This is a genomic window from Bradyrhizobium sp. RT6a, assembly GCF_040547675.1.
Lineage (GTDB): Bacteria > Pseudomonadota > Alphaproteobacteria > Rhizobiales > Xanthobacteraceae > Bradyrhizobium.
The window spans coordinates 1,981,301-2,037,301 of sequence record NZ_JBEPQC010000001.1; the positions used below are offsets into that span (position 1 = coordinate 1,981,301).

The window sequence follows — 56,001 nt, forward strand, 5'->3', positions numbered from 1 at the left end:
GGGCCAGACCAGCGGCGCGTGGCTAAGCGCCTCGGTGCCGCCGGCGAGAATCATGTCGGCATGGCCCTCGCGGATGTAGCGATAGGCGGTGTCGATCGACTGCATGCCCGAGCCGCAATTGATCTGCACGGTGAAGGCGACCATGTCCTCGCCCATGCAGAGCCGGAGCGCGGCGACGCGGGCCGGGTTCATCTCGTCCGCGATCACGTTGACGCAGCCGAGGATGACCTGGTCGAAGCTATCAGGCGAAAACGGCTGGCGCGCCAACAGCGGCCGGCCGCATTGCACGGCGAGGTCGACCGGCGTGAACGGCCCCGGCCCCGAACGCGCCTTCAAAAACGGCGTCCGGCTGCCGTCGACGATGAAAACCGGTCGTGCCATCAGCTCGCCGCCCTCTGTTCACCGAGCTCTTGGAAGAACTGATGCACGTCGCCGGTTTTCTTGTAAATCGGCGACAGCGCCTCCGGCGCAAAATCGTCGACATCGATCACTTCAGTGACGGCTTCGCGGGCCGCGGCCAGCTGCTCGCCTTCGGCCTGCGTGATCACACCCTTGGCCACCGCATCCTTCCAGTCGCTCATATGCGCCGCGCGCATTCGCCTGGCGATGGCGTCCGTACCTGCGACCAGGTTGAACGCACGCTCCAGCCGGGCGAAGCCGCCATCGTCGTCGACATAAGCGAGGTCGGGCGTGAGGCGGTCGCGCGCGGCCGACGGCTCCAGCACCAAGCTCGCGCATTGATGCACAACCCGGTCCGAGGGACCCAGCACGCGGGCGCCGAATGGCTGGACCACGAATTTGAGGATGCCTGCGACGAAGCGGTTCGGCAGATTGGCGAGAATCTCCGCAAGCCGGTTCTCGATGGTCCGAAAGCCCGTCGCCATGCACCATTCGAGCGCGGCAAAGTCCTCCTTCTGCCGGCCCTCGTCCTCCCAGCGTTTGAGCGCGGCCGAGAGCAGGTACAGCTCGGACAGGATGTCGCCGAGGCGCGCCGACAGCATCTCCTTGCGCTTGAGCGCGCCGCCGAGCGTCAACAGCGCCATATCGGCGCAGAGGGCAAACGCCGCGGAGTAGCGCGAGAGCTGACGATAGAATGGCCTGGCGTCACCGGCGTCGGGTGCAAGCGCGAAGACGCCAAAGCTCCAGCTCCGGCCGAACGCGCGCAAGAGTGTCTCGAAGCTGTGGCCGACATGCTTCCAGAACACCTTGTCGAAGGCAGTGAGCCCGCGCTCGCGATCGGCATCCGCGAGCGCATCCATCTCGTCGAGCAGATAAGGATGGGCGCGGATGGCGCCCTGTCCGAACACGATGAGATTTCGGGTGAGGATATTGGCGCCCTCGACGGTGATGCCGACAGGGACGGCACGGTGGAGATTGCCGAGATAGTTTTGCGGACCGTCGATCACGGCCTTGCCGCCATGGATGTCCATGGCGTCGTCGACCGCGGTGCGCATCCGCTCGGTCGCGTGCAGCTTCATGATGCCCGAGATGACGGCCGGATGGATGCCGGCATTCAGCGCGGCGCAGGTCAGCCGTCGCGCCGCGTCGAGCTGATAGGCGGTCGCGACGATGCGTGCGAGCGGCTCCTCGACGCCTTCGAATTTGGAGATCGAGATGCCGAACTGCTCGCGGATGCGGGCATAGGCGCCGGTGGTGCGGGCGGCATAGGCGGCGCCGGCGGCGGAGAGCGACGGCAACGAGATGCCGCGGCCGGCGGCGAGCGCCGTCATCAGCATTTTCCAGCCCTGCCCTAGCCGCGCCTGGCCGCCGATGACGTAGTCAAGCGGAATGAAGACGTCGCGGCCCCAATTCGGACCGTTCTGGAACACCTGCATCGACGGCAGATGGCGTTTGCCGATTTCGACGCCCGGAAGGTTGGTCGGGATCAGCGCCACACTGATGCCGAGCTCTTCCTGGCTTCCCACCAGATGATCGGGGTCATAGGCCTTGAAGGCGAGACCAAGCAGCGTCGCGACGGGACCGAGCGTGATGTAACGCTTGTGCCAGTTGAGCTTCAGACCCAGCACCTCCTGACCCTCGAAGGTGCCCTTGCAGATGACGCCGGTGTCGACCATCGAGGCGGCATCAGAGCCGGCCTCGGGGCTGGTGAGGCCGAAGCAGGGAATGTCGCGGCCGTCGGCAAGACGCGGCAGCCAGCGCTGCTGCTGCTCCTTGGTGCCGAAGTGCATCAGGAGTTCGCCAGGGCCTAACGAGTTCGGCACCATCACCGTCACCGCGGCGGCAATCGAGCGGGTCGAGATCTTGCGCACCACTTCCGAGTGCGCATAAGGCGAGAAGCCGAGGCCGCCGAACTCCTTCGGAATGATCATGCCGAAGAATTTTTCGCGCTTGATGAAGTGCCAGACATCGGGCGGCAGGTCGCGCCATTCCCAAAAGATCTTCCACTCGTCGAGCATGGCGCAGAGCTCATCGACGGGGCCGTTGAGGAAGGCCTGTTCCTCTTCAGTCAGCGTTGCCTGTTTGACCTTCAGCAGCTTCGACCAATCAGGGTTGCCGGTAAAGAGATCGGCGTCCCACCAGACGTCGCCGGCCTCCAACGCCTCACGCTCGGTGTCCGACATCGCCGGCAGCACGCCGCGCGCCCAGGAGAAGATCGGCTTTGTCAGGCTGTCGCGGCGGAAGCTCATGGCGGACCTCATGCATCGGCGCGGTGATCGGGCATTTTAGCGGAAAGTGGCCGGCGGCGGTGAACACTTCACCTGCGAAAAGACGCGAATTGACGCGGCCGGGCAGCCGCCAAGGCCATAACGGCCGAGGCGTGGTGGCAGTTCCGGGAGTACGGAGGTCGGCCGATCTAATCCGGCCGCACCATCTCGAACATATTTTCCGGCTTGATCTCGAAATAATCACCGCTGCGGCCGGCGCGGACGATCGGGCGGGCGGCGGCGGTCTGGTAGACGCCGTCCTTGATCATGGCCTTGTCGATGTGAACGGCAACGACCTCGCCGAGCGTCAGCCAGGCGTTGGCCTCCTTGCCGTCGGCGCCCTTGAGCCGGACGATGTCGGACACCTTGCACTCGAAGGCGACGGGACTCTCGCCGACGCGCGGCACGTTGACGAGCCTGCCGGGCACAGCCGTGAGGCCGGCGACCTCGAACTCGTCGACCTCAGGGCCGACGTGCGCCGCCGTCGCGTTCATGTGCCTCGCCAGGTCCATGGTGGCGAGATTCCAGACGAACTCGCCGGTCTGCTGGATGTTCTCGACCGTGTCCTTCCAGTTGGTGGAGGAGAAGCCGATGATCGGGGGGACATAGCAGAACGCGTTGAAGAAGCTGTAGGGGGCGAGATTGACGTGGCCTTTGGTGTCGCGCGACGAAATCCAGCCGATCGGCCGCGGCGCGACGATGGCGTTGAAGGGATCGTGCTTGAGGCCGTGGCCCTTGGCGGGCTCGTAAAAGTGCAGGTCTTTGTCGGTCACGCGCTGTTTCCTTCTCGTCATTGCGAGCGCAGCGAAGCAATCCAGAATCCCTCCGCAGAGACAGTCTGGATTGCTTCGCTACGCTCGCAATGACGGAGTTTGTTGATCCGTCCTTGCCCGCACCAGCTGTCATTCCGGGGCGGTGGGCCTGCTTATAGGAGGAAATTCGCCGCCGCGTCAGTGCCGCGGGGACAATCCCGCGATGACGAAATCGATCATCTGGTCGATGGTCGGGCCCGGCTTGGTAGCGCACTGGGCGATCATCTGGGGGTGGAAAAAGCGCATCATCGCCGTGCAGGCGCACAGCGCGGCCAGTTGCAGGTCCGGTGCCTCGAACTCGCCGGAGGCCACGCCTTGCGCGATCATCTGGCCGATGACTCCGGCAATGCACTCCATGTGGTTGACGCAGACGTCCCAGTCCTCCTGCATCGCGATCTCGACCATCTCGTGCAGCTTATTGTCGCCGACATAGCGCTCGGTGTTCATGCGATGGATGGTGGTGAGCAGCTCACGGAAGCGCGGCAGCACCGGACCGGGCCTCGCCACGATCCGCTGCGCTTCCAGCTCGACCTCGCCCATCAGCGAGCGGGCCACCGCCTGATGAATCGCCTTCTTCGATTCGAAGAAACGATAGACGTTGGCGGGGCTCATCTTGAGCTCCTTGGCGATGTCGCCGACCGTGGTCTTGAGATAGCCGATCTGGCGGAACAGCCGCTCAGCCACCTCGAGAATACGATCCCGGGTGTCGCCTTCGATATGTTCCGAAACCAGTGTCATCTGTCAGGACTCGTCAATCAGCAGTTTATCTTCACTTATTCAGCCGCCTCAGCAAGCGGAATTGCGTGCTGGTCATCGCTCCCATGCTGCGGCGCGGCAGGCTGCTCAGGCGTGCCCGCCTCGTCCAGGCTCTTGCGGAACCAGAGGGCGTAGAGGCCCGGCAGGTACAGCAGCGTGAGGAAGGTCGCAACGAACAATCCGCCCATGATGGTGATGGCCATCGGCCCCCAGAACGCCGAGCGCGACAGCGGGATCATGGCGAGGATGGCGGCGAGCGCCGTCAGCACCACCGGGCGGGCCCGGCGGACGGTGGCCTCGACGATCGCCTCGCGGCGGGTCAGGCCGTGCGAGACGTCAGTCTCGATCTGATCGACCAGAATCACCGCGTTGCGCATGATCATGCCGGCGAGCGCGATCAGGCCGAGCAGCGCCACGAAGCCGAACGGGGCGTTGGCGATGTTGAGCCCGAAGGAGGCGCCGACAATGCCGAGCGGCGCGGTCAGGAACACCAGGATCAGGCGCGAGAAGCTCTGCAGCTGGAACATCAGCAGCGTCAGCATCACCATGACCATCAGCGGGAAGAGAATGAAAATCGAGGCGTTGCCCTTGGCGGATTCCTCGAACGCGCCGCCCGCCTCGATGCGGTAGGCAGGCTCGAGGTTGTCCTTGATCGCCTTCAGCTTCGGCGCGATCTGGCCGGTGACGTCGGGCGCCTGCACGCCGTCGACGACGTCGGAGCGCACGGTGATCGCCATGTCGCGGTTACGCCGCCACATGATCGGCTCCTCGTGGGCATACTCGATCTTGGCGATCTGCTGCAGCGGCACGGCTACGCCGTTGCGCGAGGTGATGGTGAGATCGCCGACTGCGCCGAGGTCGAGCCGTTCGGAGGAGACGGCGCGCGCGACCACGCCGACCTTCTCGATGCCGTCGCGCACGGTCGTCACCTGTGAGCCCGATATCAGCATCGACAGCGCCTGCGACACGTCCTGCGGGGTCAGGCCCATGGCGCGGGCGCGGTCCTGGTCGACGACGAGCTTGAGGTAAGGCGACTGCTCGTTCCAGTCGAGCTGGACGTCCTTGACGCTCTTGTTCTGCCGCATGACGTCGCGGACCTGATAGGCGATCTCGCGCACCTTGTGGGCGTCGGGGCCGATGACGCGAAACTGCACGGGAAAACCAACGGGAGGACCGAAATTGAAGCGGTCGACGCGCACGCGGGCTTCGTTGAGCGCACCGTCGGCGACGGCGTTTTCAAGCTTGGCCTTGATGCGCTCGCGCGCCTCGACGCCCTTTGCGACGATGACGATTTCGGCAAAAGCCTCGTTCGGAAGCTGCGGATTGAGGCCGAGCCAGAAGCGCGGCGAGCCCTGCCCGACATAGGCCGTGTAGGTCTCGATGTCCTTGTCGTCCTTGAGCATGGTCTCGGCCTTCTTCACCGCCTTTTCCGTGACGTTGAAGGCGGTGCCCTCGGGCAGGCGAAGCTGGAGGAACAGCTCCGGGCGCTCGGACAGCGGGAAGAACTGCTGCTGGACGTGGCCGAATCCGACGATCGAGGCGATGAAGACGCCGACGGTCGCAGCCACCACCGTGATGCGGTGGTTGACGCACCACTGCACGATGGCGCGCAGGCCCCGATACATGCGGGTCTCGTAGACCGCGTGCGGATCGTGATTGTGGTGCACCTTGATGTTGGGCAGCAGCATGACGCCGATATAGGGCGTGAAGATCACCGCCACGAACCAGGATGCGACCAGCGCGATCGCCACGATCCAGAAGATGCTGCCGGCATATTCGCCGACCGCGGAATTGGCAAAGCCGATGGGGAGGAAGCCAGCGGCCGTGACCAGCGTTCCCGTGAGCATCGGAAACGCAGTGGATTCCCAGGCAAAGGACGCCGCACGCATGCGGTCCCAGCCCTGCTCCATCTTCACCACCATCATCTCGACCGCGATGATGGCGTCATCCACCAGCAGGCCGAGCGCGATGATCAGCGCACCGAGCGTGATGCGGTGCAGGTCGAGCGACATGGTGTTCATGACGACGAAGACGATGCCGAGCACCAAGGGCACCGACAGCGCGACCACGATGCCGGTGCGCCAGCCGAGTGCCAGGAACGACACGAACAGCACGATGACGAGGGCTTCCATGAAGGAGTGCACGAACTCGCTGACGGCGTGCTCGACCACCTTGGGCTGGTCGGCGATCAGCTTGATATCGACGCCCTGCGGCACCGCCTTCATGAATTCAGCCGTCGCCTTCTCGACCTCCTTGCCGAGATCGAGGATGTTGGCACCCTTGGCGGTGACGACGCCGATGCCGATCGCGGCCTTGCCTTCCTGGCGCACGATGAAGCTCGGCGGGTCGACATAGCCATGGGTGACGGTGGCGATGTCGCCGAGACGGAACACGCGGCCGTTGCTCTCGACCGGAGTTTCGGCGACGGCCTTGGCGCCGTCGAGCGCACCGGTGACGCGCAGCGGCACGCGCTGCGACGAGGTCTCGACCGTGCCGGCCGGAGTCACATTGTTCTGCTTGGCGAGCGAATCGAACAGCGCCTGCGGCGTGATGCCGAGCGTGGCGAGCTTGGCATGGCTGAACTCGACGAAGATACGCTCATCCTGGTTGCCGTAGACGTCGACCTTGGTCACGCCCGGCACCTTCAGGAGGCGCTGACGGAAACCCTCAGAGACCTTCTTGAGCTGGGCGTAGTCGGCGCCGTCGCCGGTCATCATGTAGAGGATGGAATCGACGTCGGAGAACTCGTCGTTGACGACGGGTCCCAAAATCCCCGAGGGCAGCTGGCCCTGCACGTCGGCCAACTTCTTGCGCAACAGATAAAAGAGATACGGCACGTCCTTCGGCGGCGTGGAATCGCGGAAGGTCACCTGGAGCGCGGTGAAGCCCGGCTTGGAATAAGTCTGGACCTTCTCGAAGTAAGGCAGCTCCTGGATCTTCTTCTCGATGGGATCGGCGACCTGCGCCTGCATTTCCTGCGCGGTCGCGCCCGGCCACAGCACGGAGACGTTGACCACCTTCACCGTGAAGAAGGGATCCTCGGCGCGGCCGAGCTTCTGATAGGAGAAGAACCCGGCGACGCCGAGAATGAGCATCAGGAACAGGATCAGCGTCGGATGGCTGACGGCCCAGGCCGAAAGATTGAAGCGCTTCATCGCACTCTCCAAAGAGATCCGGTTGCAAAAAAACGACAGCCACTCTGTTCAACGCGTCGTCGCGAGGCAGCGAAGCAATCCAGGGGGCTGGGCAGGTTCTGGATCGCTTCGCCGCTTCAGCCAAAGCATTTGCGCTTGGGCCGAAACTCACCTCACACGACGTAACTCGTAAGCGAGACTTAAAAGGACAGTGACGAGACGATCCGCACCCTCTGGCTTGGATCGAGCTTCTGCACACCGAGAGCGACGATCTTGGCGCCCTCTTCGACACCGCCGGTGATGACGACGTCGTTGCTCTCATAGGACTTCACCGCGACCGGCTTCAGCGTGACCGCGCCGTTGTCGTCGACGACGTAGAAGGACGGCTTGCCGCCTTCGTTGAACAGTGCCGACAGCGGCAGCCGCGCAACGCGCTCGGTTGCGGCGTCCGACAAGGTCAGCGTCGCGGTCATGCCGAGCGAGACCTTGTCGTCGGCCTCGGGTAGCGAGAACTTTGCGAGATAGGTGCGCGTGGCAGGATCCGCGGTGGGCGCGATCTCGCGCAGCCTGGCTGTATATTTCTTGCCCGGCTCCGACCAAAGAGTGACGCTGGCGGCGCCCGATTTGGCACGTCCGACCAGCGTCTCAGGGATCGCGACGACCGCTTCCTTTTCGGCAAAGCGGGCGACACGGATCGAGGTCTGGCCCGCGGAGACCACCTGGCCAGGCTCGATCAGCGTTGCGGTGACGACGCCACGGGCGTCGGCGTTGAGCGTCGCGTAGGAAAGGGAATTCTTGGTCAGTTCAACCGAGCGCTCGGCCCGGTTCAGGCGGGCGCGGGCCTCATCGGCGGCGGCGCGGCTCGAATCCAGCTGCGCGTCGGTGGTCCAGCCCTTGGCCTTCAAATCCTTGGCGCGCTGCTCGGCGGCGGCGGCCTGGGCCAGCACGCCGGTCGCAGCGCTCTGCTCGGCGACGGCCTGCTCGGCCTGGAGCTTCAGGTCGACCTCATCGAGGGTCGCGAGCGGCTGACCGATCTCGACGGTCTGGCCGACTTCGACCAGACGCTTGGCAACCTTGCCGGCGACCCGAAAGCCCAGATCGCTCTCGATCCGCGGCCTGATGGTGCCGACGAAGCTGCGCTCGGGCTTTTCGGCATCATAATGGGCGGTGGCGACGAGAACCGGCCGCGGCGGCTCGGCCTTTTCAGCGACGGTGTCATTGCACCCAGCGAGAGCGGCAGCCATCAACGCCAGCGAAACACCGGCGAAGAGCTTGGAGTAGCTGGACAAAACGGTTCGGACGAACATCGGAGGACACTCCCTCGGCTGCAATGAGAGGAATGTCGACTAATCACTGATAAAAGTCAATAATCGTCAGTCATCAGGAAAGCGTGATCGTTAAGGGGTGGTAAGAATGAGAGTCAGCTCTAACGGAGCGGGACGCCACAATGTTATTAGTCCCGCCGGAGGTCCTTATGGCGAAGCCATCACGCGATAGTACTCGGGAAGATCGACGGCAACTCCGAGCGCGGGGGCTCCGGCCGATCGAGGACTTGGGTCCCGGATGTTACCTCAGCATCATTTCGGGCGGAGGCACATCGGCAGTCGCTTGCCGTCGCCACGAGCACTGGCGCCGATGAGGATCAGGCGTTCATCGATGCCGTTTCTGATTGGCGCGGGGACATCGAGCCTAAATAGCCAGTGGATAGATTCTGCCGTCGCTATCCATCTGGCCACTGACGTAGAAACTCCCAGATAGATGGTGGGCACGGCGCGCGAAGAACGCGCCTTTGCCCACCCTACGCAACTAGCCCCTCACCGCCCCTGCTCGACAAACTCGTGCTTGCTGTCGTGGCCGCCGATGAAGACCAGGATGCCGGCGATCAGCGGCAGCACCGCGAGCACGAGCAGTCCGGTCGAGGTCTGGCCGGTGGCTTCCTTGACCCAGCCGATCAGATACGGTCCGCCGAAGCCGGCGAGATTGCCGATCGAGTTGATCAAGGCGATGGCGCCGGCCGCCGCCGTGCCGGACAGCCAGGCGGTCGGCAGGGTCCAGAACACGCCGAAGCAGCAGAACACGCCGATCGCGGCGACCGTCAGCACGATCATCGTCAGGGTGGGGTCGGTGAGATAGCTGGAGATGCCGAGCGCGACGGCGGTGAGCAGCAACGGCGCGCCGACATGCATCACGCGCTCGCGCGTGGCATCGGAATGTCGCGCCCACAGGATCATCGCGATGGTGCCGAACAGATACGGGATCGCGGTGACGAATCCGGTTTGGGCGTTGGTGAGGCCGAACGCCTTGACGATCTGCGGCAGCCAGAACTGCATGCCATACAGCGCCCCGACGAAGCCGAAATAGACCAGGCTCAGCATGATCACCTTTGGTGAGGTCAGCGCTTCACTAAGCGACAAATGCTTCACCGCCTGCTTGGCCGCGATCTCGGCATCGAGCTTGGTCTTGAGCCAGGCCTTCTGCTCAGCCGAGAGCCAATCCGCCTTCTCCGGCCTGTCGGTGAGATAGAACCAGGTGACGATGCCGAGCAGCACGGAGGGAATGCCCTCGATGATGAACAGCCACTGCCAGCCCTTCAGCCCCATGGCGCCGTCGAGCCCGAGCAGCAGGCCAGAGACCGGTGCGCCAATCACGGTGGAGACCGGCACGGCGATGGCGAAGGCCGCGAGGAAGCGGGCGCGATATTCGGCCGGATACCAATAGGTGAGATAGAGAATGATGCCGGGGAAGAAGCCGGCCTCGGCGACGCCGAGCAGGAAGCGCAGCACGTAGAAGCTCGTGACGCCGCTCGTGAGCGACATCAGCGCCGAGATGATGCCCCAGGTCACCATGATGCGGGCGATCCAGCGGCTGGCGCCGAACTTCTCCAGCGCCAGATTGCTCGGAACTTCGAAAATGAAATAGCCGATGAAGAAGATGCCGGCGCCCCAGGAGAAGATCAGCGGCGTGAATTTCAGCTCGGCATTCATGGTCAGCGCGGCGAAGCCGAGATTGACGCGGTCGAGATAGGAGAAGAAGTAGGCCAGCACCAGGAACGGGATCAGGCGCCACGAGATGGCGCGGATCGTCGAGGTCTCGATTTCCGACTTGGCCGCGTCGGTCGAACCGGCATAGGTCGTAGTCTGGCTCATGGCTTCCCCCCGGGGTTGTTGCTTTTATGGGCTGATCCGGGTTTTGAGGATCGCCGCGAAAGAGTCAATGGAGCAAGCAATGCATCAGGCGCAACCGGTCAAACCCATTGCGCCGCTTCGGACATCGCTGATCCGCGCCGGGCTGGCGCTGGTCGTGATCGCATGTGGATTGTCGTTGCGCTGGTACGGCTTTCCGCTCGGGCTCCCCGCCTTCGTGGTGAAGTATGGCGGCTCACTGCTATGGGCGACCATGGTGTTTCTGCTGGTCGGGGTTTTACTGCCACGGCTGTCACGGACACAGAGCCATCGCGGCGGCGATCGCGGTCGCTGTTGAGTTTTCCCGGCTCGTCCATACGCCATGGCTCGATGCGTTCCGGCTAACGACGGCCGGTGCGCTGCTGCTCGGGCGCATCTTCTCGCCGTGGAACTTGCTGGCTTATGCGGTCGGGATTGCGTTCGGCGCTTGGATCGATTGGCTCGTGGCGATGCGTCGCGTGGGATAGCGCAGCGTAACCCACCACTGTTTGTCTCCGCGGAAGTGAAAGAGGTGGATTACGCTTCGCTAATCCACCCTACAGACCGACGAGGGCGCATCTCACTCCGCCAATTGAAACTTCTCAAAACGACCGAGCTCCTCCTCGATCTTCCGTTTCAGCTCCTTGCGCGCCGCGGTCTTCTTCCCCTCGCCGACCCAGGTCCATTTCTGCATCAGCAGCTTCTTTGCCTGGCGATCGGTCTTCAGATCGAGCGCGGCGACGATCTCGTCGCCGACCAGTACGGGGAGCGCGAAATAGCCGAGCTTGCGTTTGGCCTTCGGCACATAGGCCTCGAACAAATGGTTGTAGCCGAAAATGAGATTGGTGCGCTTGCGTTGGATGATCAGCGGATCGAACGGCGAGAGGATGTGGACGAGATCCGGCGGCGTGCGCTCGCCCGGCGCGAGCGCAGCCGGCAGTGCCCAGTGCGCCTGCTTGCCGGCACCGTCGATGGCGACAGGCACCAGTTCGCCACGGCGGACGCGCGAGGCGATCAGGGCAGCCACCGCCGTCTTGCGCGGCGCGTCGAGATGGCAGACCGAATCGAGGCTCACGACACCTTGCGATCGCAGCGCGCGATCGAGCAGATAGACCGTAATGTCTTTTGCCGATGCCGGCTTCGGCAGCTTGTCCCAGCCGAAATGGCGCGTCATCAGCTCATAGGTCTTGAGCATGCCCTGGCGCTCGCTGACGGTCACGGCACCCGTATAAAAAGCGAGCTGCAACGCCCGCTTCGACGGTTTTCGGCTTTGCCAGAGATGCTCCTTCTCGGTGAGCACGTCGTCCTCGATGTCGCGGATCGTCAGCGGGCCGGCGCGCACCAGCCGCATCACCTTGCGCATGTCGGCAGGCTTCACCGAGGCGAACCATTTGTGCCCCTCACGCCGGTGCTCGCGCATCGCGGGCAGGAAGAAGCGGAAGTCACCGGCCGGCACATAAGAGAGCGCATGCGTCCAATATTCAAAGACGCTCTTGTCGATGCTCTGGGCGTGGCGCAGGTCGGCGCGGCGGTAGGACGGGATCCGGCTGAACAGGATGTGGTGATGGCAGCGCTCGATCACGTTGATGGTGTCGATCTGCACATAGCCGAGATGGGCGACCGCGTCGGCGACGGCTTGCGCGCCGTCACCGAACGGCGCGCGCTCCTCCAGCCGCTGGGCATGAAGCCAGATTTGCCGGGCCTGTGTCGTGGTGAGTGGAATCGGTTTGGGCGCGCGGGACATTGCGGAACGCAGTGTAGCGGGATTCGCATCCAGGCAAGAAGCCGATCCAGGAGCGGACAAGGAAAAACCGCGCTGCCATCTGCTGACAGCGCGGTCGGAAGGTGCGCTACCCGCGCCTACTTCATCGACATCGCCTTCTGCGCCTTCATGTAATGCATGCAGGCGCTTTTCATCTTGCCGTTGCTCATGTCGGTGTTGGCCATGGCCATTTCCTTGTTCATGGCCGTCTTGGCCGGCGTATCCGCCGTGCCGCCCATCATGGCGGCGGACTTCATCATATTATCGCTGGTGCACGCCATCATGGCGGCCGATGCAGGGGAAACGGCGAACGCGACCAAAGCGGCTGCTGTGAGCAAGATTTTCATCGAAAAGTCTCCTCCGTAAAACGAAACCGGCGTCATGCCGGCCTTCGCAATTACGTATTCTCTGGCGAAGACGTTTCGTGGAGAAGACAATTTTCTTGCTGCGGTGCGAAGGCGGAGGGCTCAGCGGCCAGCTTTCGGGGCTCTGGAGCGGTCGCCAACACTGCCTGTTGCGACATCGGGTTCGCACGAGGCTTTGCCGCGCTCCTCCGCCTGGCAGCGATAGACGTTGCCGGTGAGACGATCGACCAGCCACATGTTCTCGTCGGTCGGCGCTCCAAGCCCGACATAGCGGGAGGTCAGTCCCGTGATCAGCGTCGACAGCAGGATCGCCACCGCGATCATCGCCGCGCCGATGTAGATGGGCATAGAGTTCAGGGACACGGTCCGATCCGGCGGGCCACTGCGATAGAACTGGTAATCACTTGGCCTCGGCACTGGATGGAACTCGGCTCCCCTTCGTTGCCCTTGTCGGAGGCTCCGCCCTAGGCGTCCATCTAGCCGAAAAATTGTCCGCAGACAGGCCATCGCGCGACGGCTTTGCGACAATCGGTCAGCGCAGGTTTCCCTGAGTGAACCGGGCCTCAATCCCCGAGCGGCGCCTGGGCGCGCGGTCCTCAGTGATGCGGATCACGACAGGACTGCGACGCCTCGAACGCTCGCCGGGCAGCGTGCGACCACTCTCTTCACGCGTCAGCGTCCGTCCTCGGAGTGGACCGCGGGTCGGCCCTCGGTGAGCCCGAAACCGCTTGAAATTCGCTGCCGTGGCCCCGGAGGCCCAGTTTCCACCGTGACCAAGATCACACCAGGGCATTTGAACCAGCCCTATGCTTGCAGCATCAAATAGCCATCAGGCGTCACAACGAGGATACGACAATGACTAGTTTCAATAAGTCTTTTGCACTGAAGGCGATGACCCTCTCGGCACTTCTGTCGATGACGGCCGGCTTGGCCATGGCCGGCGACGGCAATGTCTCTACCAACCAGATCCTGGATGCATTGAAGCCGAAGCCGGCGACCCGCGGCCTGTCCGCAGGTCCGCAGGTCGATCCGGCGGTGCAGGCCAAGGAATCGACGTTCCTGAACACCGTACGCAACCGCTCGACGCGGTCGCTGTCGACGGGCGAGCGCGAGCAGATTGCCGAGCTCGCCGCGACCAAGCCGAAGATCGATCTGGAGATCCAGTTCGACTACAACTCGGCCGACATCGCCAAGACGTCGGTGCCGTCGGTGCAGGCGCTCGGCAAGGCGCTGTCCGATCCCTCGCTGAAGGGCTCGACCTTCGTGGTCGCCGGCCACACCGATGCGGTCGGCACCGAGGGATACAATCAGGGGCTCTCCGAGCGGCGGGCCGACACCATCAAGAAATACCTGGTGCAGAACTACGGCCTCACCGGCACCGATCTCGTCACCGTCGGCTACGGCAAGACCAAGCTGAAAGACACCGCCAACGGCGCCGACCCGATCAACCGCCGCGTCCAGGTGGTGAACATGGACACCCAGACCGCGTCGAAGTAATTCACAGGTCATCGCCCATAAAGACGCCGCCTGCCGTTCCCCCGGCAGGCGGCGATATCATATCCAGCCTTGGAAGAGCATCAGCCGGTTGAAGGTCTGCATCGTCGTGCCAACGAAGGCCGCCGAGATCGGCAGCATGGCGGCAAAGCCTGCCGCCGCGAGCGCGACATAGGCCCACAACAGCCAGCGTGGCAGACCGCCCCGGCGCAGCACGTAGACCAGTGCGAGCGACGCCACGGTCGCAGCCGGCAGATAGTAATAGATGAAGGCGAGCGTACGCGGCAGCAACGCCCAGGCAAGCCAGCACCCGAAATAGAAGACTGCGATCAGGAACGCATCCCAGCGACGCGCAACGACGAAGTCGCGCAGCACGACGGCGAGCGCGGGCAGCGCCGGCCAGAGCACCAGGGGATTACCGAGGAAGACGATCGCGGAGACATTGTCGTCCGCAGTCTTGTCGAACAGGAACCACACCGGGCGCGCGAGCAGCGGCCATGACGGCCAGGCGCTCATATAAGTGTGGCCGGCGATGGCAGTGGTGGTGTTGTCGGCGAAGATCCGGCGTTGCGCCTCGACCAAATCCGGCAGCGACACGCCGTAGAGCGGGACGAAGGCCGCAAGATATGTCGCCGCGGGCAGGACGGTGAAGCAGAGCACGACGTGATGTAATCTGAAGTCGGGCCAGAGATCGGGCCGGTACCAATCCCCCGGCTTCGCGTCGGCAAACAGAGTGCGCCAGCCCTGCATCAGGCGGATCACCGCGACGATGACGATGCAGATTCCGAGCGGAAACAGGCCGCTCCATTTGCAGGCCGCAGCACAGCCGAACAGGCTGCCGGCAGCCGCGAACAATGCATGAGGCCGGTCCTTTCGAAAGCCGTGCATGAAGGCGGCAATCGCGAGCAGGCCGAAGCCGAGGGCAAAAATGTCGAGCATCGCGATGCGCGCCTGCACGTACAGCATCTGGTTGCAGCCGGCGATCAGCGCGGCGGCGATCGCAGGCCCTTGCGCGGCGAACAGCGCGAGGCCGCACAGATAGACCGCGACGATCGCGAGCGCGCCGAACAACGTCGCGGGATAGCGCCAGCCCAGCGCGGTGTCGCCGAAGGTCGCAATCGAAAGCGCGATCAGCTCTTTCGCCAATGGCGGATGCATCGGATTGAGCATCGGTTGCGACACCGCTGGTGCCAGCATCTGCCGCGCCGCCGGCACATAGTGCACTTCGTCGAAGACGAACTTCTCCGGCGTCGTCAAGCCGATCAGCAGCGCGAGATGCGCGACCAGGAAAATCGCGACAGCAATCACTGCGCTCCGCGACACATTCGGAACCGCGGCCAAGTCAAGTTGCGCTTGTGGGGATGTTTTGCGTGGCAAATTTGCGTCACCGCGGAGAATAATAGAGATCGCGGTTTTCATTGAACGCATTCTGCCGCAACTGTCACTAAGCATAACGCAGGTCCCGCGCTGCTTGTGATGATTCCGCCACATCGCAAGCGCGCGTGATCCGGTACGATCAGGGACACATCGATCGGTTGCGAAATGAATTTGCGTTTCTGGCTTTTCTCCACGCTCTTCTCGACTGCCTTGTGCGTGGCCCCTTGCGCCCAGGCGCAGACGCGCGTCGGTGAAGCCGTCGTGATCCAGAATGAAGTGGTTCGCGTAGCCGCGACCACGACGCCGATCAGCGTCGGCGACAGCATGCTCCGGGACGAGACCGTGCGCACCGGCGCCGGCAGCGCGGCGCGCTTCGTGATGGCGGACAGCACCAATCTGTCGCTCGGTCCGAGCGCCACGCTCAAGCTCGACCGCACGGTCTTCAACGACGAGCACAGCTATCGCGACGTCGCGATCCGCATGACGACCGGCGCATTCCGTTTCGTTACCGGACATTCCGAGAAGACCGCCTACAAGATCACGACGCCGCTCGCGACCATCGGCGTGCGCGGCACGACACTCGATATCCTGTCCCAGCGCGGCCGCTCGGTCGTCGTGCTGCAGGACGGCGCCGCAAGTGTCTGCACGACGAGCCAACAGTGCGTGCAGCTCACCCAGCCCGGCGACACCGCAATCATCACCTCGACCGGCGGCAAGGTCTCTATCAGTAAGACCAATACCCCGCCCTGGACCTTTGCCGCGACCTGCGCCGCCAGCGCGGGACTGTGCGCGGTGAACCAATATGCGGACGCGTCGCCGACCATCACGCCCGCCGTCCATGACGACGGCATGCTGTGCGGGCGCTGACGATGGAAGTATTCAACGTCAGGCGCTTCATCCTCGCGAGCGTGCTGACCGCCGTGGCCGCGTTTGCGTTTGTCGCGGTCGAGGCCCGTCCGGCGGCAGCCGCCACGGCGTGCGAGTCCGAGTGCGCAGGGTCGACGCCCACCCCGGCGCCGAGCTATTCACCCTCGCCGACGCCGACCTACAGCCCCTCGCCTTCGCCCAGCCCCTACCCGTCATCGTCGCCGAGCCCTTATCCGTCCTCCTCGCCGAGCCCGACGCCGACGCCGACCGGCGCGGATTCCAGCGGCGGCTCGATCGGCGGCCTCGCCAACCAGCGCTTCAACCAGATGATCACCAACCGGGTGCTCGGCACGGTGCTGCTCGGCGTCAACGAGCAGGTCAATTGCAGCAACTGCGTCAGCGCATTCGGCTCCGCCGGCTCGTTTTCGGCGGGCATCCATGGCCGCAAGGAGCTGACTAACAATCTGTCGCTGCTCGCCGGCATCGCCTACACGCAGTACAGCGAGGGCGGCTACAACATCACCAGCGCGCCGATCGGTGCGTTCGCGCTGCGCTATGACTTCACCGACTGGGGCTCGTCGCGTCCGTTCTTCGACGTCGGCACGATCCTGACGCCGTGGGAGAAGGCGCGCTACACCCGCAGCTACAACACCAGCCTCGGCCCGGTGAGCGTCACGAGTTCGACCAACGCCTCGAACTACGCCGTCTACGGCCGCGCCGGCTGGATAAGCCGCGTGTCGCCCCGCGACGAGGTCGCCGCCTCCATCGAGGTCTGGCAGCTCTGGCAGCGCGTCTCGGGCTACACCGACAGCGCAGTGGCGTTCAATCCGTTCGACGCCAGCATCGCGACCGGCACCGACCGCACCAGCCTGGTCAAGATCGGCGGCCAGTGGACGCATCTCTACGGCAGCAATATCGAGGCCAACATCAACGGCGGCTGGGTGCAGTCATTCGCCGGCCATAGCGGCATCGTCGCCACCGTGACCGGCGACGGCGTGGTGGTGCCGACCATGGGCAACCAGGGCTGGTTCGAATATGGCGGCCGGCTCGGCTTCCGCGTGCAGAAGGGCTGGATCGTGGACCTGTTCGCCAACGGCACACTCGGCCCGCAGCCGGTGGGTAACACCATCCATGGCGGCGTGGGGCTGCGGATCAATTATTAGCGGCAGGCCTTCGCCTCAAATTCCGCTGTCATGCCCGGCTCGAGGGCATCCAGTACGCCGCGGCCTATCGATTGACCAACGACCGTCTCGGCGTACTGGATCGCCCGGTCAAGCCGGGCGATGACAGTGAGTATGTGACAAGGGCACGCCCTTCACGCTGCCGACTTGCCCTCGAACGCGCGGCGCAAGGTCTCCACGTCCAGTTTCACCATCTTCATCATGGCCTGCATCGCGCGTGCGGCAGCCGCCTTGTCGGGGCTCGATAGGAATTCGAACATCACCTTCGGCACGACCTGCCATGACACGCCGTAGCGGTCGTGGAGCCAGCCGCACTGCTCTTCCTTGCCGCCATGGGCCAGGAAGGCATTCCAGACGCTGTCGACCTGGGCCTGATCGTCACAATGGATCATCAGCGAGAGCGCATGGGTGTATTCCATCTTCATGCCGCCGTTGAGCGCGACCAGGGGCTGTCCCGCCACCGTGAACTCGACGACGAGCACGGAGCCTTCCTTGCCGGACGGGCCATCTGAAACGTTGCGCTGAACATGAGTGATCGCCGAATTCGGCACGAGCGAGACGTAGAACTTCGCGGCTTCCTCGGCATCGCCATTGAACCACATGCAGGGAACGACCTTCGACATCGTGAATGCTCCTCTTCAGTTGTGATGTTCGCGCGCTCAGATCAGGCGTTCGCCATGTCGGGCTGGGCCGCGAAGGCCGCCATGTCCATCCAGTTCACGCCCCACATGTGGCCGTCCGGATCCTCGAAGCTGCGGCCGTACATGAAGCTGTATTCGTCCTTGGGGCTGGGATCGGCCACCCCGCCTGCAGCCTTGGCCCTGCTGACGATATCGTCGACCTCGGTCCGGCTGTCCGCGGACAGGCAGAACAGCGCCTGGTTTGAGGTCTTTGCGTCCGAGATCGGCTTCGGCGTGAACTGACGGAATTTCTCGTGGGTCGTCAGCATCGCGTAGATGGTCTCGGAAAAGACCATGCAGCTCGCCGTGTCGTCGCTGAATTGCGGGTTCCTGGTCGCACCGACCGCCTCGTAAAAGGCAGTGGCGCGCTTGAGGTCAGTCACGGGCAGATTGACGAAAATCATCCTGGGCATCGGAGCTCCTTGGGCGGGGTTCTGCCCAAGGACGGACGGCCAAGCGGCGATCCGACACGGCTTCCGGATCTTTTTTTGGACCCTTGCCTGCGAGGTTCTGTCGCACAGAACCCGCTGGCTTTCAGGCGATCCTCACTTCTTCTCGTTCGGATCGCGGTGAATGGGATCGACCCACAGCACGGTCTCGGGCTTCTCGACCGGCTCGATGTCGAGGTTGATCGCGACCGCCTCGCCGTCGCTGCGCACCAGCACGCATTCCAGCACCTCGTCCGGGCTGGCGTTGATCTCCTGATGCGGCACGTAGGGCGGGACGAAAATGAAGTCGCCGGGACCGGCTTCCGCAGTGAATTGCAGGCTCTCGCCCCAGCGCATCCGCGCCTTGCCCTTCACCACGTAAATCACGCTTTCGAGATGGCCGTGGTGGTGCGCGCCGGTCTTGGCGTCGGGCTTGATGCTGACCGTGCCCGCCCACAATTTCTGCGCACCGACGCGCGCGAAATTGATCGCGGCCGCGCGGTCCATGCCCGCCGTCGACGGCACGTTGGTATCGAGCTGGTTGCCGGGAATGACGCGCACGCCATCATGTTTCCAGCGATCGTCGTGATCGTGGTCATGGTGGGAATGCGAATGGTCATGGCCGGTCATGGGACTTGCTTTCTGTTGGTTCCGTGTGCGGCAAACTAACCCAAAGCCGCGACATCGAGCCATAACAAAAACGGAACCCTCATAGCCCCCGGACGTTGTCCTAGCGAGCAAACCGCAGGAGAGTTTCATGGGTAGCACGACCGACAAGATCAAGGGCACCGCAAACGAGGCAATGGGCAAGGCCAAGCAGGGCATCGGTGAAGCCACCGGGTCCGAGCGCCTGAAGGGTGAAGGTGCGGTCCAGGAAGTGAAGGGCAAGGGCCAGCAGGCCATGGGCGACGCCAAGGACGCCGCGAAGGACGCGGTCGATCGCGCCGCGGCTGCAGCCAAGCGCGCGACGGAATAACGGCGTCGCACTGAATGCGAAAAGACCGGCCGAGAGGCCGGTCTTTTTGTTTGCGGGTTACTTCACCCCGAGCAACTCTACGTCGAACATCAGCGTCGCGTTCGGCGGGATCACGCCGCCTGCGCCGCGGGCGCCATAGCCGAGCTGCGGCGGAATGATCAGCGTTCGCTTGCCGCCGACCTTCATGGAGGCAACACCCTCGTCCCAGCCGGCGATGACGCGGCCCTTGCCGATCGGGAATTCGAACGGCTCGTTGCGGTCGACCGACGAGTCGAATTTCTTGCCCTTCTGGCCGTTCTCGTAGAGCCAGCCGGTGTAATGCATCACGCAGATCTGGCCCGGCTTGGGCGAAGCGCCGGTGCCGGCGACGCTGTCGGTGATCTGCAAACCTGAAGCTGTGGTCATGGTCTTCCCTGCGGTCTGGGCCGAGGCCGTGGTGGAAACGAAATCGGACACGCCGGCGATTACCGTGATCGCGAGTGCCGACATGATGGCGAGGAGCACGCGCTGTAAACGCTGCATAAGACACCTTCCGTTTGAGGCGCAAGGTGTCTAGCGCAACGCCGACGCCGTTGCCACCCCTCACACCTCGATATTTTCGAGCCGCACGGGCAGCTTGCGGATGCGCTGGCCCGTCGCGTGATAGATCGCATTGCAGATCGCCGCATTGGTGCCGACATTGGCGAGCTCGCCGAGCCCCTTCACGCCTGCCGGGTTGATGTGATCGTCCTGCTCGGAAAGCAGGATCACCTCGACACCGGGGACGTCGGCATTCACGGGCACGAGATAGTCGGCAAGATTGTCGTTGACGTAGCGTGCATTGCGCTCGTCGATCTCGGTGGCTTCCAGCAGCGCCGAGGACATGCCCCAGATCAGGCCGCCCATGAGCTGGCTGCGCGCCGTGCGCGGATTCATGATGCGGCCCGCCGCGAACGCTCCCACCAGCCGGGGGCAGCGGATTTCATGGGTAAAGCGGTTGACGCGGACCTCGACGAACTCGGCACCGAAGGCGTAGGCGATCTTGTCCTTCATCTGATGGCCACCGACGAGCCGCGCGTGCCCGCTGTGCATCGCCGTGAAGGAATCCAGCGGCGCGCCTTCAGGCTTCCACTCGCCGTATTCCTCGACGATACCGACGCCGAGCGCGTCGAAGGCCTTCTCGATGTCGAGCGGACGATCACTCTTCGCCGCCTGGGTGCTCGGCGCCTGGCTGATGCCGAGAGTCTCCTTGGCCTTGTCGGCGAGGCTGTCGCTCGGCATCACGGCCTTGAACAGCCTTTGACGAATCCGGTCGCACACCATCATCACCGCCGAGCAGGTGCTGGCAGTCGAGTTCGAACCGCCGGCAACAGGCGCCGGCGGCAGATCGCTGTCACCCAGGAAGACCGCGACCTTCTCCAGGGGGACGCCGAGCCGCTCGGCCGCGGTCTGGGCGATGACGGTATACGCACCGGTGCCGATCTCGTGACCGGCGATCTCGACCCGGGTACGGCCGTCGCGCTGGAGGCGGACGCGCGCCGCAGACGGCGCCATCTGCGTCGGATAGCAGGTGGCGGCACAGCCATAGCCAACCAGCCAGTCGCCGTCGGACACCGATTTCGGCTGCGGCGAACGCTGCGACCAGCCGAACGCCCTGGCGGCCTCATCGAAGCATGCCATCAATGACCGCGTCGTATAGGGCTTGCCGCCGATCGGCTCGACATTGGTGTCGTTGATGCGGCGGAGCTCGACCGGATCCATGTTCAGCTTCACCGCAAGCTCGTCCATCGCGCTCTCCAGCGCGAAGAGATACGGCACCTCCGGCGGCGAACGCATGAAGCCCGGCGTGTTGCGGTCGGCGCGCACGATCGACACCAGACTGGCGACGTTCGGGCAGGCATAGAGCCGCGTCGTCGTCTTGGTGCCACCGACGCAATAGGCATCCGGGCGCGACGAAACCTCCGCGCCGTCGTGCCTCAAAGCCACCAGCTTGCCGTCCCGGCCCGCACCAAGCCTGATCTCATGGCGCGTCTCGGCGCGATGGGTCGCGATGGTGAAACCCTGATCGCGGGTCGGCACGAGCTTGATCGGCCGGTTCAGGCGTTTGGCGATGCCGGCGATGATGGCGGTGCGGGGCGTCATCGAGCCGCGCGAACCAAAGCCGCCACCGACATAGGGATTGACGACACGGACCTTGTCGGCGTCGATACCGAGCTGCTCGGCGACGCCGTTCTTCAGGCCATAGACATACTGGCTGCCCTCGTAGATGACGAGCTCGTCGCCCATCCAGGCACAACTCGTCGTAAACAGCTCCATCGGATTGTGGTGCTGGGTCGGCGTTTCATAGGAGGCGGTGAGCTTGACCTCGGCTGCGTCGAACGCCTTGGCGAAATCGCCGACCTCCGGGTCTTCCTTGAACTGCGCGTTTTGTCCCTTTGCCGCTGCCGTGGTGGTGCCCGGCGAGTCGAAGGTCGCACTCGGAGCTACGGCCGTGTAGCTGACCTTGACGCGATTGGCGGCTTCGCGCGCCGCCTCGTAACTCTCGGCGATGACGACGGCGATAATCTGGCCGTCATGGGCGATGTCGGCTGATTTCAGCGGCTGGATCGTGGTGCCGGCATAGCCGCCATTGCTGAACAGTTTCGATTCCTTCAGCTTCGGGGCGTTCTCGTGCGTGACGATGTCGATCACGCCGCGGACCTGCCTGGCATCGTCGAGATCGAAACTGTCGATGCGACCCTTGGCGATGGCGCTCGTGACCAGGAATGCGTAGGCTGGATTGTCGAGCGGCATGTCGGACGCATATGTCGCTCGGCCCGTGACCTTTGCGGCCGCGTCGTAGCGCGGCACGGGCCGGCCCATGTTTGCTTTCGGCTCGGGAGCTGCAGCGGTCATGATCAGATCTCCATCGTTACGGCCTGCTGAAGCGCGCGCGCCACCACGCGCTTGCCGAGCGCGATCTTGAAGCTGTTGTGCCGGCGGCCCTTGGCCTCGGCAAACGCGGCATCCGCCACACGCTGCGCCAAACCGTCTTCGAATTTCTGTCCCTTAAGCAGCGCCTCCGCCTCGCGCGCCCGCCACGGCACGGTGGCGACACCGCCGAGCGCGACACGCGCGTCCCTGATCGTGCCATCCTGCAGGTCGAGCGCGACCGCAGCCGACGATAGCGCGAACTCGTAAGACTGACGGTCGCGCGCCTTGAGATACACCGAGCGCGGCCAGCGGCCGGGAATGGAGAAGGCCGAGATCAGCTCACCGGGCTGAAGCGTGGTCTCGATGTCTGGCGTCTTGCCAGGCGCCTTGTGCAAGTCCGCGAACGGCAGGCGGCGCGCGCCGGACCTGCCGGTGATCTCGACCATCGCATCCAGCGCGATCAGCGCCTGGGCAAAATCGCCGGGATAGGTCGCGATGCACTGATCGGACGTACCGAGCACCGCATGCATGCGATTGACGCCATCCATGGCGGCACAACCCGAGCCAGGATTACGCTTGTTGCAATTCTCATAGGAGACATCACGGAAATAGCTGCAACGCGTTCGCTGCATCACGTTGCCACCGAGCGTCGCCATGTTGCGCAGCTGGGCGCTGGCGGCGAGCTTCAGGGAATTCGCGATCACCGGATAGTTGCGCTGGATCTCCGCATGCGCGGCCACGTCGGACATCTTCGCCAGCGCCCCGAGCCGCAAGCCGTCACTGCCGGGCTCGATCGCGGACCAGCTGCGCGCCAGCGGATTGATATCGACGATCGCGGCGGGCCGCATCACATCCAGCTTCATCAGATCGATCAGCGTGGTGCCGCCCGCGAGCGGCTGCGCTGTAGCCTTCGTCAGCGGGTTGTTCGCAGCCGCGGCGGCGCTGAGCGCCTGCAGGGCCATGTCGGGGTCTGTTGCCCTTTGATAGGAAAACGGTCGCATGCGCCTAGCCTTTCATGATCTCGGGCGCGGCCTGCTTCACGGCGGCGACGATGTTGGGATAGGCGGCGCAGCGGCATATGTTGCCGCTCATGTATTCGCGGATGTCGGCCTCGCTGCCCGCATGCCCCTCCTTGACGCAGGCCACGGCGGACATGATCTGGCCCGGCGTACAATAGCCGCATTGAAACGCATCGTTGTCGACGAAGGCCTGCTGCATCGGATGCAAATGATCGTCGGTGGCAAGGCCCTCGATCGTCGTGATCTCCTGTCCCTCGGCCGCGAGCGCGAGCGTCAGGCACGACACCATGCGCCGATCGTCGATCAGGATCGTGCAGGCACCACACTGGCCATGGTCGCAGCCCTTTTTGCTGCCGGTGAGCTTGAGATGCTCCCGCAGCGCGTCGAGCACCGTCGTGCGCGCATCGATGCGCAGGCGCTTGTCCTTGCCATTGACCCGCAGCGTGACATCGACGGGGAGCGCCGGATCCTGGGCGGCCGACACGTTCGCATCCTGCGCGGCGGCACGCGCCGCCATAGGGACCAGCGCACTGCCGGCGGCCGCCGCGATGAAGGCGCGCCGATCGAATCCGGATGGTCCGGAACCTGGTTTTTCGGACATGGAGGGCCTCCGCCGCTTCGAGCAAAAGCAGCGCACGCCTGCACCGCTCATCGGCCCTTAACCTGAAGCAATGAGCTCCGTTCCGAACGAGAAAGGGCGACGCAGCACATGCCGCGTCGCCCTTTGTCAATTTTTCCTGATCTTGCGCGGGGAACCCGTGCGCGGTGATCAGTATCCGAGCGCGCAACCATCCTTGCGCGGATCGGAACCGCCGGTGAGCGTGCCCTTGTCCCAGTCGATCCAGATCGCCTGCGCGCCGCCGAGCGGACCGACGACGCTGGTGGTCTTGTGGCCGAGCTTCTTCAGGCCTTCGACGATACCGGCCGGCACGCTGTCCTCGAGCTGGTACTGTCCTTCGTAATGCAGGCCGCGCGGCATATCGATCGCTTCCTGCACGTCGCAGCCAAAATCGAGGATGTTGGTCACCACATGGGTCTGGCCAACCGGCTGATACTGTCCGCCCATCACCGCAAATGGCATCACGGAACGGCCGCCCTTGGTGAGCAGGCTCGGCATGATCGTGTGCAGCGGACGCTTGCCGCCGGCGATGCAATTCGGGTGGCCGGGCTGGATGCGGAAGCCGCCGGCACGGTTCTGAAGCAAAACGCCGGTCTTGTTCGAGACGATGGCCGAGCCGAAGGAATGCGCAACCGAGTTGATGAACGAGCAGACGTTGCGGTCCTTGTCCACGACGGTGATGTAGATGGTCGAGGGATTCATCGGCGGCGCGACGTTCGGCAGGTCGAGCATGCCGTCCATGCGGATCTTGTCGATGTGCTCGTTGCAGTATTCCTTGGCAAGGATCTTGGCGACCTCGATCTGCATATGCTCGGGATCGGCGACATGCAGCTCGCGATGCATGTACGCGATGCGCGCGGCCTCGGCCTCAAGGTGGAAACGCTCGACGCTGAGCGGCGCATATTTCGTCAGGTCAAACCGCGACAGGATGTTCAACATCAGCAGCATGGTGAGGCCGGGCCCGTTCGGCGGGCACTGCCAGACGTCGTAGCCCTTGTACATGGTGCCGATCGGCGTCGTCGTTTCGGTGGTATGCGCGGCGAAATCGTCGAGCGTGTGCAGGCCGCCGATTCCGCGCAGGGTCTCCACCATGTCTTCCGCGATCGGGCCCTTGTAGAAGGCGTCGCGTCCGTCCTTGGCAATCGCCCGCAGCGTCTTGCCGAGCTCGGCCTGGCGGATGACGTCGCCGGCCACCGGCGGCTTGCCGTGCGGCAGCAGATACCGCTCCGTGTTGGTGCCAGCCTTCAGCTTCTCGAACTGGTTCTTCCAGTCGAAGGCGATGCGAGGGGCGACGACGTAGCCTTCCTCGGCCGCCTTGATCGCGGGCTGGAGCAGCCGGTCGAAGCCGAACTTGCCGTGATCGCGCAAAACGGTCGCAAAGGCGTCGATCACGCCGGGGATAGAGACCGCGTGCGCCGAGGTCAGCGGCACGGAGTTGATCTTGCGCTCGATATACCAGTCGGCGTTCGCCGCCTTCGGGGCGCGGCCGGAGCCGTTATAGGCGATGATCTTGCCCTCGCCGCGCGGCTGGATCAGCGCAAAGCAATCGCCGCCGATGCCGGTCGATTGCGGCTCGATCACGCCGAGAATGGCCGAGCCCGCGACTGCCGCGTCCACCGCCGTGCCGCCCTCGCGCAGCACCTCGATCGCGGCGAGCGACGCCTGCGGATGCGAGGTCGCCACCATTGCGTTGGTGGCGTGGACCGTGGACCTGCCGGGGAAATGGAAGTTTCTCATCGAATTCTTGCTCTCATTGGACGTCTGGCGCGGATGGTGCACCGGCTCGGAAAAACCGGGCCTACATGACACATTCCGGTCTGCCGGGGCAATGCTGGCATACCAGGGAAATGGCTGCCATCCGCTGGCAATGGAGCTGCTCGTTGCGGGTTTTCCGGGCACGCTGCGCCTGCTAAACGGGCGCGATGAGTTACAAGGTCGCCGCCTTCTACCAATTTGCCGCCCTCCCCGATTACCGCGAGCTGCGCGAGCCGCTGCGCGCGTTCTGCGCCGGCCTGGCGCTGAAGGGCAGCGTGCTGCTCGCGCAGGAGGGTATCAACGGCACGGTCGCGAGCCCGGGCGAGGCGATCGACGCGCTCACCCATGAGCTCGCGCACGGCGACATGTTCGGCGGCAGGTTGAACAATCTCGAACTGAAGTTCTCGACCGCCGAGACGATGCCATTCGGCCGGCTCAAGGTGCGGCTGAAGAAGGAGATCGTCACGCTCGGCGACGAAGCCGCCGATCCGACGCGGCAGGTCGGCGCCTATGTCGATGCGAGCGAATGGAACGCGCTGATCGCGGCGCCCGACACGCTGGTGCTCGACACCAGGAACGCCTTCGAGGTGGCGATGGGGACGTTCGACGGCGCGCTCGACCCAGGCATCAGGAGTTTTGGCCAGTTCAGGGAATTTGCGGCCGAGCAGCTCGATCCCGCCAAACACCGCAAAATCGCGATGTTCTGCACCGGCGGCATCCGCTGCGAGAAGGCGAGCGCGCACCTGCTCGCGCGCGGCTTTGCCGAGGTCTATCACCTCAAGGGCGGCATTCTCAAATATCTGGAAGAGGTGCCGGAGACCGAGAGCCGCTGGCGCGGCGAATGCTTCGTGTTCGACGAGCGTGTCGCGCTCGGCCATGGTTTGCAAGTCCTTGGAGTGCGAGAAGCTAGCTTGCCCGAACGGAATAAGGACGCTGCACGTGACGAATGAGATCAAGACGCTCGGCGAGCGCATCGACACGCTGGAGACGCGCCTCGCCTATCAGGACGACGCGATCGAGACGCTGAACCAGACCATCACCGCGCAGTGGAAGCAGATCGACACGCTGACGCGGAGGATCGCAGAGCTCGGCGAGCGGCTGCAGGAGGCCGAGGTGAATGCGCCGGGAGCGACCAATGAGCGCCCGCCGCATTATTGAGCGGGGTCACTGACCGGACGCCTTGAGCAGGAGGTTGCTCACCTCCCCCGACATCATCAGCCGGTTGCGACCGGCGTCCTTGGCGGCATAGAGCGCCTGGTCGGCGGCCTCGATCAGCGAGGTGACGCCGGCCGTGCGCTCCAGCGCCGGCCGGCAGGCAGCCCCGCCGAGCGAAGCGGTGACGCACCCAGCCGCATGGTTGCTGGTGTGGACGAGGCCGGCATCGCGGATCGCCCGTCGAATCCGGTCGCCGATCAGGGCGCAGCCGGCAGCGTCGGTGTTCGGCAACAGCATGGCGAACTCCTCGCCGCCGTAACGCGCCGCCAGATCACTGGAACGATGCATCTCGGCGGCGATGATCTGCGCCACCTGCCGGAGACAGGCATCGCCCGCGGGATGGCCGTATTCGTCGTTGTACGACTTGAAGTGATCGACGTCGATCATCAGCAAAGAGAGGCTGGAGCGCTCGCGATAGGCACGCGCCCACTCCTCCTTCAGCCGTTCATCGAAACGGCGGCGATTGGCAAGCCCGGTGAGGCTGTCCTCGATCGCCAGGGTTTCAAGCCGGTTCTCAAGCTTCTTCTGCTCGGTGATGTCGCGCGAGATCGCGACCACGCCGTCGACGCTGCCATTCTCCTTGCGGGTCACCCGCATAGTCGATTCGAGCCAGACTTCGGCATTCTGCCGGTGCGCGTTGCGATAGGTGACGCGCACCTCTTCCTTTTCGCCGCGCTTCATGGCATCGACGAGAGCCTGGACCTGCGGCCGGTCGTCCGCGTGAACGCCGGCGAGCGCGGGCGTTCCGATCAGTTGATTGGCGCGCCAGCCGACGACGCCAATCGACGATGGCGAGACATAGCGCAGCCGCTCATCGAGCCCGATACGCGTCACCATGTCACTGGAGCCTTCGGCAAGCAGTCGGAAATGCGCTTCCTTCTCGACCAGCGCGGCCGCCATGCTCTGGCCCCGCTGCAACTGCCGCACCAGCACAGCACCGATGATCGCGAGCAGCATGACCAGCGCGAGCACGTAGAGCATGCGAGAGATCGCCGCAGCACGCCAGGGCGCCAGCAGTTCGGCCTTATCGACGGTAGCGAGCAGGACCAGCGGATAGCGGCCAGAGCGCTTGAAGAAGCTGACGCGCTCGGCGCCGTCGAGCGGCGACTTGAAGTGATAAACGCCGCCCGGCCGCTGCAGGCCGGCGTCGCGGAACAGCGGCGTATTGGCAACGCTGCGGCCGATGAATTTCTCGTTGCTGGGGTTACGCGCGATGATCAGGCCATCGCCGTGTGTCAACGCCACCGAGCTGTTGCGGCCGATCTCGAACTGTTCATAGAAATGCGAGAGATATCCCGAGCTGATGGTCGCGAGCACCACGCCGCCGAAGCTGCCGTCCAGCTTGTTGAAACGACGCGACAGGGTGACGACCCACTCGCCGTCCAGCAGGCTCTTCACGGGCCGGCCGACATGGGGCTCCCGTTTCGGCGAGAGCTGGTGATAACGAAAGAACGCGTCGTCGTTGAACGTTGTGCCGATCGTGCCGGGCGAGGTCAGCCAGTTGCCCCGGTCGTCGATGATGGCGAGGCTGTGGATGCGCTCTATCGCCTTCTTGCGCGCCTCCTGCAGGGTTTTAAGCTTGGCGATCGTGGCCGGCTCGGTGCCGTCCATCTCCAGCCGGCTGACGACGCCGACGACGCCTGAATCCAGGAGATCGAGGCTGTCCTCGGCATGCTGCGTCAACGAGCGCGCAACATTCGCCATCTCTGCCTCGGCGCCCTTGAGCACCGCGTCGCGCGCAGCCCATTCCCGCCAGCCGCTGACGCTGAGGATGGCCACGCAGGTCAGCGCAACGAACGCAGCCGCCCGCAGCGGCAGGCGGCTCCATCCGGCTCTTTGGGTCACAGCACTCATGCGGCAGAATTCTCCGAAGATCGGAAACTCTGCTGCTTCTGTTAGTGAACCCTGAAACACCGGGATAAATATGCAGTGATGTCCCCGGTTTCCCGTAGTCGTACGGACGCCGGACTCGGCGCATCGCTAACAAGCCTTTAGCAAGCCTATCGGAATCCGGCGCTCCCCGCGGCTAGCTGAAGATGGCCTTAACCTTATCCCAGAGCGAAGGATTGTCGGCCTCCGCATCGGCCTTCGAGGGCGTCGGCTGGGCGGCGCTCACGGGATCGGAAGCGGGGAATGTATCCTTCAGACCGGCGTCGAGCTTGGCGTGGCGGTCGGCGGCGAGCGCTTCGTGCAGATCGTCGGCGTGCTTGTCATGCGGCGCGGGGTTGAATGTCTCAGCCATGGTCTCGTCCTCCGTTGGCTGGTCAACGCGGTCCAATTGCGCTTGGTTCCCCTGTTCCGCTCCGGGCTGTGGCGGTGTATCAGGAGCCGTAACCATCTTCAGGACCGTTCGTGCCCCAGTCTGCGACAAAACCGTTCATCGACGTCCTCTCCGGCCAGCGGCAGCTCATTCCGCCGGTCTGGATGATGCGGCAGGCCGGCCGTTACTTGCCGGAATATCGCGAGGTGCGCGCCAAGGCCGGCGGATTCCTCGATCTCTGCTTCAACCCGGAGCTTGCCGCCGAGGTGACGCTGCAACCGATCCGGAGGTTCGGCTTCGATGCGGCGATCATCTTCTCCGACATCCTGGTGATCCCTTATGCGCTCGGCCGGTCCGTGCGCTTCGAGGTCGGCGAAGGTCCGCGGCTCGAGCCGCTGGATGATCCCGCCAAGGTCGCAACCCTGGCGAAGCACGCCGATTTCGGCAAGCTCGCGCCGGTGTTCGAGGCCCTCAAGATCGTGCGCGGCGCGCTCGATCCCAAGATCGCGCTGATCGGCTTCTGCGGCGCTCCGTGGACGGTGGCGACCTACATGGTTGCCGGCCAGGGTACGCCCGACCAGGCGCCGGCACGGATGATGGCCTACCGGCATCCGGAGGCGTTCGCAGAGATCATCGACGTGCTGATCGAGAACTCGATCGAATATCTGCTGGCGCAGCTTGCGGCCGGCGCCAACGCCTTGCAGATCTTCGACACCTGGGCCGGCGTGCTGCCACCCGCCGAGTTCGCGCGCTGGTCGGTCGAACCGACGCGGCGCATCGTCGAAGGCGTGCGCGCCAAAGTGCCGGATGCAAAGATCATCGGCTTTCCGCGCGGCGCCGGCGCGCAATTACCCGGTTTCGTCGAGGCGACCGGTGTCAACGCGGTCAGCATCGACTGGACCGCGGAGCCGGCCTTCATCCGCGAGCGCGTCCAGAGCAAGGTTGCGGTTCAGGGCAATCTCGATCCGCTGGTGCTGATCACAGGCGGCGCCGCGCTCGACCGCGCGGTGGACAATGTGCTGGCGAATTTCGCGCAAGGGCGGTTCATCTTCAATCTCGGCCACGGCATCCAGCCGGAGACGCCGATCGCCCATGTCGAGCAGATGCTGAAGCACGTGCGGGGCTGATTTGTTTCGTTCCCGAGGGGGCGAAAACAAAAACCGCGAAAACAACCCCATGCACAGTAGAGAGGCCACGCCCGATCAATGACTTAGGGGGGACGGAAATCGGGTGCGCCGTCATCGCATCAGATCGCGCCAACATTTGACGCGTCGGGCAAAACAGGCGCATGATGTCACCATCGCACCCATGCCCGTCACGCGACCGACTTAGCGCGGCCGGCTGCGCTCGATGATCTCGGCGGCGCCCTTGGCCAGCAGATCCAGTCCTACCGCACGGCCGAGTTCGCGTGGGCGATTGGCGGGGCCCGACCGCAAGGCTTCGATGATGGTGTTTCCGGAGAGATCGAGCACGGACGCGGTGAGCGACATCTGATCGCCCGCAATGGTCGAAAAGCCCGCCACCGGCGAATTGCAATGTCCGTTCAGCACCCACAGCACCTCGCGCTCGGCATCGGCAGAAGCGTGTGCAGCGGGATCGTCGATCGATGCGAGGATGCGACGCGTCTGCCAGTCCTGTGCCGCGCATTCGACGGCGACGATGCCCTGCCCCGCTGCCGGCAGCATCTCCGCTGCGGTAAACTCGTAGGCGATGCGCTGCGAAAGGCCGACGCGGTCGAGGCCGGACCGCGCCATGATGAGCGCATCGGCAGGACCTACCTCGCCACCATCCGGCAGGCGCTGCTTCGTCTTGTTGTCGAGCTTGCGCACACGGGTATCTGCCGCACCGCGAAAGTGGATCACCTCGGCTTCTGGGAATAGGCGATGCGCATAAGCTGCTCGACGCACTGCGTTCGTTCCGATCTTGAAGCCCTTGCCATGCGATTTCCGAAACGTCTCCAGCGAGAGGCCATAACGCAGCACCAGCGCGTCATTGGGAGGATCGCGCGACAGCGTGGCGCCGATCACGAGGCCGGGCGTGTCTTCGTTGCCGGGCATGTCCTTCAGCGAATGCATCGCCGCCTGGAGTTCGCCCGACAGCACGGCGGCGCGGATCTGCGCCACGAAGGCACCGCCCTTGCCGCCATGGGGCAGCAGCTTGCTGGTCTGGTCGAGATCGCCCGTGGTGTCGAACTTGACGATCTCGACGTCGAGATCGGGCATGGCAGCGGTCAGGCGGCGCGCGATCTCTTCCGTCTGTGCCAGCGCCATCGCGCTCTTGCGTGTGCCGATCTTGAATCGCGTAGCCAAAGCCCTGGTCCCTTTCAACGCACGTCATTCTTTTGAGCATCATCTTATCGGAAAACCGGTTTCCACTTTGCGCTAACGCGGCCCTTCGGTCCGGATCATGCTCTACCGCGCATCCTCCAATATCATGTCGGAGGCCTTTTCGGCGATCATGATGATCGGCGCGTTGGTGTTCCCCGATACGAGATCGGGCATGATCGAGCCGTCGACGATTCGAAGCCCTTCGAGGCCCCTCACCTTCAGCCGCTGATCGACCACCGCGAGCGCATCATTGCCCATACGACAAGTCGAGGTCGGATGGTAGATGGTGCTGCCCCGTTCACGGCAATAGTCCAGCAGCTCGGCATCGGTGGCTACCTTCGCTCCGGGATCGTACTCGTCGACCACGAACGGCTTCAGCGCCGGCGCATGCAATATCTTGCGCAGGATCTTCAGACCTTCCACGTTGGTGGTGCGGTCGGTCTCGGTCGACATGTAGTTGATGCGGATCTCCGGCGGCACTGTCGGGTCGGCGCTTTTGATGCGCAAGGACCCGCGGCTTTCGGGACGCAGTTGGCATACCGACGCCGTGAAGCCGGAGAAACCATGAAGCTTCTCGCCCATCTTGTCGGTCGAGAACGGCAGGAAGTGGACCTGGATATCCGGCGAGGCCAGCCGCGGACTGGTCTTGAAGAAGGCGCCCGCCGTGCCGGCCGCGATCGTCAGCCAGCCCTTGCGGAACAGCGCATAGCGCGCGCCGGCCATGGTGCGGCGGAGCGGATGATTGACGGTGTCGTTCAGCGTGATCTTCTGCGAGCAGCGCATCACGATGCGGACCTGCATGTGGTCCTGGAGATCGTGCCCGACGCCCGGCGCGTCCAGCACGACATCGATGCCGTGCTTGCGCAGGAGGTCGCCGGGTCCGACGCCGGAGAGCTGGAGCAGCTGCGGCGAGTTGTAGGCGCCGCTCGACAGCACGACCTCCTTGCGCGCGCGGGCGCGGCGCAAATTGGCGCCCTGACGGTATTCAACACCGACTGCGCGGCGGCCCTCGAACAACACGCGCTGGCCAAGCGCGCCAGTTTCGATCTTGAGATTGCCGCGGGCCTTGGCGGGGCCGAGATAGGCCACCGCCGTCGAGGCGCGGCGGCCGTTGCGGGTCGTGGTCTGGAACAGGCCGACGCCTTCCTGGGTGGCGCCATTGAAATCAGGATTGTAGGGCAGACCGGTCTCGACCGCGGCATCAATGAACGCCTTCGACAGCGGATCGGTCACGACCATGTTGGAGACCGGCAGCGGGCCGCCGCTGCCGTGATATTGATCGGCGCCCCGCGACTGGTTCTCGGCTTTCTTGAAATAGGGCAGCACGTCGTCATAGCCCCAGCCGGCGTTGCCGCGCTGACGCCATCTGTCGTAATCCTCGTGCTGGCCGCGGACGTAAAGCAGGCCGTTGATCGAGCTCGATCCGCCCAGCGTCTTGCCGCGCGGCTGGAACACCTGTCGGCCCTTCAGCTCGGGCTCCGGCTCGGTCTGGTACATCCAGTTGACGGTCTTTTCCTTGAACAGCTTGCCGTAGCCGAGCGGCACGTGGATCCAGATGTTGGAATCCTTCGGGCCTGCCTCGAGCAGCAGCACGCTGTGCTTGCCGTTCGCCGACAGCCGGTTGGCGAGTACGCAGCCCGCAGAGCCGGCACCGACGATGACGTAGTCGAATTCAGGATCGGAGGGCGTCAGGGAGGAAGTTGCGTTCATGCGCTACTGTTCTTTTTGTTGGTGGGGGCGTTTCCGATCATCACTTAGCACGATCATGCAGCGACGCGCAGCGCCTCGACCAGCGACCTGAACGCACGGGCATATTCCGCACCCGCCCTTGCGATATCGGCGCGTCCGGCGCAGGCGACCGCCGCTTCCGTGACCGCGCCGAGCAGCAGCCGGGCCAGCGGCTCGACCGGCTGCCGCGCGATCAGGCCAGCCTCCATCGCCGCCGCAATCGCACGCGGCAGCTTGCCGCCGAAATGTCTGGCGTCGATCTCGCGCCAGCGCTCCCAGCCGAGCACGGCCGGGCCGTCGCGCAGGATGATCTGGCCGGTCGGGCCCTTGGCGGTCGCGGCGAAATAATGCTGGGTGCCTGCAACCATCGCGGCAAGCACGTCCTTCTCGGCACGGGCCGTGCTGTCGATCTCGGCGACGAGATCGCGCGAGACCTGGTCGAACACCGCTTCGAACACCGCCTCCTTGGTCTTGAAGTGATGATAGACCGCGCCCTTGGCGACGTGGGCCGCTTCGGCGATCTCGTCCATCGTCGTCGCGGCAAAGCCTTGCGTCCCGAACAGGCGGCGCGCGGCCGTCAGGATCGCCTCCGAAGTCGCAGCTCGCCGCTCCGCCTGTTTCGCCATGGGTCTGCTGTAGTCGAAATGGACGAGGACAGCCAGTTGACTTTTCGACCGTCGGTCGGTATTTACCGACTATCAGTCGGTTTACTCGTGAGGTGCGCTATGCCGAGCCGTGATGTCGTCGAGGCTTTCGCCAAACGATTGGAGGACGGGGATTTCGTCGGGGCGATCCTCGACTACTACACGCCGGACGCCGCCACCTATGAAAACCAGGCCGAACCTCTGGTCGGACGCGACAAGCTCGCAGCCAAGGAGCGCGGCGTGCTGGCCGCCTTCAAGGAGGTCAAGGCGGTGCGGATCGGGCCGAGCCTGATCGAAGGCGATCATGTTGCCACGCGCTGGACCTTCAGCTTCACCAATGCCGAGGGCATCATCCGAACGTTGGATGAGATTGCCTGGCAGACATGGCGCGGCGATCAGTTGATCGAAGAACGATTCTACTACGATCCGAAACAGTTGGGGCGGTGAGCTCGCCTTGCTGACACCGGTGTCATCGCCCGGCTCGACCGGGCGATCCAGTACTCCGAGACGATTGTGATTGATCCGATAGGCCGCGGCGTACTGGATGCCCCGCCCCAGTGCACAAGTGCGCACAAGGCGGGGCATGACAGTGGAATTGTTGGCGAGCAACGGGCTGCCGTCACAGCCGTAACGCGGGGCACCGCATTTGTATCGATTTGTTATCGATACGACGTCACGAACACGCAGAAGTGGTCACAGCAATCATCGCAAGCTCGGATAATTCATAGTTCGTCAAAGGTTCGCAGCGAATTCTCCTGACCGGGCCGGACAAGCGGCCCATGCTGCTAGGCTCTGGAAATGCGGACTCAAACGACCAGCTATGTCGCGCGGCTGTTCGCTGGCGATCTGTCGGCCTTTGGCGGTCCTGTAACCGACGAAGCCGTCACCGGCCATATCCGCGCCGAACAGATGTCGCTGGTGCTCGGCTATTCCGTCGGCATCATGCTCGCCAATGCCTGCAACGCCGCGGTGCTGGCGATCGCGCTGTGGCAGTCGCCCGACCGGATTTTCGCGCTGATCTGGGCCCTCGCCGTGGCCGGCGCTGCCATCGGCTTCGGTCTGCAATCCCACGCCGCGCGCCGCATCACCAAGCCGCAATTCGTCTCGCGCCGCGCCATGCACCGGCTCGTTCGCAATGCCCTTCTCCTCGGCGCCGCCTGGGGCATCGTCCCGGCCGCGTTCTTTGCAGGCGCCTCGACCGGCGGGCAGCTCGTCATCACCTGCCTCTGCTCGGGAATGCTCGCCGGCGGCGCGCTTGCCTTCGCCACGATCCCGATCGCGGCGATCGCCTTCACAGCGCCCATCTTCCTGGGGATCGCCATCTGCCTCGGCAGGAACGGCGACCTCGCCTTCCTTCTGATCGCCTTTCTCGTCGTGGTCTACGGAGGCGTGTTGTTGCGCGGCGTGTTCGTCAATTCATTCGCGTTCGCACGGCGCGTGATGCGGCAGATCGAGGCCGAGCGCACGGTGCGGCAGGATCCGCTGACCCATCTGCCCAATCGCGTCGCCTTCAACGAAACGCTCGATGCCGCCTTGAAACGGCTCGCCTTGTCCGGCGAGGAATTCGCGGTGCTTCTGCTCGATCTCGATCGCTTCAAGGAGGTCAACGACAAGTTCGGCCATCCCGCCGGCGACGAGTTTCTGGTCCAGATCGCGAGCCGCCTGCAACGCTGCACCCGCGCGGCCGAGCATGTCGCACGCATCGGCGGCGACGAGTTCGCGCTGGTGATGGCCAATCTGGCGCGGCCGGAGGATGCGCTCGAGATCGCCGAGCGCTTCGTCGCGGCCTTCGACGAACCGTTCCAGATCGAGGGCCGCCAGATCGTCGGCGCGACCAGCGTCGGCATCGTGCTGGCGCCGCGTGACGGCAGCACGCAACTCGACATCATGAAGAACGCCGACACCGCGCTCTACCGCGCCAAGAAGGCCGGACCCGGCACGGTGTGTTTCTTCGAGCAAGCCGACGACCGCTCGTCACGCGACCGTAAGGCGCTGCAATCGGATCTGGAAGGCGCCATCGCCAGAGACGAGCTGTTCCTGGTGTTCCAGCCGTTCCTCGACCTCGGCGGCAACCGCATCACCGGCTTCGAGGCGCTGCTGCGTTGGCAGCATCCCCAGCGCGGACTGGTGCCGCCGAGCGAATTCATACCGATCGCCGAAGAAACCGGCTTGATCCACGAGATCGGCGAATGGGTCGTCCGCCGCGCTTGCGCGACGGTTGCCGAGTGGCCCGAGGAGATCAGGGTCGCCGTGAATTTCTCGGCCGCGCAGTTTCACAACAACGGCCTGCTCCAGATCATCGTGCAGGCGCTCGCGGACGCGAAGATCGCCCCGCACCGGCTCGAGATCGAGATCACGGAATCGATGCTGTTGTCGAAATACGGCTCCGCCGCGTCGGTCCTGAACGCGCTGCTGGAGCTCGGCGTCACTGTGGCGCTCGACGATTTCGGAACGGGTTTCTCCTCGCTGACTTACCTGCGCAAGCTGCCGTTCAGCCGCATCAAGATCGACCAATCCTTCATCCGCGACATGCTGGCGCAGCCGGACTGCGCCGCAATCGTGAAATCGGTGATTGGGCTGGCGCGCGACCTGCGCATCGGCGTGGTCGCGGAAGGCGTCGAGACCGCCGACCAGCTCGAATATCTCCGCCAGATCAGTTGCGACGAGGTGCAGGGCTATCTCATCAGCCGGCCGGTGTCGGCCGATGGCGTCCTGGCGCTGCTCGACGGAAAGAAGCTGCGGGCGACATACGCAGCGTAGGCTCTGGAGCTTGCACAAGCGTCATGGCCGGGCTTGTCCCGGCCATCCACGCCCTACCAGACGGCACAAAGAACGTGGATTCCCGGGCCTTCGCCTCGCCGAAGCGGCTTCGGCCGCGCAGGCGGGACAAGCCCGGGCATGACGACCTCACCTCAGATCGCATCCGCCCGCAGCAGCGTGTCCACCGTGATGGTGCCCCGGGCGCGCGAAACGCAGGCGCAGATCTTCTGGTTGCTTTGCTTCTGATGGTCGCTGAAGAAGACGTCGCGATGGTCGATCTCGCCGTCGACGGCGACCACGTCGATGGCGCACAGGCCGCATTCGCCGCGCTTGCAATCGTACATGACGTCGTGGCCGCTAGCGTTGAGCACGTCCAGCATCGAGCGCTCGCGCGGGATCTCCAGCTCGACATCGGAGCCTTTCAGACGCACGCGAAATGTCTCGGTCGGCAGCGTGCCGCTGGAGCCGAACGTCTCGTAGCGGAGATCGGGAAGCGGATGGCCGGCGCCGATCCAGGCGTGGCGCGCGGCATCCAGCATCCGCATCGGGCCGCAGAACAGCGCCAGCGTGTCCTTGGGCACCGAGGCGAACAGGGCGTCGAGATCGAGCCGCTTGCCCTCATCGCTGGCGTGAACGACCAGGCGATCACCAAGCGTTGCGGCGAGATCGTCAAGATAGGCGGCCTCGGTGCGCGAGCGCACCGCGTAATGCAGCGTGACATCGGCGCCGCGCCGCGCCAGCGCCTGCACCGCACCGAGGATCGGCGTGATGCCGATGCCGCCGGCGATCAGGCAGTAGTTTGGACGCGCCCAGTCAACCGCGAGCAGCGAGGCCGGCGTCGTGATGTCGAGCCGCGCACCCGGTTGCAACGACCACACATAGCGCGAGCCGCCACGCGAATCCTCGGCGCGGCGCACCGCGATCCTTAAACCCCGCGACGAGGCTTCCCCGACCAGCGAATAGGACCGCGTCTCGGGCTGCCCGTCGATGGTGACGCTGACATTGATGTGGCTGCCGACCGGATAGGCGGCGCCGTCGAACTGGTCCGGCCGGATCAGGAATTCGCGGATGCCCGGCGAAAGATCGCGCGTCGAGACGAGCGTGGCCGGAATCCAGGTTTCGATGAAGCGCATGGCACTCCCCTCAATCGGTTGCGGACTTGATCAGCGCGAGCGCCGGCAGCAGGTCGAGATGGGTCCGATTGCGCAGTGCAAGCCGCAGATTGCGCACCGCGAGCCGCGCATGCTCGCGCATGACCGCTTCGGCGCGGGCGCCTTCGCGGTTCTCGATCGCGTCGATCACGACGCGGTGGTGCTCCTGCCCGATGATCAGGATCTGCTGCGCCTCGGGCAGCGCCGACTGCGCCATCACGAAACCGCTCGGCGAGGCGAACGGCAGCGCCGAGGCGCGATCGATCTGCCGGATCAGCGGCGGGCTACGCGACAATTCCGTGAGCAGAGCGTGGAAGCGCGCGTTCAGCGTGACATAGGACGAGAAGGCGTCGACCGAGATCGGCACTTGGCGCAGCAGCTCGTCGATCGCGGCAAGGCATTCCTTCAGCGGCTCGAGCTCGCGCGCGGAGACGCCGCGCTCGGCGGCGAAACGCGCAGCGAGCCCTTCCAGCGTGCCGCGCAGCTCGATGGAATCGGAGATGTCGCGCTCCGAAAACGCCTTCACCATGAAGCCGCCGGAGGGAATCGCCTCCAAGAGGCCCTCCTCCTCCAGCCGCACCAGCGCCATGCGCACCGGAGTGCGCGAGGCGCCGGTGGTCTCCACCGCCTGGAGTTCGGAGATGCGCTCGCCCGGACGCAACGAGCCCGACAGGAGCTGATCGCGCAGCGCGAGCTGCGCCTTCACGGTCTGCGAGACGGAGCGGTCAACCTCACGCTCGGCCATGTCGGCTTACTCCGCGGCCTGAAGGTGCTGCGGCGGGTTTTCCTTTGCCACCATCTTGTCGATCAGCTTGCGCGTCCACATCGCGCCGGCGTCGATGTTGAGATTGTAGAAGATGCGATCCGGGTTCTCGTCCATCGCGCGCTGCTGCGCCTCGAGGATCAGCTCGTCCTCGTGGAAGATGCCGGAGACGCCCTCGCGGATCTCGGTGGTAATGCGCTGCTCGCCGAGCTGATAATTGCGCACGAAGGCCCAGAAATAGTGGCAGGTCTTCTCGGTCTCCGGGGTGATGGTGTTGAGCACGAAGCCGTTGACGCCCTGGGAGCGGTCGCCTTCGGGCGCGCCGGTGCCTGATGGCGCCACGCCGACGTCGATGGCAATGGTGCACGGCGCCTCGAAGCGGATGATCTGCCAGCGATCGACGAGACCGGACTTGCCGAGTTGTTTCGCCCAGAACGGCGGCGCCTCGATGCCGCGCATCCAGCGCGTCACCGTGACAGTCTTCTCGCCATGGGTGACGTCGAACGGCGCCTCCGCGACCGCCTCGTTGCCGATGGACGAGCCGTGCACGAATGTCTCGTGGGTGAGGTCCATGAGATTGTCGAGCACGAGGCGGTAGTCGCAATTGACGTGGATGGTCTTGCCGTCGCCGGCCCAGGCCGGGTCGTGATTCCAGTGCAGGTCGGGCACCAGCGCGGGATCGGCCAGCGCGGGATCGCCCATCCAAAGCCAGATGTAGCGATGACGCTCGACCACCGGATAGGCGCGGACGCAGGCCGACGGGTTGATGGTCTCCTGCGACGGCATGAAGGTGCAGCGCCCTTGCGCATTGTACTTCAGGCCGTGATAGCCGCAGACGACGGTGTCGCCTTCGAGCCGGCCCTTGGACAGCGGCACCAGGCGGTGCCAGCAGGCATCCTCCAGCGCGGCGACCGAGCCATCGGCCTTGCGATACATCACGACGTGCTTGCCACAGATCGTCCGCGCCAGCAGTGCCGGCTTCACATCGGCGTCCCAGGCGGCGGCGTACCAAGCGTTCATCGGGAAGGGTTTTGTCACGGTCTCACTCCCAAAGCTGATGAATACGTTATGTATACAATAGCGGGGGAATGGAATCGTTCAAGGCCAGGCAGGGCGTATTATAATACCTTTATATCTAATCGTGTATACGCACCTAATCCGCCGTCATTCCCCGCGAAGGCGGAATCCAGTACGCCGCGCCGGTCATTGGTTCACTCAACTGGCGCCACGGCGTACTGGGTCACCCGCTCTCGCGGGTGATGACACCTGTTGATGCGGCGAGTCCTCCCTTGGAGGAGCAGTGGCAGCGGCGCTTGGCTCGACGACTACGCCCCGAATACCTTCGCCAATCCTGCCTGAGCCTCCTGCTGAATCGCCTTCAGGTGCTCGGGGCTGCGAAAACTCTCCGCGTAGATCTTGTAGACGTCCTCGGTGCCCGACGGCCTGGCGGCGAACCAGCCGAAATCGGTTTCGACCTTGATGCCACCGAACGGCTGGCCGTTGCCGGGCGCCTTGCTCAGCGTGGCGCGGACGGGATCGCCGGCGAGATCCTTCAGGCCAAGCTGCTCGGGCGTGACGGACTTCAGGATGTTTTTCTGCGGCGGGGTCGCGGCAACGTCGATGCGCGCGTAATGGGGCACGCCGAACTCGGCGGTGAGGTCGTTGAAGAGCTGGCTCGGATCGCGGCCGGTCTTGGCCATGATCTCGGCCGCGAGCAGGCCGAGGATGATGCCGTCCTTGTCGGTCGTCCACACCGTGCCGTCGCGGCGGAGGAACGAGGCGCCTGCACTCTCCTCGCCGCCGAAGCCGAAGCCGCCCGTGAGGAGGCCATCGACGAACCATTTGAAGCCGACCGGCGTCTCGACCAGCTTGCGGCCGAGTTTTTTCGCGACGCGGTCGATGATCGAGCTCGACACCACGGTCTTGCCGATCGCGGCGTCCTTGCCCCAGTTCGGGCGGTGCGCGAACAGATAGGAGATCGCGGTCGCAAGATAATGGTTCGGATTCATCAGGCCGCCGGTGCGCGTCACGATGCCATGGCGGTCCGCGTCGGTGTCGTTGGCGAAGGCGACGTCGAAGCGGTCTCGCATCGCGATCAGGCTCGCCATCGCGTAAGGCGAGGAGCAGTCCATGCGGATCTTGCCGTCCCAGTCCACCGTCATGAAGCGGAACGTCGGGTCGATCGCCTCGTTCACGACCGTGGCCTTCAGGCCGTAGCGCTCGATGATCGGATGCCAGTAATGCACGGCGGCGCCGCCGAGCGGATCGATGCCGATATTGACGCCGGCGGATTTGACCAGGTCGAGATCGACCACGTTGCCGAGATCGGCGACGTAGGGTGTGACGTAGTCATAGGCGTGGACGTTCGCGGATTTGCGCGCCCTGGCGTAGTCGATGCGGTTCACGCCCTTCAGGCCGTCGGCAAGATAGGCATTGGCGCGCTTCTCGACCACGGAGGTCGCGTCGGTGTCGGCCGGTCCGCCATGCGGCGGATTGTATTTGTAGCCGCCGTCCTCGGGCGGATTGTGCGAGGGCGTGACGACGACGCCATCCGCAAGGCCGGAGGTGCGGCCCTTGTTGTAGGTCAGGATCGCGTGGGAGATCACCGGCGTCGGCGTGTAGCCGCCGTCCTTGTCGATCATGATGTCGACCCCGTTGGCCGCGAACACCTCGACGGCGCTGACCAGCGCCGGCTCGGCCAGCGCATGGGTGTCGATGCCGATAAAGAGCGGACCGGTCAGCCCCTTTTCACGTCGGTAATCGCAGATTGCCTGCGTCGTCGCGAGGATATGGCCCTCGTTGAAGCTGGTCTTGAACGAGGTGCCGCGATGGCCGGAGGTGCCGAACGCCACCCGCTGCGCGGGATCGGCGACATCAGGCTTGCCGGCGAAATAGGCCGTCACCAGCCGCGGAACGTTGGTGAGCGCGTCCGGCGAAGCCTGCTTGCCCGCCGCGGGATGAACATCAACCACTGGATATACCTCGTCCTGTCGTAGAGATTGCGCAATACCATAGCATCGGCCAAGCGCCCGCCAAGAGCACAACACCCGCGATGGGGCGGCCGTTCCTGAGATCATGCTATGGTCTTTCGATCGGGGCTTTTCGAGTCGGGGCATGACGCTGTTTCAGAGGCTCTTGGTTGTTCTGATGGCCTGGCTTGCGACGGCCGGCATCGCGCCCGATGCGATGGCCGCGGAGTTCTACACCGAGGATTTGCGTATCCCGATGACCGAGGCCGGACCGCAGGGGCTGGAGGCGTTCCTGGTTCGGCCGGCCGGGACCAAGCGCTATCCGCTCGCGCTTCTCAGCCACGGCTCGCCGCGCAGTTTCGACGATCGCGCGACGATGTCCGCGCACAAATATTACGGCATCGCTCTCGAATATGCCCGGCGCGGCTTCGCCGCGCTGATCGTGATGCGGCGCGGCTACGGCACCTCGCCCGGGGGACGCATCGACAGCGTCGAGGGCTGCTCCAATGCCGCTTATCTGCCGGCCGCGGCGGTCGCGGTGGCGGATTTGCGCGCGGCGATCGAGGCGATGGCGCGCAGGGCCGACGTCACCACATCAGGCATGATCGCTGTCGGCCATTCCGCCGGTGGGTTCGCCACCGTCGCGCTGACCGCACAGGCACCAGCGGGTCTCGTCGCCGCAATCAGCTTTGCCGGCGGGCGCGGCTCGCGCGACGACGACGTCTGCAATCCGAACGGGCTGGTGCAGGCCTTCGCCACGTTCGGCAAAACCGCGCGCGCGCCAATGCTGTGGGTCTATGCCAGCAACGATTCCTACTTCGGTCCCGACCTCGCGCGCCGCCTCCATGACGGATTTCGCGCCAATGGCGGCAACGCGAAATTCATCGCGGCGCCGCCTTACGGCGACGATGGCCACTATCTCTATTCGGTGGTGAGCCGCCCGCAATGGACGCCGTATCTCGACGCCTTCCTGCGCGAGCGAGGTCTCGGCCACGACGTCCTGAGCCCGCCTGATCCGCTCCCGCCGCCGGGCCAGCTCAGCGAGGCCGCGCGCGCCGAGTTCGCGCGCTATCTTACCAGCACGATGCCGCACAAGGCTTTTGCGGTGTCGCCGAACGGCGGTTACGGCTGGCGTTCGGGGCGCGCGACGGCCGACGACGCCCAACGCGATTCACTTGGCGCCTGCACAAAATGGTCGCCCACCTGCACGCTCTATGCGGTCGACGACAAATTGGCCGGGGCTGCGCCAAGCACATCGACCGACCAGAGCTCGCGGTCGCGATAGCCTCGCTGCGCCGCTGGCCGCTCGCGCCGTCCGAGCCGGGCACCCCGAGCCGCCAGAAAATCGGTTGTTAACTCGAAAGAGATAATACCTGCTTCATGCTGCGGGATCGAACACACATCAATGCCCGCGCGACGTGGAAACGCGTTGCGATCGCCGTGCTTTGGTTGGCATCCACCTCCGTGCACGCTCAGGACAGCGCCCCGAACGACGCGGAACTGAAATTGGCGGCTGGCGATCACAATGCAGATCTCGGCGCTGGAGAGACGCCCGCATCGCGGGCGGCAATCCGAAAAATCATCGAAAGAGAAACGGCCAAGACCAATCTGCCCGCCGACATCGCGGAGGCCGTCGTCTTCGTTGAAAGCGGATACAATCCGGGCACCATTGGCGCCGTCGGCGAGATCGGCCTCATGCAGGTTCGGCCCGAAACGGCAGCGATGCTCGGATTTCGGGGACATAACGCGGAGCTCGCAGAGCCCGACATCAACATCCACTACGGCGTTCTCTATCTGAGCCGCGCATGGCGCCTGGCAGGCGGGGACCTTTGCCGAGCCCTGATGAAATATCGAGCCGGTCATGACGAGGAGTCCATGACTCCGCGCTCCCAGGTTTATTGTAATCGCGCCCGCAATCGTCTTGTCTCGATGAACTCGACGAATGTGGGAAACCAGGCTGCGGCCGTCCCAGATGTGGCACCGGCGCCAACTCCGGCACCCACCGTCTCGAAGTCGGCGCACAATCAAAAGAGACCGGCACAGCCGAAGGACGTTTACGCACGTTACCGTCAAGGCACGGCGGTCGCGAGCAGGGCCTATTGGGCAGCACAGGAAGCCCGGGTCCGCCTCATCAAGGCTCGCGTCGAAGCCAAGTGGAAACGGGTCGCATCACGCCAATAGAATTAGAATTGCTGCCTTGAGACGACCAGCGGTTGGACGAACGACATTTTTGAAACCGAACCTTGAAACCGAACCTGAATAGAGATCATGCACAATAGTTTGAGAGTTTTGTTTGCAATCGTCGCGACCGGCGCAGTGGCCTTGTCGGCCTTTCTCGCGATTCGGTTCCTGGTCGGTTTCAGTGGCTGAACCCGATCGCGCAGGCACCATGTCGTGCTGCGCCTGCGTCTAGAGCCGCTCGCTCAGCGCGAGCTTGTAGCCGACGCCGGTGACTGTGGTGATGACGGGCGTGCCGCTGCCGACCAGCTTGCGCCGCAGCCTCGCCACCAAGGCATCGACAGTGCGGATGTCGACCTCGGCCTGGCGGTTACTGACGACCTCGATCAGATAGTCGCGGCTGAGCGGCCTGCCGTCGGCACCGACGAGCGCCGCGAGCAGGTCGAATTCGGCCCGTGTAAGCGCCACCGGCTTGCCGTCGCTGCCGAGCAGCTCGCGCCGCGTCAGGTCGATGATCCAGTCGCCGAAGGCGATCGAATTATGGTTGCGCGCCGCCTTGCGGTCGATCGAGCGCCGCCGCAGCACGCTTCGCGCGCGCGCGAGAAGGTCGCGCAAATTGATCGGCTTGGTGACGTAGTGGTCGCCCGCGACCTCGAGGCCGAGGATGCGATCGACGTCGGTGTCGCGGCGGGTGACGAAGATGATGCCCGCGTTGCTGGTCGCCTGGATCTCCTTGGCGAGATCGAAGCCGTCACCATCAGGCAGCTGCACGTCGAGAAAGACGAGATCGGTCCGCGTCCGCAGCGCCTGGCGGCATTCGGCGCAGGAGCCGGCGCCGACCACGTCGAAATTGTTTTCGCTGAAATAACCGACCAGCATCGTCCGCGTCACCGGATCGTCCTCGACGACGATCAGCCGCTCGCGGCCGGCGACACGCAATTCCTGAACTGCGGAATCAGCCACGATGTTGGATGTCCTGTGTGCTTGCGGGCCGGCCTGGAAGCTCAGGTCGCCGAGCGCGCCGTCCTGTGAACGTACATTCACGACTTGTTCGAGCCCCCTCGAATTGCCTGCTGCAATACTAGGCGCGTTATCGCGCCCAAACAACATTGGTCACGATCGAGCTGGATTAAGTATGAATTGGCCCACACTTCTCATCCCACGCATCATGTTCGGGAGCCCCGCACAAGCGGCTGTTGTGCGGGCTGAAGCCCACGCCGCGGCCGCTTGCCACGCCAAGAGCTTCAAATCTACTGTGGCGCCCCGAAAAGCCCGCCCCAGGAGGTGGCGCCATGGAAGTCATCCTGCTCGGCACCGGGGGCCCGCGCCCGGACCCGCGCCGCATGGCGACGACCACGCTGATCAGGCTCGGCGAGGAAAATATCCTGATCGACGCAGGCCGCGGCGTCATGGTGCAGCTCAGCAAGGCCGGCGTGCCGCTCGGCTCGATCAACACGGTCTTTCTCACCCATCACCATTTCGACCACATCGGCGACCTCTACGACGTGATGCTCAATTCGTGGTTGCACGGGCGCAGGGACGATCTGCGCATCTATGGACCGCCGGATACCGAACGTCTCGTCAATACGCTGGTCACGCAGGTCTACGACAAGGACATCGCCTGGCGCGATCAGGGCGAGCCGAGCTTTGGCGGGTGGAAACCTGTCGTCGCGACCGACATTATATCGGGCCCCGTTCTCGACACCGGGCGCTGGAAGATCAGCGCCGAACTGGTCTCGCATGGCGACGGCCTCGACATGTCGCCGGCCTTCCTCGCACGCTGGATGTGTCTCGGCTATCGCTTCGAGGCCGAGGGCAAGGTCATCGCAATTTCCGGCGACACGGTGCCCTGCCCCGGTCTCGAGCGGTTGGCTGAGGGGGCCGACCTGCTGGTCCAGTGCTGCTTCCTCGCCACACCGGAGATCGACACCGAGCACCTGCGCCGGCTTGCGAAATTCACGATCGCCTGCGGCGATACAGTCGGGAAGGTCGCGGCCAAGGCCGGCGTCAAGAAGCTCGCGCTGACCCATCACCGGCCTCGCACCGACGATTCCATGCTGAACGCGCTGCTTGCGGACGTCAGGCGGGACTACGCAGGTCCAGTCGTGCTCGGCGAGGACCTCACACGGATCGAGGTCTGAGAACTCGAGATGCGCGAAGGCCGTCCGGCCTCAGGACGATCCAACCTCAACCCGAAACGACAACTGCTCCTCCGTTCCGGGCGCGATGTGCATCAGGCCCGGCTTGTCGGTGAACTCGCCGTCGAAGCCGGCCGGACTGGCATAGCCGCGCCAGGGCTCAATGCAGAGGAACGGCGCGCCCGACGGTTTCGACCAGACGCCAAGCTCGCGAAAGCCTCGCCATGACATTTCCAACCACGGCCCGGCGGACGCGCCCTGCTCCGCGGCATAACGGACCGAATTGCTCGCGATCCGATCGAAGATGATTGCGTCGTCGACGAACAGGGATTCGGACAAGGGCAACACGGAGCCTTTGATCGGGCTCGGCTCCGTTGCCGGACGCAGCAAGCCGCCGTCGAGACGGCGGACGGGAGATGGCTCTGCGTTCGCGAAGCTCAGCGCGTAACTCTCCTTCGCCAGTCCCGGTTGGAGCGGCCAGTTGAAAGCGGGATGGCCGCCGAGCGAGGCCGGCAATATCTCCTTGCCGGTGTTCGCGACGACTAGTGAAAGATCGAGACCGGATTCGTCGAGCGCATAGGTTGCCGTCAGGCGGAACGCGAAGGGGTAGAGCGCGCGCGTCGTCTCGCTGTCTTCGAGCACCAGGACACAGCGACTTTCGCCACGTTCCGCCCACGCAAAGCGGCTGTCACGCGCGAAGCCGTGCTGGGTCATCCGGTAGGTCCTGCCCCGGTGCCGCAATTCGTCATTGGCGAGACGCCCGACGATCGGAAATAGCAGCGGCGCATGGCGGGGCCAGGCAGGCTCCGCCTGCCAGACGAACTCGACGCCGGCATCGCTCGCCAATGAACACATCTCCGCGCCTTGCGCCTTGATGGTCGCGGTGAGGCCGCCGCTGCGGATCGTGTGCGTGTCATCAGTCATGACCGAATGGTTAGCCTGGATTGATGGCGATGTCTTTGCAGGAGGTCTAGTCCAGCTTCTACTCAGTCCCAACCCGTTGCAAGTTCGGAGGAAAATTGGGTTCCTCCTGCACGGGGCCGCAATCGTTGGGCCATATTTCTACTTATAATTGTATTTCCCTGCATGTTTTCGCTCCGCTTGAAGCGGATCCGTTGTCAACAGCCGAGCTTGATGATGGCGCGGATCGCGCGGTCGCGCCGGGCCACAGCGCGCGCCTCATAGCGGTCCAACCTAGCGAGCTGCGGCAGCGCCCGGCGTACAGCCTCGCTGGGGGGTTCTGCCTCGTCACAGGACATCGTCGACCATGGGTCCCCTGGTGTCGGTCGCGGGGGCGAAGCCTTGCGCCGCAGCGCGAGCTTGAGGTCGCGCGCTTCTTCTATGCTTCCCGTAACGGTCGGCGGCGGCTCGACGAATCCCGGTGCGCTTTTGATAATTTGCGCTTTCGCCTGGCGGACCCGGGCGAGGTCGAACGCGGCGATCGCCGCGGCGCGGGCCAACTCAAACGCGATGCGGCCTTGCAGAGGGCCAGCGATTTGCTTGGCGAGCTTCTCGATTATCTTGGTCTGCGCGGCGTTGGCCTGGAAGGGCGTGGAGAGCCCATGGCGCCAAGCGTTTTGGCTGACGCGTGTCTTGCCGCCGCGCGAGCGCGGCCCAGTGCTTTTTGTCGCATTCCGCCGATTGGCTTCAATCTGGTTTTGGTTTGCCATGATCATCCAACCTGCTCACGAGCATTGAGCTGGACGAGCGCAGGTTGCTCCGTCGCGTGTTCGACGGCGCTCCGGACCTGCTTAGCGAACGCCTCGCGATAGCTCGAAATCGCGCCCAACGCGCGATGCAGTCGTACTTGCTGCGCCGTAATCATCCGATCAAGCATCTCAAGCTGGTCAGCCTGGCTGCTGATCGCGGCGGCTTCGATCACGCCCTCATCGAGCTGAAAGTCGGCGAGCCGTTTTGCAAGCTGTCGCCGCGCGTCCGGCTGTGAGAACCAATTGCGCTCCAGCGCGGTCCGCGCGTCGCATTCGGCGGGCGTTTCGGGTGGGCCCAGAAGGCGCTCCAACACCTCCGAAATTGCTGCGCCATAGGCAAGGTTGACGATGTGGTCCTTGCAACGCCGCAGCCGCATCATCTCCCAAGCGCAGGCCGCAATGTCGGCGAGAAAAATCTTCTCGATGACGTTCTTAGGCCGGATTTCGCGCGCCAGTTCGCGTTGCAGGGACGCAAACGCGTCTTTGGATTCGGTGATGAGCAGCGAACTCTCTAGGATCGAAACGTCGCATTGCTCACTGTGATGACGCGGTACCATCGTGTGCTCCGAGCCGTCGGCCGAGACGGCAGCAGCTTGCCCTCACCTCAGCTCGGCCGTGGAGCTGGAGGCGCATGCGCTTAGTTGGCCTACGGCGTCGTGTCACCGTGCCAAGAACTGATGCGATATTTTTGAAGGTCGAAGTCTGGGCGATCCGCCGAAACTTCGCTGTCTCGGATCCCGAGACGCTGCGGGCGACGTCGTCGCCGCAGCGAAACCATACGTCGGGCTGTAGCGTTTTTCAAGCCTGCGCCACTGCACCTCACCTAAAGAATGAAGCGTAACCACGGCGCAGGTGCAGCGGCCGGCGCTTTTGCTCGTCGTCGAGTGTCACGCAAGGCCATCTTTCTCCTTTCGAGCTGCCCCCATTCGAGATAAACTTCCCCGCAGCCTCCTGTTGGAGGGAGTTGCCTCGGGCGATGCCTGAGGCGGTGTCCGGCGATGCCGACACCCGCACACCTTTCGCACGATGGACCCGTCGAAGAACAGCGAGGCCATGTCGCCGACGCGATGCGAATGCGACGAGGAGCCAATTTTAGCCCTTCCCCTCACCGTCCGCTTTGATAAGCGGGCATTGGAAACAACCATGGCGACGGAAATGGATCTTCGTTCCGAGGCTTGCGAAATCCTGCGTACGACCCGGGTGGTTCGCAGGGGAGCGCAGAGCGAGCGGATCTCGCTCTTCGGCGCGATCCTGCTGGCGCAGGCCGACAGAGCCTTGCAGGGTAATGATCGCGCGGCGAAGGTGGTGCTCGAGGTTGGCCTGCATTGCGGCATGTTCGATTGTAGCCCGACAAACCCATGGTACGACCTTAAGAAACTCGAGGAGGACGAGATCCAGGCTTTTGAACGAATGCTTGCAAAAATGTACGTCGGCGTCCCCGAGCAAGAAGGAGCGTAAAGGTTCGCGTCGCTCTTGGCGACTAGACAGCTCGCCGTCTTCGCTTAAAGGCGAGGCGGCGTGCTGCGGCGGTCCGAACTGATCTGCGGCTCATCAAGACGCCGCGCTGATCACTAAACTCAAACATGCTTCTTTATTTTTATCGCTAAACGTTCATAACAGACTGGCTCTCAGCATAGCCATATTAAGCGCTCAACGGTCCGTCTTCGTTTAGATTTTCGCTCGTTCAGGTTTCTCGGGTTTCGCCTTGCGCAGACGAACGCCGGGACCGCCGCCGTTTGCGTCGATAAATTCGACGCCTGCCGCCTCCAAAGCTCCGCGGACGGCAAGGTTATTCGCTGCGGTCATGGAAGTCTCTTTGTCCGTCGTTTCGGCACGGCGTATCGTAGTCAATCCCACTGAGGAGGCCCGAGCCAAATCCTCCGCACTCCAGCGGATTAGCGCGCGTCCTGCGCGCAGCTGCGCACTCGTCAAAGCATTAACAGTTGACTTTTTCATTCCAAGTGATACTTTTCATTCCAAATGGAAGTGAAAGTGCCTGTGTGATGTGGAGTTTAGTAAGCATGGATTCGCGAATGTTTGCAAAAACTGATCACAATCGTCGATCGTTTGTCGGCGGCTCTGATGCAAAAATCATAATGGGCAATGACGATCTCGCCTTATTGCGGCTCTGGCAAGAAAAGTGGGGCGAGCTCGTGCCCAGTGATCTTTCAAGGGATCTCTTGGTCCAGCTGGGCACAGCAACCGAACAACTGAACCTGCATTGGTACGAACTCAATACCGGCCAAGTGATCATCGACGCGCAGCGGCGTATATTTCATCCCGTGCATCGGTGGATGGCAGCAACACTCGATGGCCGCGTTCAGCAGACCGGAGCCGTGTTCGAGGCCAAATTTATGCTGCCCTGGAATTTTTCCGAAGAAGAAGCAGCTGAAAAACATATGGCTCAGCTGCAGCACAATATGTGGGTCGTCGCGTCCCGCAGCGCCGTGCTCTCAATCATCACCGGTGGCGGCAAATGGGTTGAGATCACTATTCATGCCGATCCGCTCTACCAACACCTGCTGCTCACGGCCGAAAAGAAATTCTGGCGGTGCGTTCAGAACGGCGAGCCGCCGGTTCTGTTCAACATCGAAACGCCGCGTCCACGGCTTGAGGCCGTCAAGGTCGTGGACATGTCTTCTTCCAATCATTGGGCGGAGCTGGCTGCCACCTATCTCCAAACCCGTGAGGCGCACGGAGAGCATGAGTTCGCCAAGTCCGAACTGAAGAAGCTTGTGCCGGAGGACGCCAAGCAAGCCGCAGGCCACGGCGTCAAAGCCAAACGCTCCAAGTCGGGCGCAATCAGCTTCGAGGCACTGGTTCGGGAGGGGGACCATGCACCAAGCCAGTGAGCGGATCGGCGCCATCGCTGCAGCCCTCGCCCGGGCCCAAGCCGATCTGACAAACCCAGAGAAGACACTGACCGCGGTGATCCGATCGCCGTTTCCGCGCGAGGGCGATCGCACCTTTCGTTACGCTTCCCTGGCCTGCGGGTTAGAGATCGTTCGCAAGACCTTAAGTCAGCAGGAGATTGCTACCATCCAGACCACCCGGATCGAGACGGCCACGGCCCAGATCCATCTCACGACGCTGCTTGCCCATTCCTCTGGCGAATGGATTTCCTCGGACTGGCCGGTCTGCGCCGCCAAGGACGTCGAGGCGCCACACCGGATGGGGGCGGCGCTCACCTATGCAAGGCGCTATGCCCTGTTCGCTCTGGTCGGGATTGCCGGGGAGGACGACCTGGACGCCCCAGATGCGATCGCCGGGCCACCGGCCGCCACGGAGCCGCAAGCCGCAGCAGGATTAAAGGCAAACCCACCCAAGGGGGTTCTAAACCGTCCGCCCGTCCTGTCGCCGGAACGCTCGGCGGAGCTATTGCAGCGGCTGCTTGGCGAGCTTGCCTCCCAGGAAGACGCCGATGGCCTGCTCAGTTGGGCACGAGCCACCCTGCCCCTGAAGAACACGCTTCTGGCACCTGACGCCCGTCTTCTCGAGGCCGATTACGAAAAGAAGCTCCAGGAGTTCTCCGAGCTGGATACGGCAGAACAGCAGGCGGCCCAACCGTCGGACCCAGTTTCTGAGGCGGCGCCTCTAGCAGAATCCCAAGCAGAGATGGGGCCCGCCCCTGAGGAGCATCAGACCGGCCTCACCTTCCCGAAGGAGCCACGGCGAACGCGCAATAAGCTGCATCTAGCGTTCGTCCGCAGCCAAGCCTGTCTGATTTGCAAAAAGACTCCGGCCGATGCCCATCATCTGAAATTTGCTCAGCCGCGCGCCCTGGGACGCAAGGTGAGCGACGAGTTTACCGTCCCGCTTTGCCGCTGTCATCACCAAGAGCTCCACCGGAATGGCAACGAGACCACATGGTGGACCAACATGCAGATCTCACCTCTGCCAATTGCCAAGGAGCTGTGGGACGCAAGCCCAGTTCATCGGGCCGGCAACGCAAGCGCGACCAATCAAGTGTCTGGATCCCAACACGGCTCGGAGGCACCGCGTCAATGAACGGGCGTTTCGTCTTCACGACGTGGTCACGCTGCTAGCACGATCGACAAGAAAATAGGCCGCGGGCCCCTCGCGGCAAGCGATGGGCCGCCCAGGGCGCATGCGCAGTGAATGCCGTTTAACGGCGGCCCGTCGCACCAAATTCTGAGCGGTCGCGGTCCGCATCTCGGTCATCACCTGACCACAGCAAATGCGGTGATCGCGCCAAGCCATGCGAAGCCGAATGGCGGAATTTGACGAGCGGTACATCGCGATGTCCGGATTGATGCGCTATGGGATGAGGCGGAAGGCGGCGCAGCGATCGTTGACGGAGCTTTGCTTGAAGACCGTTATGCGCGCGGGGGCGATAAGGAAAATAAAGCCGAGCGCCTAGCCTCTTTCCGCATCAGCCGCGCTTCTTCTCAGAGGACGGCTTAAATTCCACGACCTCGTGCTGGTCGCTGCAATCCAACTGCCCTTGCTGTTTTACGATTACCTCGAGCTCAAGAGCTTCAAAGGCGAGTTCATCCGCCAAGCGTTGAAAGAACGCGCGCTTTTCGGCGTCCGCCGCCAGCTGACTCATAACGGCAAAGTCTCTGGCGTCCGCGCGGAGCTTATTCAATCGTGGCCTGAGGTCCTTCATGTTGTTCCGGCCTGGGTTCAAAGCATCCTCGGCGGAAACAATAACCTTGCTTGCCGGGATGGCGCATGAGTTAACTGCAAAATAGATTATTGGTTCTTTCCTAACTGTTAGTTTAGCCGCATATTCACCGTGCCAGGCGTAGCCGTGGTCGCTCGTGGACCAAGCTTTCGGATTTGACGGGCTGGGTCGCGGCGCGAGGCCTTGTCACTCCGGCTTCGCCGCGGGTACGTTCAGATTGTTCAGTTGATGTTGGTGCTCGGATTTGTGCCAGTGGCGGTGTCTTTCGTCCCCATTTCCGGGGGGCGCTGAGGACCGACGCGGGCCTACCCGCATTCTCCCCCTTCCGCCAGGAGGGACCAGCGTTGGCGCTGCTCGCGCTCGTTGCTCATGCCCGCACTCCCGCATTTGTGCCGCCTCTTGCGCGGGGACCAGCAGAGATGGGCTTGCGATGATGGCGGCGAGCACCAAAGGGGTGACATGGGCATTGGACGACTCCTTTGCCAAACCGTTAGCCATGATCCCCGGTGCTCGGTCTCTCTGTGCCATGGCTGGTTCTGCCGCAGAGCGCTGGACCGCACCCGCGCCCCTCGATTGGTCGCAGCGCAGCCAAACGCGCAAGACCGCGCGAGCTATCATTACAGATTTCAAGGCACCAACCGCATATTGTCAGCAAGCCTGACGGAAGTAGCGGCTCTAATGCAACACCCGGGTTGCTTCTGCTAGCCGGACCTTCTCTCTCAGCTCCTCAAGATCCTGGATCATCGAGTAGTTGCACCAGATGGTGTGTGACATGTGCCAAGTTGGGCTTTCGGCGTTTGAAAATTCGATTTTTTGGTCCCATTGCTACCGTCCCCTCGCAACGAAGATCACTGGACCGACCGATTAGCAAGGAGCGTGCCAACTGTGCGTCCGCCGAGCGCTCCGCTGGAGAGCAGGGCCCGCGGCAATCAGACGCATTAAAACAGTTAATGCCTAGTCCTGCACGGCTTGATCGGTCTGCAACTGCAGCGGTGCGTGTGGCCGACCCTGTCTTGCGGCCGCGGAAAGGTTGGCAAGGTTTGCGGATCGTGGCCGCAACTGGCCTGGGTGACGGCACTGGCGTCTTGGGGCGTAGGATCTGCTCGGAAGCGTTGGCGGTGATGCCGCCTATCGTTCTTGGACCATCCGAAGCTGCTCGGCGGCATCCGCTCTGTCGCGCACCATTTGTGCCTGCCGCCGTAAGCTGCTCGGCGAGCCGACCAAGGTCGCGAACGATCTGATCTTCGCTGGCCTTGAGCCGCTCGATCGCTTGCTGCGCGTTGGTAAGTTCGCCCGACATTCCCTGGTATCGGCGCCAGCTCCGCCGAACTGGGAGCAGCCGGTTGGGTCGCATCGTGCGGTCGCTGAAGTGCCACATAGGTTGCAGTCGTCTGAGTGGCAGGCAGAGCCGAGGAGAGCTCAGGTCTTTCTTGTGGCAACGACGAAGGTGAAACGACATGCGCGCACCATCGATACATCACTGGTCGGCCGCATCGCCGTAAGATGACTGCGCAGCGAGAGCAGCTAAACAGATGCCGCTTGCCAACAGCAGACCGATCAGGCCGCGCAGTACCGGCTTTCCCCCGATGAGCGCGCCCCCGGGTCAGATGGTCGAAGCCATTTGGTGGGATTCGTCGGATGAGAAGGAGAGCGCCCGCCATCCTGATTTAAGCTGTTCATTGACACGCCCGAGTTGTTCATCTGCACGTGCGATCTGGTCATAGGCGGGACGAGCCGTTCATCTGCGCGCGCAACAAGCTCGACGTCTTCTGGTGAGAGCGCGGGACTATGAAACCGTGAGCCGGGATATATCGGTTTAATCTTAATCGGCGAATGCATTGGCGTTCCCCATCGCACCAGCTCGGCGGACAAGGTCTCATGCCTGCGAGAGAACTTTGAAAAAGACCGGATGGCAGTGCATCGCCGGGAAATCTGAAGGATTGTCCAGACTGCACGCATCTCGCCAAGCCTGCCCCCCAAGCCCATCCGACCGCAGTAGACAACTTTACTTCGGTGGTTACAACCCGGGCGCCACAAGCTCCGCCGCGTGCATCGAACAGCTGCCTACCAGCGAATTCATCTTCATTGCGGCGAGTTCTTTTTCTTTGTCGCGACGGTAAGTCGTTTTGAGGCCGCAGCTTCGGCCTTTCTGACCCGCTCTCGGAGCTCGATGAGCTGAAAGTACTCGGCTTCCAGCGGGTCGCGATAAGGGAACTGCTTGGCAGGTGCACGATAGTTCGAACTTCCATACGACGAATATCGAATCATGGAAATCGATGCCCTGTTGTCAGGCAACCCCACCCACTGGTGGTTCGGAAATACCCGATCGACGCGACGATATTCCGTCTCGGCAACTTGGCAACGAATGTCACTCGTTAAGCTTGATGCTCGCGAGATGTGTTAAAGCTGGAACTGCCGATCAGAAGTGGATCTGCACGCGAGGGCCGGCTAGCTAAACGAACAGATCGCATATCTTCGAACCGAGGGCGGCCAACCCCGAATACCATACCGCAATTGTTCGTTGCGAGTGGCAGCCACTGCTTTTGAGCTGTGGAGAATAGCGAAAACCAGAAGAATTATGAGCCGGCTCGCATTCAATCCGACGCAGTGAGTCGGAGTCCCCGAAGTGCCGGACATTTGGTTTCCACTTCTCGCGACCGCCATCGTCGGCACACTCCTTTTTCGTGCGTTCCGACGATAGACCGCCCGTGGCAATGAACCCTCAGCCGCCGCTGAAATCGCGGTTCGCTGCGCGATGCTTGACTGCGCATAAACAGCTAGGTTCCCTTCCAAGGGGAAGGTGGCCGTGAGTACCTGGTCGCTCTTTTTCTAATTGTTTTGAGCGTGGGCATTTTAATCGGCCATGCGCCATGCGCTCCTGTATCCCCGGACATCAACTTTTCGTTCAATTCGGGTTTCTTAAAGAAGGACAAAATCGTGCACTATCTCATCGTAAGCGCTGCTCCGCGCGAAATAGACCGGCTGAGCTGAGGCCGCCCGCATCGCTCGTCAAGGCGAGGCAGACTGTGGGTCAACGCATTTGTTTTGGCAGTCGCGAGGCGAAGGCCGCCTTCGCGCAGCCGTGCAAGTCGCAAAGCGTTCATTGTTCAACGCCTAGCGTCCGAGTTTGCTCTCTCAGGAGAGAAGCCGGTGCGCCCGCGAATGAGACAGCGAGACCGACATCTGAGCGGGGGCTTGCAGCTCGGCTCACGATCTGCGGCCGCGCGGCTTGGCCTTCAACAGATGATGACCTCGGGCGTCCCGCAAACGGCCCCTCCAAACCGCATCAGCTCGCTGCGGCCGCGGCATTTCTCGGCGCGCACCGAGCGTCGCAAACCCGAAGCACCTTTATGATATTTCTTCGGCCGACAGGGTGCAGATGGCTGCGTGATCAAGTGATCGGCCGCGTCTAATCAAGAGCTTTGGCAATAAGGAAATCAGCCAGCTTGCGGCCGCCTCGAAGTTGCGGCTTGAGCCATCGCGGCACCCTGCCCCGCCCCGACCAGGTCTCCGTCGGATTCTTTGGATTCCGATACTTCGGACGAACGGGCGGGTATTGGCGGCGCT

51 protein-coding genes and 1 pseudogene (2 of these 52 only partly in view) are annotated in these 56,001 nt (G+C 63.6%); 17 read left to right on the forward strand and 35 right to left on the reverse strand.

The annotated features are described in order from the left end of the window. The 6 genes from ABIC03_RS09420 to ABIC03_RS09445 all read right to left on the reverse strand — a co-directional run. A protein-coding gene (locus tag ABIC03_RS09420; protein WP_354057342.1) for an acetyl-CoA C-acetyltransferase crosses the window boundary here: on the reverse strand, positions 1-381 show its 5' portion. 903 nt of this gene lie to the left of the window's left edge; the window shows 381 of its 1,284 coding nt (coding positions 1-381); the start codon lies at positions 379-381; the stop codon falls past the left edge of the window. Beyond that, a complete protein-coding gene (locus ABIC03_RS09425) occupies positions 381-2,648 on the reverse strand; it encodes an acyl-CoA dehydrogenase (protein ID WP_354057344.1) in 2,268 nt (755 codons plus the stop codon). Before ABIC03_RS09425 ends, ABIC03_RS09420 begins: the two co-directional genes overlap by 1 nt. Positions 2,649-2,815: 167 nt before the next feature. Further along, on the reverse strand, positions 2,816-3,439 hold the full coding sequence (locus ABIC03_RS09430) for a flavin reductase family protein (protein ID WP_027516354.1): 624 nt from the start codon (positions 3,437-3,439) through the stop codon (positions 2,816-2,818). 177 nt (positions 3,440-3,616) lie between these two features. Beyond that, positions 3,617-4,216: a TetR/AcrR family transcriptional regulator gene (locus ABIC03_RS09435; RefSeq protein WP_027516353.1), complete on the reverse strand. Its 600-nt coding sequence runs from the start codon at positions 4,214-4,216 to the stop codon at positions 3,617-3,619. 35 nt (positions 4,217-4,251) lie between these two features. Continuing rightward, a complete protein-coding gene (locus ABIC03_RS09440; RefSeq protein ID WP_354057346.1) occupies positions 4,252-7,389 on the reverse strand; it encodes an efflux RND transporter permease subunit in 3,138 nt (1,045 codons plus the stop codon). Between the two features lie 179 nt (positions 7,390-7,568). Further along, positions 7,569-8,675: an efflux RND transporter periplasmic adaptor subunit gene (locus ABIC03_RS09445; protein ID WP_354057348.1), complete on the reverse strand. Its 1,107-nt coding sequence runs from the start codon at positions 8,673-8,675 to the stop codon at positions 7,569-7,571. 201 nt (positions 8,676-8,876) lie between these two features. Between ABIC03_RS09445 and ABIC03_RS09450 the strand changes: the two genes are divergently transcribed. Then, positions 8,877-9,065, forward strand: coding sequence for an antitoxin MazE-like protein (locus ABIC03_RS09450; RefSeq protein ID WP_354057569.1), 189 nt, complete (start codon positions 8,877-8,879; stop codon positions 9,063-9,065). Positions 9,066-9,182: 117 nt separating this feature from the next. Here ABIC03_RS09450 and ABIC03_RS09455 read toward each other — a convergent pair whose 3' ends face one another. Further along, entirely contained in the window at positions 9,183-10,514 is a 1,332-nt protein-coding gene (locus ABIC03_RS09455) for an MFS transporter (RefSeq protein ID WP_354057350.1), read from the reverse strand. Between the two features lie 79 nt (positions 10,515-10,593). On the opposite strand from ABIC03_RS09455, the pseudogene ABIC03_RS09460 reads away from it, so the two are divergent. Further along, positions 10,594-11,017: pseudogene (locus tag ABIC03_RS09460) on the forward strand (ribosomal maturation YjgA family protein). Positions 11,018-11,109: 92 nt separating this feature from the next. Here ABIC03_RS09460 and ABIC03_RS09465 read toward each other — a convergent pair. The 3 genes from ABIC03_RS09465 to ABIC03_RS09475 all read right to left on the reverse strand — a co-directional run bounded on the left by ABIC03_RS09465 (position 11,110) and on the right by ABIC03_RS09475 (position 13,004). Then, entirely contained in the window at positions 11,110-12,273 is a 1,164-nt protein-coding gene (locus ABIC03_RS09465) for a winged helix-turn-helix domain-containing protein (RefSeq protein WP_354057352.1), read from the reverse strand. A gap of 116 nt (positions 12,274-12,389) precedes the next feature. Beyond that, positions 12,390-12,638: a hypothetical protein gene (locus ABIC03_RS09470; RefSeq protein ID WP_007595197.1), complete on the reverse strand. Its 249-nt coding sequence runs from the start codon at positions 12,636-12,638 to the stop codon at positions 12,390-12,392. Positions 12,639-12,758: 120 nt separating this feature from the next. Beyond that, the gene (locus ABIC03_RS09475; protein WP_354057572.1) at positions 12,759-13,004 is read right to left on the reverse strand and encodes a hypothetical protein; all 246 of its coding nucleotides are present in this window, start codon (positions 13,002-13,004) and stop codon (positions 12,759-12,761) included. 507 nt (positions 13,005-13,511) lie between these two features. Between ABIC03_RS09475 and ABIC03_RS09480 the strand changes: the two genes are divergently transcribed. Next, positions 13,512-14,153 (forward strand): OmpA family protein, encoded by a 642-nt coding sequence (locus ABIC03_RS09480; protein WP_354057354.1) that lies wholly within the window; start codon positions 13,512-13,514, stop codon positions 14,151-14,153. Between the two features lie 57 nt (positions 14,154-14,210). On the opposite strand, the gene ABIC03_RS09485 is transcribed toward ABIC03_RS09480, so the two are convergent. Beyond that, entirely contained in the window at positions 14,211-15,641 is a 1,431-nt protein-coding gene (locus ABIC03_RS09485) for a phospholipid carrier-dependent glycosyltransferase (RefSeq protein WP_354057356.1), read from the reverse strand. A 51-nt stretch (positions 15,642-15,692) separates the two neighbouring features. On the opposite strand from ABIC03_RS09485, the gene ABIC03_RS09490 reads away from it, so the two are divergent. Beyond that, on the forward strand, positions 15,693-16,394 hold the full coding sequence (locus ABIC03_RS09490; RefSeq protein ID WP_027568515.1) for a FecR family protein: 702 nt from the start codon (positions 15,693-15,695) through the stop codon (positions 16,392-16,394). Between the two features lie 2 nt (positions 16,395-16,396). After that, a complete protein-coding gene (locus ABIC03_RS09495) occupies positions 16,397-17,557 on the forward strand; it encodes a hypothetical protein (protein ID WP_354057358.1) in 1,161 nt (386 codons plus the stop codon). A gap of 152 nt (positions 17,558-17,709) precedes the next feature. Here the strand turns inward: ABIC03_RS09495 and ABIC03_RS09500 are convergent, their stop codons facing one another. From ABIC03_RS09500 to ABIC03_RS09510, 3 genes are all read right to left on the reverse strand, one after another. Beyond that, entirely contained in the window at positions 17,710-18,198 is a 489-nt protein-coding gene (locus ABIC03_RS09500) for a VOC family protein (protein ID WP_275171456.1), read from the reverse strand. A 41-nt stretch (positions 18,199-18,239) separates the two neighbouring features. Next, positions 18,240-18,668, reverse strand: a complete 429-nt coding sequence (locus ABIC03_RS09505; RefSeq protein ID WP_354057360.1) for a VOC family protein — start codon at positions 18,666-18,668, stop codon at positions 18,240-18,242. A 132-nt stretch (positions 18,669-18,800) separates the two neighbouring features. Continuing rightward, entirely contained in the window at positions 18,801-19,313 is a 513-nt protein-coding gene (locus tag ABIC03_RS09510) for a cupin domain-containing protein (protein ID WP_007606929.1), read from the reverse strand. Positions 19,314-19,440: 127 nt separating this feature from the next. Between ABIC03_RS09510 and ABIC03_RS09515 the strand changes: the two genes are divergently transcribed. After that, positions 19,441-19,659, forward strand: a complete 219-nt coding sequence (locus tag ABIC03_RS09515; protein ID WP_275171453.1) for a CsbD family protein — start codon at positions 19,441-19,443, stop codon at positions 19,657-19,659. A 57-nt stretch (positions 19,660-19,716) separates the two neighbouring features. Here the strand turns inward: ABIC03_RS09515 and ABIC03_RS09520 are convergent, their stop codons facing one another. The 5 genes from ABIC03_RS09520 to ggt all read right to left on the reverse strand — a co-directional run bounded on the left by ABIC03_RS09520 (position 19,717) and on the right by ggt (position 25,926). Then, the gene (locus tag ABIC03_RS09520) at positions 19,717-20,181 is read right to left on the reverse strand and encodes an FKBP-type peptidyl-prolyl cis-trans isomerase (protein WP_007606926.1); all 465 of its coding nucleotides are present in this window, start codon (positions 20,179-20,181) and stop codon (positions 19,717-19,719) included. A 60-nt stretch (positions 20,182-20,241) separates the two neighbouring features. Next, positions 20,242-22,533 carry a xanthine dehydrogenase family protein molybdopterin-binding subunit gene (locus ABIC03_RS09525; protein WP_354057363.1) on the reverse strand — a complete coding sequence of 764 codons (2,292 nt, stop codon included), beginning with the start codon at positions 22,531-22,533 and terminating at the stop codon, positions 20,242-20,244. Between the two features lie 2 nt (positions 22,534-22,535). Next, entirely contained in the window at positions 22,536-23,552 is a 1,017-nt protein-coding gene (locus tag ABIC03_RS09530) for an FAD binding domain-containing protein (protein ID WP_354057365.1), read from the reverse strand. A 4-nt stretch (positions 23,553-23,556) separates the two neighbouring features. Next, the gene (locus ABIC03_RS09535; RefSeq protein ID WP_354057367.1) at positions 23,557-24,171 is read right to left on the reverse strand and encodes a (2Fe-2S)-binding protein; all 615 of its coding nucleotides are present in this window, start codon (positions 24,169-24,171) and stop codon (positions 23,557-23,559) included. A 168-nt stretch (positions 24,172-24,339) separates the two neighbouring features. Beyond that, positions 24,340-25,926 (reverse strand): gamma-glutamyltransferase, encoded by a 1,587-nt coding sequence (ggt, locus tag ABIC03_RS09540; protein ID WP_354057369.1) that lies wholly within the window; start codon positions 25,924-25,926, stop codon positions 24,340-24,342. Positions 25,927-26,111: 185 nt separating this feature from the next. Here ggt and trhO point away from each other — a divergent pair, with 185 nt between their 5' ends. Both trhO and ABIC03_RS09550 read left to right on the forward strand, forming a co-directional pair. Next, on the forward strand, positions 26,112-26,894 hold the full coding sequence (trhO, locus tag ABIC03_RS09545) for an oxygen-dependent tRNA uridine(34) hydroxylase TrhO (RefSeq protein WP_354057371.1): 783 nt from the start codon (positions 26,112-26,114) through the stop codon (positions 26,892-26,894). After that, entirely contained in the window at positions 26,884-27,102 is a 219-nt protein-coding gene (locus ABIC03_RS09550; protein ID WP_354057373.1) for a SlyX family protein, read from the forward strand. The genes trhO and ABIC03_RS09550 overlap by 11 nt, the downstream gene beginning before the upstream one ends. A 6-nt stretch (positions 27,103-27,108) precedes the next feature. Here ABIC03_RS09550 and ABIC03_RS09555 read toward each other — a convergent pair whose 3' ends face one another. After that, positions 27,109-29,013: a sensor domain-containing diguanylate cyclase gene (locus tag ABIC03_RS09555; protein WP_354057375.1), complete on the reverse strand. Its 1,905-nt coding sequence runs from the start codon at positions 29,011-29,013 to the stop codon at positions 27,109-27,111. 172 nt (positions 29,014-29,185) lie between these two features. Continuing rightward, a complete protein-coding gene (locus tag ABIC03_RS09560; RefSeq protein WP_007595236.1) occupies positions 29,186-29,401 on the reverse strand; it encodes a hypothetical protein in 216 nt (71 codons plus the stop codon). Positions 29,402-29,511: 110 nt separating this feature from the next. Between ABIC03_RS09560 and hemE the strand changes: the two genes are divergently transcribed. Then, entirely contained in the window at positions 29,512-30,546 is a 1,035-nt protein-coding gene (gene hemE / locus ABIC03_RS09565) for a uroporphyrinogen decarboxylase (protein WP_354057378.1), read from the forward strand. A gap of 201 nt (positions 30,547-30,747) precedes the next feature. On the opposite strand, the gene hemC is transcribed toward hemE, so the two are convergent. The 3 genes from hemC to ABIC03_RS09580 form a co-directional block, all read right to left on the reverse strand. Next, entirely contained in the window at positions 30,748-31,728 is a 981-nt protein-coding gene (hemC, locus tag ABIC03_RS09570; RefSeq protein WP_354057380.1) for a hydroxymethylbilane synthase, read from the reverse strand. Positions 31,729-31,830: 102 nt separating this feature from the next. Then, entirely contained in the window at positions 31,831-33,456 is a 1,626-nt protein-coding gene (locus ABIC03_RS09575; RefSeq protein ID WP_354057382.1) for a GMC family oxidoreductase, read from the reverse strand. Between the two features lie 53 nt (positions 33,457-33,509). Further along, the gene (locus ABIC03_RS09580; protein WP_354057384.1) at positions 33,510-34,100 is read right to left on the reverse strand and encodes a TetR/AcrR family transcriptional regulator; all 591 of its coding nucleotides are present in this window, start codon (positions 34,098-34,100) and stop codon (positions 33,510-33,512) included. Positions 34,101-34,199: 99 nt separating this feature from the next. Here ABIC03_RS09580 and ABIC03_RS09585 point away from each other — a divergent pair, with 99 nt between their 5' ends. Both ABIC03_RS09585 and ABIC03_RS09590 read left to right on the forward strand, forming a co-directional pair. Next, the gene (locus ABIC03_RS09585) at positions 34,200-34,565 is read left to right on the forward strand and encodes a nuclear transport factor 2 family protein (RefSeq protein WP_354057573.1); all 366 of its coding nucleotides are present in this window, start codon (positions 34,200-34,202) and stop codon (positions 34,563-34,565) included. Positions 34,566-34,916: 351 nt separating this feature from the next. Continuing rightward, positions 34,917-36,878, forward strand: coding sequence for a putative bifunctional diguanylate cyclase/phosphodiesterase (locus ABIC03_RS09590; protein WP_354057386.1), 1,962 nt, complete (start codon positions 34,917-34,919; stop codon positions 36,876-36,878). Positions 36,879-37,030: 152 nt separating this feature from the next. Here ABIC03_RS09590 and ABIC03_RS09595 read toward each other — a convergent pair whose 3' ends face one another. From ABIC03_RS09595 to pgm, 4 genes are all read right to left on the reverse strand, one after another. Continuing rightward, positions 37,031-38,011: a PDR/VanB family oxidoreductase gene (locus ABIC03_RS09595; RefSeq protein WP_354057388.1), complete on the reverse strand. Its 981-nt coding sequence runs from the start codon at positions 38,009-38,011 to the stop codon at positions 37,031-37,033. A 10-nt stretch (positions 38,012-38,021) separates the two neighbouring features. Then, positions 38,022-38,774 (reverse strand): GntR family transcriptional regulator, encoded by a 753-nt coding sequence (locus ABIC03_RS09600; RefSeq protein ID WP_247399984.1) that lies wholly within the window; start codon positions 38,772-38,774, stop codon positions 38,022-38,024. Between the two features lie 6 nt (positions 38,775-38,780). Further along, positions 38,781-39,830: an aromatic ring-hydroxylating dioxygenase subunit alpha gene (locus ABIC03_RS09605; protein ID WP_354057390.1), complete on the reverse strand. Its 1,050-nt coding sequence runs from the start codon at positions 39,828-39,830 to the stop codon at positions 38,781-38,783. Positions 39,831-40,117: 287 nt separating this feature from the next. Beyond that, a complete protein-coding gene (pgm, locus tag ABIC03_RS09610; protein ID WP_354057392.1) occupies positions 40,118-41,764 on the reverse strand; it encodes a phosphoglucomutase (alpha-D-glucose-1,6-bisphosphate-dependent) in 1,647 nt (548 codons plus the stop codon). A gap of 142 nt (positions 41,765-41,906) precedes the next feature. Between pgm and ABIC03_RS09615 the strand changes: the two genes are divergently transcribed. Both ABIC03_RS09615 and ABIC03_RS09620 read left to right on the forward strand, forming a co-directional pair. Further along, positions 41,907-43,046: an alpha/beta hydrolase family protein gene (locus ABIC03_RS09615; RefSeq protein WP_354057394.1), complete on the forward strand. Its 1,140-nt coding sequence runs from the start codon at positions 41,907-41,909 to the stop codon at positions 43,044-43,046. A 95-nt stretch (positions 43,047-43,141) separates the two neighbouring features. Continuing rightward, positions 43,142-43,942 (forward strand): transglycosylase SLT domain-containing protein, encoded by an 801-nt coding sequence (locus tag ABIC03_RS09620; protein WP_354057396.1) that lies wholly within the window; start codon positions 43,142-43,144, stop codon positions 43,940-43,942. Between the two features lie 228 nt (positions 43,943-44,170). Here the strand turns inward: ABIC03_RS09620 and ABIC03_RS09625 are convergent, their stop codons facing one another. Beyond that, positions 44,171-44,983, reverse strand: coding sequence for a response regulator (locus tag ABIC03_RS09625; RefSeq protein WP_354057398.1), 813 nt, complete (start codon positions 44,981-44,983; stop codon positions 44,171-44,173). A 248-nt stretch (positions 44,984-45,231) separates the two neighbouring features. Here ABIC03_RS09625 and ABIC03_RS09630 point away from each other — a divergent pair, with 248 nt between their 5' ends. Further along, positions 45,232-46,080 carry an MBL fold metallo-hydrolase gene (locus ABIC03_RS09630; protein ID WP_354057400.1) on the forward strand — a complete coding sequence of 283 codons (849 nt, stop codon included), beginning with the start codon at positions 45,232-45,234 and terminating at the stop codon, positions 46,078-46,080. A gap of 30 nt (positions 46,081-46,110) precedes the next feature. On the opposite strand, the gene ABIC03_RS09635 is transcribed toward ABIC03_RS09630, so the two are convergent. From ABIC03_RS09635 to ABIC03_RS09645, 3 genes are all read right to left on the reverse strand, one after another. Then, positions 46,111-47,001: an aldose 1-epimerase family protein gene (locus ABIC03_RS09635; RefSeq protein ID WP_354057402.1), complete on the reverse strand. Its 891-nt coding sequence runs from the start codon at positions 46,999-47,001 to the stop codon at positions 46,111-46,113. Positions 47,002-47,195: 194 nt separating this feature from the next. Next, a complete protein-coding gene (locus ABIC03_RS09640; RefSeq protein ID WP_354057404.1) occupies positions 47,196-47,753 on the reverse strand; it encodes a hypothetical protein in 558 nt (185 codons plus the stop codon). Then, positions 47,750-48,343 (reverse strand): hypothetical protein, encoded by a 594-nt coding sequence (locus ABIC03_RS09645; protein WP_354057406.1) that lies wholly within the window; start codon positions 48,341-48,343, stop codon positions 47,750-47,752. The genes ABIC03_RS09640 and ABIC03_RS09645 overlap by 4 nt, the downstream gene beginning before the upstream one ends. Positions 48,344-48,929: 586 nt before the next feature. Between ABIC03_RS09645 and ABIC03_RS09650 the strand changes: the two genes are divergently transcribed. Next, complete coding sequence (locus ABIC03_RS09650) at positions 48,930-49,244, forward strand: hypothetical protein (RefSeq protein ID WP_354057408.1); 315 nt, start codon at positions 48,930-48,932, stop codon at positions 49,242-49,244. A 210-nt stretch (positions 49,245-49,454) separates the two neighbouring features. Here ABIC03_RS09650 and ABIC03_RS09655 read toward each other — a convergent pair whose 3' ends face one another. Next, the gene (locus tag ABIC03_RS09655; RefSeq protein WP_354057409.1) at positions 49,455-49,592 is read right to left on the reverse strand and encodes a hypothetical protein; all 138 of its coding nucleotides are present in this window, start codon (positions 49,590-49,592) and stop codon (positions 49,455-49,457) included. 227 nt (positions 49,593-49,819) lie between these two features. Here ABIC03_RS09655 and ABIC03_RS09660 point away from each other — a divergent pair, with 227 nt between their 5' ends. Next, positions 49,820-50,638 carry a YqaJ viral recombinase family protein gene (locus ABIC03_RS09660; RefSeq protein ID WP_354057411.1) on the forward strand — a complete coding sequence of 273 codons (819 nt, stop codon included), beginning with the start codon at positions 49,820-49,822 and terminating at the stop codon, positions 50,636-50,638. Beyond that, entirely contained in the window at positions 50,622-51,794 is a 1,173-nt protein-coding gene (locus ABIC03_RS09665) for an ERF family protein (RefSeq protein WP_354057414.1), read from the forward strand. Before ABIC03_RS09660 ends, ABIC03_RS09665 begins: the two co-directional genes overlap by 17 nt. 385 nt (positions 51,795-52,179) lie before the next feature. Here ABIC03_RS09665 and ABIC03_RS09670 read toward each other — a convergent pair whose 3' ends face one another. Then, positions 52,180-52,416: a hypothetical protein gene (locus tag ABIC03_RS09670; RefSeq protein WP_354057416.1), complete on the reverse strand. Its 237-nt coding sequence runs from the start codon at positions 52,414-52,416 to the stop codon at positions 52,180-52,182. Between the two features lie 3,427 nt (positions 52,417-55,843). Further along, on the reverse strand, positions 55,844-56,001 hold the 3' portion of the coding sequence (locus ABIC03_RS09675; protein ID WP_275171415.1) for an H-NS histone family protein. Its footprint extends 163 nt past the window's final position; 158 of the gene's 321 nt are visible here — the last part of the coding sequence; the start codon falls outside the window, past its right edge — the gene reads right to left on this strand; its stop codon occupies positions 55,844-55,846.

What these genes read in the sequence shown, in the direction of transcription:
- ABIC03_RS09425 (WP_354057344.1), bottom strand. Translation starts at nt 2,648, where the DNA reads ATGAGCTTCCGCCGCGACAGCCTGACAAAGCCGATCTTCTCCTGGGCG.
- ABIC03_RS09435 (WP_027516353.1), bottom strand. Translation starts at nt 4,216, where the DNA reads ATGACACTGGTTTCGGAACATATCGAAGGCGACACCCGGGATCGTATT.
- ABIC03_RS09440 (WP_354057346.1), bottom strand. Translation starts at nt 7,389, where the DNA reads ATGAAGCGCTTCAATCTTTCGGCCTGGGCCGTCAGCCATCCGACGCTG.
- ABIC03_RS09445 (WP_354057348.1), bottom strand. Translation starts at nt 8,675, where the DNA reads ATGTTCGTCCGAACCGTTTTGTCCAGCTACTCCAAGCTCTTCGCCGGT.
- ABIC03_RS09455 (WP_354057350.1), bottom strand. Translation starts at nt 10,514, where the DNA reads ATGAGCCAGACTACGACCTATGCCGGTTCGACCGACGCGGCCAAGTCG.
- ABIC03_RS09465 (WP_354057352.1), bottom strand. Translation starts at nt 12,273, where the DNA reads ATGTCCCGCGCGCCCAAACCGATTCCACTCACCACGACACAGGCCCGG.
- ABIC03_RS09470 (WP_007595197.1), bottom strand. Translation starts at nt 12,638, where the DNA reads ATGAAAATCTTGCTCACAGCAGCCGCTTTGGTCGCGTTCGCCGTTTCC.
- ABIC03_RS09475 (WP_354057572.1), bottom strand. Translation starts at nt 13,004, where the DNA reads ATGCCCATCTACATCGGCGCGGCGATGATCGCGGTGGCGATCCTGCTG.
- ABIC03_RS09480 (WP_354057354.1), top strand. Translation starts at nt 13,512, where the DNA reads ATGACTAGTTTCAATAAGTCTTTTGCACTGAAGGCGATGACCCTCTCG.
- ABIC03_RS09485 (WP_354057356.1), bottom strand. Translation starts at nt 15,641, where the DNA reads ATGTGGCGGAATCATCACAAGCAGCGCGGGACCTGCGTTATGCTTAGT.
- ABIC03_RS09490 (WP_027568515.1), top strand. Translation starts at nt 15,693, where the DNA reads ATGAATTTGCGTTTCTGGCTTTTCTCCACGCTCTTCTCGACTGCCTTG.
- ABIC03_RS09495 (WP_354057358.1), top strand. Translation starts at nt 16,397, where the DNA reads ATGGAAGTATTCAACGTCAGGCGCTTCATCCTCGCGAGCGTGCTGACC.
- ABIC03_RS09500 (WP_275171456.1), bottom strand. Translation starts at nt 18,198, where the DNA reads ATGTCGAAGGTCGTTCCCTGCATGTGGTTCAATGGCGATGCCGAGGAA.
- ABIC03_RS09505 (WP_354057360.1), bottom strand. Translation starts at nt 18,668, where the DNA reads ATGCCCAGGATGATTTTCGTCAATCTGCCCGTGACTGACCTCAAGCGC.
- ABIC03_RS09510 (WP_007606929.1), bottom strand. Translation starts at nt 19,313, where the DNA reads ATGACCGGCCATGACCATTCGCATTCCCACCATGACCACGATCACGAC.
- ABIC03_RS09515 (WP_275171453.1), top strand. Translation starts at nt 19,441, where the DNA reads ATGGGTAGCACGACCGACAAGATCAAGGGCACCGCAAACGAGGCAATG.
- ABIC03_RS09520 (WP_007606926.1), bottom strand. Translation starts at nt 20,181, where the DNA reads ATGCAGCGTTTACAGCGCGTGCTCCTCGCCATCATGTCGGCACTCGCG.
- ABIC03_RS09525 (WP_354057363.1), bottom strand. Translation starts at nt 22,533, where the DNA reads ATGACCGCTGCAGCTCCCGAGCCGAAAGCAAACATGGGCCGGCCCGTG.
- ABIC03_RS09530 (WP_354057365.1), bottom strand. Translation starts at nt 23,552, where the DNA reads ATGCGACCGTTTTCCTATCAAAGGGCAACAGACCCCGACATGGCCCTG.
- ABIC03_RS09535 (WP_354057367.1), bottom strand. Translation starts at nt 24,171, where the DNA reads ATGTCCGAAAAACCAGGTTCCGGACCATCCGGATTCGATCGGCGCGCC.
- ggt (WP_354057369.1), bottom strand. Translation starts at nt 25,926, where the DNA reads ATGAGAAACTTCCATTTCCCCGGCAGGTCCACGGTCCACGCCACCAAC.
- trhO (WP_354057371.1), top strand. Translation starts at nt 26,112, where the DNA reads ATGAGTTACAAGGTCGCCGCCTTCTACCAATTTGCCGCCCTCCCCGAT.
- ABIC03_RS09555 (WP_354057375.1), bottom strand. Translation starts at nt 29,013, where the DNA reads ATGAGTGCTGTGACCCAAAGAGCCGGATGGAGCCGCCTGCCGCTGCGG.
- ABIC03_RS09560 (WP_007595236.1), bottom strand. Translation starts at nt 29,401, where the DNA reads ATGGCTGAGACATTCAACCCCGCGCCGCATGACAAGCACGCCGACGAT.
- ABIC03_RS09575 (WP_354057382.1), bottom strand. Translation starts at nt 33,456, where the DNA reads ATGAACGCAACTTCCTCCCTGACGCCCTCCGATCCTGAATTCGACTAC.
- ABIC03_RS09580 (WP_354057384.1), bottom strand. Translation starts at nt 34,100, where the DNA reads ATGGCGAAACAGGCGGAGCGGCGAGCTGCGACTTCGGAGGCGATCCTG.
- ABIC03_RS09585 (WP_354057573.1), top strand. Translation starts at nt 34,200, where the DNA reads ATGCCGAGCCGTGATGTCGTCGAGGCTTTCGCCAAACGATTGGAGGAC.
- ABIC03_RS09590 (WP_354057386.1), top strand. Translation starts at nt 34,917, where the DNA reads ATGCGGACTCAAACGACCAGCTATGTCGCGCGGCTGTTCGCTGGCGAT.
- ABIC03_RS09595 (WP_354057388.1), bottom strand. Translation starts at nt 38,011, where the DNA reads ATGCGCTTCATCGAAACCTGGATTCCGGCCACGCTCGTCTCGACGCGC.
- ABIC03_RS09600 (WP_247399984.1), bottom strand. Translation starts at nt 38,774, where the DNA reads ATGGCCGAGCGTGAGGTTGACCGCTCCGTCTCGCAGACCGTGAAGGCG.
- ABIC03_RS09615 (WP_354057394.1), top strand. Translation starts at nt 41,907, where the DNA reads ATGACGCTGTTTCAGAGGCTCTTGGTTGTTCTGATGGCCTGGCTTGCG.
- ABIC03_RS09620 (WP_354057396.1), top strand. Translation starts at nt 43,142, where the DNA reads ATGCTGCGGGATCGAACACACATCAATGCCCGCGCGACGTGGAAACGC.
- ABIC03_RS09630 (WP_354057400.1), top strand. Translation starts at nt 45,232, where the DNA reads ATGGAAGTCATCCTGCTCGGCACCGGGGGCCCGCGCCCGGACCCGCGC.
- ABIC03_RS09635 (WP_354057402.1), bottom strand. Translation starts at nt 47,001, where the DNA reads ATGACTGATGACACGCACACGATCCGCAGCGGCGGCCTCACCGCGACC.
- ABIC03_RS09640 (WP_354057404.1), bottom strand. Translation starts at nt 47,753, where the DNA reads ATGATCATGGCAAACCAAAACCAGATTGAAGCCAATCGGCGGAATGCG.
- ABIC03_RS09645 (WP_354057406.1), bottom strand. Translation starts at nt 48,343, where the DNA reads ATGGTACCGCGTCATCACAGTGAGCAATGCGACGTTTCGATCCTAGAG.
- ABIC03_RS09650 (WP_354057408.1), top strand. Translation starts at nt 48,930, where the DNA reads ATGGCGACGGAAATGGATCTTCGTTCCGAGGCTTGCGAAATCCTGCGT.
- ABIC03_RS09655 (WP_354057409.1), bottom strand. Translation starts at nt 49,592, where the DNA reads ATGACCGCAGCGAATAACCTTGCCGTCCGCGGAGCTTTGGAGGCGGCA.
- ABIC03_RS09660 (WP_354057411.1), top strand. Translation starts at nt 49,820, where the DNA reads ATGTTTGCAAAAACTGATCACAATCGTCGATCGTTTGTCGGCGGCTCT.
- ABIC03_RS09665 (WP_354057414.1), top strand. Translation starts at nt 50,622, where the DNA reads ATGCACCAAGCCAGTGAGCGGATCGGCGCCATCGCTGCAGCCCTCGCC.
- ABIC03_RS09670 (WP_354057416.1), bottom strand. Translation starts at nt 52,416, where the DNA reads ATGAAGGACCTCAGGCCACGATTGAATAAGCTCCGCGCGGACGCCAGA.